This is a genomic window from Mesorhizobium sp. B4-1-1 (assembly GCF_006439375.1).
Lineage (GTDB): Bacteria > Pseudomonadota > Alphaproteobacteria > Rhizobiales > Rhizobiaceae > Mesorhizobium.
This window is the reverse complement of record NZ_VFTH01000012.1, coordinates 113395-168477: the sequence shown is the minus strand read 5'-3', so window position 1 is coordinate 168477 and position 55083 is coordinate 113395. Positions and strand designations below refer to the sequence as shown.

Below are 55083 nucleotides of genomic sequence, written 5' to 3'. Positions count from 1 at the left end.
GTTGCGGTCGGGATGGAACTGCATGGCGAGCTTACGGAAAGCGCTCTTGAGTTCCTTGTCGTCGGCGCCTTTTTGCACGCCCAGCGTTTCGTAGAAATCAGCTTTCATTTTTTCCCGCTGTCCGGATGCTCAATGTCTTCAAGCATTGTTGGCGACGTTTGCCGGCACGTTCTTGGATTTAGGAGCGATGTTTCCCGGATGCTAGTACCAGGCCGGCGCCGCTCCGGGTTTTTCTGTCACTTTTTCGACTGGGGTTGCAAAAAAGCCCGGCCTTGCGCCGGGCTTTTCGCATGATCCGCCGTCAGCCGGCTCAGGCCGACTTCTTCTTGTCGTCGTCTTCGTCGATTTCCTCGAAGTCGGCGTCGACCACGTCCGAATCCTTGGCGGCATCCGCCTTGGCGTCGGCTTCGGCCGCTTCCTTCTGCGAGGCCTCGTACATGGCCTGGCCGAGCTTCATCGAAGCTTCGGCAAGCGACTGCGACTTGGCCTCGATATCGGCCGGGTCGTCGCCTTCGGCCGCGGCCTTCAGCGCGGCGATGGCGTCGGCGATCGCGGTGCGGTCAGCCTCCGAGACCTTGTCGCCATAGTCCTTGAGCGACTTCTCGGAAGAATGCACCAGCGCTTCGGCCTGATTGCGCGCCTCGACGAGGGCACGGCGCTTCTTGTCCGCGTCGGCATTGGCCTCGGCGTCCTTCACCATCTTCTCGATGTCGGCGTCGGACAGGCCGCCGGAAGCCTGGATGCGGATCTGGTGCTCCTTGCCGGTGCCCTTGTCCTTGGCCGAGACGTTGACGATGCCGTTGGCGTCGATGTCGAAAGTGACCTCGATCTGCGGCACGCCGCGCGGGGCCGGCGGGATGCCGACCAGGTCGAACTGGCCGAGCATCTTGTTGTCGGCCGCCATTTCGCGCTCGCCCTGGAAGACCCGGATCGTCACCGCCGACTGCGAATCCTCGGCGGTCGAGAAGGTCTGGCTCTTCTTGGTCGGGATCGTGGTGTTGCGCTCGATCAGCCTGGTGAACACGCCACCCAGCGTCTCGATGCCCAGCGACAGCGGCGTCACGTCGAGCAGCAGAACGTCCTTGACGTCGCCCTGCAGCACGCCGGCCTGGATGGCCGCGCCGAGAGCGACGACCTCGTCCGGGTTGACGCCCTTATGCGGCTCCTTGCCGAAGAACTGCTTCACGATCTCCTGGATCTTGGGCATGCGGGTCATGCCGCCGACCAGCACCACTTCGTCGATCTCGCCGGCCTTCAGGCCGGCATCCTTGAGCGCCGCCTTGCAGGGCTCGATCGTGCGCTGCACGAGGTCCTCGACCAGGCTTTCGAACTTCGCCCGGGTGAGCTTCATCGTCAGGTGCTTCGGGCCGCTGGCGTCGGCGGTGATGAAGGGCAGGTTGATTTCGGTCTGCGTCGTTGACGACAGCTCGATCTTGGCCTTTTCCGCGGCTTCCTTGAGGCGCTGCAGGGCAAGCTTGTCGTTCTTCAGGTCGATGCCCTGTTCCTTCTTGAACTCGGCCGCCAGATACTCGACGAGCCGCATGTCGAAGTCCTCGCCGCCAAGGAAGGTGTCGCCGTTGGTCGACTTCACCTCGAAGACGCCATCGCCGATTTCCAGCACGGAAATATCGAAGGTGCCGCCGCCAAGGTCATAGACGGCGATCGTCTTGCCGTCCTTCTTCTCCAGGCCATAGGCGAGCGCCGCGGCCGTCGGCTCGTTGATGATGCGCAGCACCTCAAGGCCGGCGATCCTGCCGGCGTCCTTGGTCGCCTGGCGCTGGGCGTCGTTGAAATAGGCCGGAACGGTGATGACCGCCTTCTCGACCTTCTCGCCGAGATAGGCTTCCGCCGTCTCCTTCATCTTCTGCAGGATCATGGCCGAGATCTGGCTGGGCGACTGCTTCTTGCCGCCGGCCTCGACCCACGCGTCGCCATTGTCGCCCTTGACGATCTTGTAGGGGACAAGTTTCTTGTCCTTTTCCGTCACCGGGTCGTCATAGCGGCGGCCGATCAGACGCTTGACCGCGAAGATGGTGTTTTCCGGATTGGTGACCGCCTGGCGCTTGGCCGGCTGGCCGACGAGACGTTCGCCGTCATTCGAGATGGCGACGATGGAAGGCGTCGTGCGCGCGCCCTCAGCGTTCTCGATCACCTTGGGGTCCTTGCCATCCATGATGGCGATACAGGAATTGGTAGTGCCGAGATCGATACCGATAACTTTTGCCATTGTTCTAGTCTCTCCTCTAAGCAGGCTCTCAGGACCCTTCAAAAGGCGTTCCGACGAAAGCCCCTGTTCACAAGAAATCCCATCGCGGTCCCCGCTTTTCGAGGCCGGACGGCTGGCGCGTATATAAGAACAGGCGACACAAGGCGCAAGCATTCTGCGCAAGGTGTCCGTCGTCTCGACGCGGGCCGGAAGGCGAGCTGCCGCGCCTTACGGCAGGACCGGCGCGAGATCGCGCTATCGCATTGTTCCGGATCGCTTTTTTGAAACAGGCGCGGTCGACGACGCGCGGATAGGCCTTCCGGGCAGGGCAAGGCTTGCCCTGGCGGGCGTGACTTTCGGTCGCGAAAGAGCCCGAAATCCGCGTTGCCGCCATGGGTTCGGCACCTGGCGACGAGATTTGAAGAGCGCCCGGCGCCCTGGCAAAAGCCCTGCCGGTCCACGCGCCCGGCAGGGTGTTCCGGGCTTAGAGCCCGTTGTCCTTGAGAATCTTGGCGGCGTTGTCCTTGGTGACCTTTTCCGTCGGCAGCGTGATGGTCTTCTCGACCTTCTCGCCGTTCAGGAACTTGATCGCCTGGCGCAGGCCCTCGGCGCCCGGCGTGACATAGGTGAAGGTCGCCGTCAGCTCGCCCTTGTTCACCATCTGCACGCCTTCGTTGGGCAGGCCGTCGATGCCGATGAACTTGATGTCCTTTTCGCGCCCGACGTCCTTGGCCGCGAGATAGGCGCCATAGGCCATCGGGTCGTTGTGGCCGTAGACCAGGTCGATCTTCTCGTTGGTCTTCAGCGCGTTGGCCATGATGTTGTAGGCCTGGTCCTGCTTCCAGTCGCCCGACTGCTGGTCGAGCAGGTACTTGATGCCCGGTTCCTTGTCGGTGAATTCATGGAAGCCGTCATGGCGGTCATGCGCCGGCTGCGTTCCCATGCCGCCCCAGATCTCGACGACATTGCCGGCGGCCTTGCCCTTGCCGCCGAGGAGCTCGACGGCGTATTCGCCCGCGGCGCGGCCGATCAGCGCGTTGTCGCCGCCGACGAACTGCGTGTAATCCTTGGTGTCGACATTGCGGTCGAGCACGAAGACCGGGATCTTGGCGTCGATCGCCTGCTGCACCACGCCGGTGAGGCCGGCCGATTCCTTCGGCGACACCAGCAGCGCGTCGACCTCCTGGCGGATCAGGTTCTCGACATCGGCGACCTGCTTTTCGGTCTTGTCCTCGCCGTCGGTGATGATCAGCTCGACGTCCGGGTGCTTGGCGGCCTCCGCGATGATGTCTTTGTTGAACTGGGCGCGCCAGGGCTCGATGGTCGTCACCTGCGAGAAGCCGATCTTCCACTTCTTGTCCTGGGCAAAGGCATGGTTGCCGGACAAGATTGCGGTGGTCGTCAGAAGTGCCGCCGCGAAAGTGGCGAGCTTCAGCATATCACGTCGTTTCATGGTCCTGTTTCCTCCGGATTATAGAGACGAGGTCTCCTGTGACGGTCGCTTGGCCGCGGCCGTTTCCTTTTGCGCCGCCCGTCCGTTGGGCAGGCGCAGATAGCTGAGAAGGTCGCCGGCGTTGCGCTCCTGCACGAGCACGGTGCCGATGATGATCGCTCCCTTCAGCACCAGCTGAAGGTTGGAATTGATGTTGTGCAGCTGCAGGATGTTGGACAGCAGCCCGAAGATCAGCACGCCGCAGAAGGTGCCGATCAGGCTGCCGCGCCCGCCCATCAGGCTGGTGCCGCCGATGACCACGGCGGCGATGGCGTCGAGCTCGAGCCCCGCGCCGGCATCGGGCTTGCCTTGCCGGTATTGCGCGACGTAGAGCACCGCCGCGATGCCGGCGAGCAGGCCGGACACCGCATAAGTGGCGATCTTGACGCGCCCGGCGGCGATGCCCGAAAGCCGCGCGGCCTCCTCATTGCCGCCGATGGCGTAGACATAGCGACCGAAGGGCGTGAAGCGCAGCACCGCGCCGTAGATCACGATCGCGCCGAGGAAGAACAGGCCCGGCATCGGCACGACGCCGAACACCAGCGAACGCAGGATCTCGAATTCGGCGGTGGCGTTGGAGCCGGTGTAGACCGGCAGCACCGCATTGTTCTGGCCGGCGGTCAGCCTGGCGATGCCGAGCGCCGTCACCATCATCGCCAGCGTGACGATGAAGGGCTGCAGCCGCCCGGCGACGATGATGAAGCCGTTGATGGTGCCGAACAGAAGGCCGACGCAAGGCGCCATCAGAAGCACGCCGAGCACACCGAACTTGGTCTCGACCTGCGGCAGCAGGTACCACAGCGAAAGGCAGCATAGGATGACGCCGACCACGCCCGGGATGACCAGCCCGCGCGCCTTGTCCAGCCGCACCTCGCGGCCGGCTTCGGCGCCGGCGCGGGATTTCTCGATGTTGAGCAGGATGAAGCGGGTGACGAGCGCGCCGAGGCACAAGGCGACCAGCGCGGTTGTCGGCACGCCGAGCGCCGCCGACGGCGTGACGCCCGGCACCGTCAGCAGCATGGCGCAGACGACCGAGCAGATCGCCATCAGCGAGCCGACGGAAAGATCGATGCCGCCGGTCAGGATCACCGCCGTCATGCCGGTGGCGATGAGGCCGGTGGTCGACACCTGGCGCAGCACGTCGAGCAGGTTGCCGTAGGACAAAAAGATGTTGTTGCCCTTGGAGCTGATCGGCGAGCCGAACACGCCGATCAGGAAGATGGCGATCAGCCCCCAGTAAAGCTTGGTGCGGGAGAGAAGGCTGATGAGGTTCATGCGGCGGATCTCGCTGTGCGTCTCGGCGCGGCGAGCCGCATGATCGCTTCCTCGCTGGCTTCGGCGCGGGACAGGATGCCGCGCTGGCGGCCCTCCGCCATGACCAGGATGCGGTCGGCGAGATGCAGAAGCTCCGGCAGTTCGGAGCTGATCACGGCAATCGCCAAACCGTCGCTGGCGAGCTTGAAGATGAGGTCGTAGATTTCGCGCTTGGCGCCGACATCGATGCCGCGCGTCGGCTCGTCGAGCAGAAGCACGCGCGGCCGCGTCGCCAGCCATTTGCCGATCACCACCTTCTGCTGGTTGCCGCCCGACAGCGTGCCGGCGGCCTGCTCGATGCTTTCGCAGCGTATGCCGAGCGCACTGACTGCCTCTCGCGCAAGGCCTTGCTCGCCTGAGCGCGAGCGCAAGCCGAAGCGCGCCAGCGCGCCGACCAGGGGCAGGGCGACATTGTCGGTGATCGAGGCCTGAAGATGCAGGCCTTGCGTCTTGCGGTCCTCGGTCACCAGAGCGATGCCGAGCCGGCGGGCCTCGCGCGGCGAGCCGATCTCGACCGGCGCGCCGTCGAGCCGGATCTCGCCGCCGGTGCGGCCGCCGCTGGAGCCGAAGATCGCTTCCAGGATCTCGGTGCGGCCGGAACCCAGCAGCCCGCCGATGCCGAGGATCTCGCCGGCTGCAAGGTCGAAGCCGACGCCGTCGATCACCGTGCGCCAGCCATGCCGGTCGGGCTTCGATAGCGACAGGTCCCTGACCGAGAGCACCACCTTGTCGCCGGGGCCGCCTTCGTGACCGGAGGTAGCGAGGAGGTCGCGCCCGACCATGGCGGAGATGATGGCGTCTTCGCCCAGCCCCGCCATGTCGTCAGTCATCACATGGCGCCCGTCGCGCAGCACCGTCACCCGGCTGGCCAGGTGCATCACCTCGTCGATGCGGTGCGAGATATAGACGATCGCGACGCCGCTCGCCGCAAGCTGGCCGATGATGCGGAACAGCCGCTCGCACTCGGCCGGCGACAGCGCCGAGGTCGGCTCGTCCATGATCAGGATGCGTGCCGATTTCGACAGCGCCTTGGCGATCTCCACCAGCTGCTGCTCGCCGACCCTGAGCGTGCCGACCCGCGCTTCCGGATCGAGCTCGATGCCCAGCCGCCGCAGCAGAGCGCTGGCTGCGCGGCTGCTCGCCTTGCGGTCGACGACCAGCCCGGCGATCAGCTTTTCGCGGCCGAGGAAGATATTGTCGGCGACACTGAGCTCGGGGACGAGGTTGAGCTCCTGGTGGATGATGGCGATGCCGGCGTCCTCGGCGTCGCGGACACCGGTGAAACGCACCGGCTGGCCATCGATAGCCACGGCGCCTTCGTAATCGGTATAGACGCCGGAGAGGATCTTCATCAGCGTCGACTTGCCGGCGCCGTTCTCGCCCATCAGCGCATGCACCTCGCCGGGCCTGAGGTCCAGGCTCACATCGGACAGCGCGGCGATGCCGCCAAATCGCTTGGAAATGCCGGTCGCGCTCAGGACGACGGCGGGACCGTCGGCGGTCGCGTTGCCAGTCGTGATGGAATCAGCGCGCTGCATGGCAAAAGGACGGCCTCCCTCCGTCGTCTTCAACTGTCCGAACGCTAATCTAAACGTTTCGAATATGTCAAGCGCCTATCTCCTCACTGAGGATTGATGCATTTCAATTCTTGCGAAAAACACCGAGTTTACGTAGGTTTAGCCAAATAGGGGCGGCTAAACGTTTCGAAAATGACGGTGTCAGGGCGGAAAAATCAGCGGAAATCCACGGCGCCGACCATGCTGCATGTGGCGGAAGCGGCGCGTGTGTCCGTGGCCACGGTGTCGGCATTGCTCAACGGCACCGCCACCGTCAGTCCGGAGCTTACCCGGCGCATCGAGCAGGCGATCCGCGACATCGGCTACAAGCGCAATGCCATTGCCCGCAGCCTCAAGATGGGCACCACGCGGACCATCGGGCTCACGGTGCCGCACATCACCAACCCGTTCTTCACCGATGTCGTCTCGGTCATCCAGCAGGCGTTCGACCGCGCCGGCTATGCCGTCATGCTGTGCTGCACGGACGAGGATCTGAACACGCAGGACGAGCAGATACGCCTGCTGCTCGACCGCATGGTCGACGGGCTGATCGTGGCGCGCGTCGGCGACGGCGGCATTTTGAAGAGCATCGTCGAGGACGCCAACGTGCCGGTGGTGCTGCTCGACCGTCTCTGCGAAGGCGTCGACACCGACGCGGTGGTGCTGGACAACCAGCGCGCCGTGTTCGACGCCGTCACCTATCTGATCCATCTTGGCCACCGGCGCATCGGCTACATCACCGGCACCTCCGACATATCGCCCATGCATGACCGCATGATCGGCTACCGCGAGGCGCTGCAGGCCGCCGGCCTGCCGGTGGCTGAGGAGCTCGTTCGCTCCGGCAATTTCCACGAGATCGACGGCTACAACGCCACCATGCAGCTTTTGTCGCTGCACGACCGGCCAAGCGCGATCTTCTCGGCCAACAACCCGATGGTGATCGGCACCATGAAGGCGATCCGCGACATCGGCCTATCCTGCCCCGAGGACATCTCGGTCGCCTGTTTCGACGATTTTCCCTGGTCGGACGTGTTCGTGCCCCAGCTGACCACCGTGGCACAGCCCGTGCAGGCGATCGGCGAGCAGGCGGCGAACCTTCTGCTCGACCGGCTGGCCGGCAACCGCGACGCGCTGCCGCGCAAGCTCGTCCTCAAGGGCCGGCTGATGATCCGCAATTCCTGCCGGCCGCTGGGCGCGGTCGCGCAGACCGTCAGCGCGTAAATCCGAAGGCGGTCTCGCAAAGCAGCTGCAGCTTGGGGAAGATGTGTTTGCCGCCGGTGATCACGCGGGTGCCTTTGCCGATCACGGTCTTGGGGTCCGCTTTCAGCACCGTGCCGCCGGCCTCCTCGACCAGCAGCATGCCGGCCAGGCAGTCCCAGGCATTCATGTGCTCCTCGACATAGCCGAGCAGCCGGCCCGAGGCCGCATAGGCAAGCATCAGCGCGCCCGAGGCATTGCGGTAGAAGACACCGCCCTCCCCCAATATCAGGATGATGAGCACGACGACGTTCTTGGTCGAAGCGCGGTTGGAGAGCCCGGTCCCGACCGAACCTTCCGAAAGCGAGGTGGCATCGCTGGCCTTGATCGGCTTGCCGTTGAGGAAGGCGCCGCCGCCGAGCCGGCCGTAGAAGGTCTCGTCGGTCGAAGGCTCATGGATGACGCCGACCTCTGTCTCGCCATCCCTGGCGCAGGCGATCACCACGCACCAGGCGGGAATGCCACGCACGAAATTGGCGGTGCCGTCGATTGGGTCGATCACCCAGATATGACCGGTTGTTCCGGCCACGGCCGCGTGCTCCTCGCCGACGATGCCGTCTTGCGGATAGGCCTTGGCGATCGCCGCGCGGATGAACAGCTCGACCTCGCGGTCGCCTTCGGAAACCAGGTCCTGGTGGCCCTTGCTCTCGACGGTCAGATTGTCGAGGTCGCGAAAATATTTCAGTCCAAGCTCGCCGGCGCGCCGCGCCAGGTCGATGGCAAAATGCATGCGGTCGTCGAGGTCGTGGGTCACGGGGAACTCTTTGTTGAGGAAAGGTCCTCCCCGCCCTTAGCAGACCGGCGTGTCATTCAAAAGCGGCCCTCTTAGGCCGCCTTCGACATCGATTTGTGCACGTCGGCGAGGATTTCGAAGGAACGCACGCGCGCCGCGTGATCGAAGCACTGCGCCGTCACCATCAATTCGTCGGCGCCGGTGCGGCGGATGAAGGCGTCGACGCCCTGGCGCACCGTTTCCGGCGAACCGACGACGGCGCAGGACAGCGCCTGGGCAAGCATGGTCTTCGCGACGGAATCGAGATCGCGGTCGTAATTCTCGACCGGCGGCGGCAACTGGCCGGGCCGCCCGCTGCGCAGATTGACGAAAGCCTGCTGCAGCGAGCTGAACAGAAGCTTCGCTTCGGCGTCGGTCGGCGCGGCAAAGACGTTGAGGCCGAGCATGACATAGGGCTTGTCGAGCTGCGCCGAGGGCTGGAACCGCGTGCGATAAACCTCCAGCGCATGGTCGAGCTCGGCCGGCGCGAAATGCGAGGCGAAGGCGTAAGGCAGGCCGAGAAGTGCCGCGAGCTGCGCGCCATAGAGGCTGGAGCCGAGGATCCAGACCGGCACGGTCTGGCCTTCGCCGGGCACCGCGCGAATGCGCTGGCCTTCCTCGGCCGGCTGGAAATAGCCCATCAGCTCGACCACGTCCTGCGGGAAGTTATCGGTGGACTCCAGGTTGCGGCGCAGCGCTCGCGCGGTCAGCATGTCGGTGCCCGGCGCGCGGCCGAGACCGAGGTCGATGCGGCCGGGAAAAAGCGCGGCCAGCGTGCCGAACTGCTCCGCGATCACCAGTGGCGCATGGTTGGGAAGCATGATGCCGCCGGCGCCGACGCGGATCGACTTGGTGCCGCCGGCGACATGCGCGATCACGACGGACGTCGCGGCGCTTGCAATGCCCGGCATGTTGTGGTGCTCGGCCAGCCAGTAACGCTTGTAGCCCAGCCGCTCGGTATGGCGGGCAAGGTCGAGCGAATTGGCGAGCGACTGCGTTGCGGTGCTGCCTTGCGTGATCGGCGACAGGTCGAGAACCGAAAGGTCCGTCATTGGTCAAATCTCCACGATGCGTTTTTCCCGCAGCCTCGCCTCGAAGGCGGCGCGGTCGGGAATGACGATGGCGAGCTGGTTCTCCAGCACGTCGGCGAGTTCGGCGGCCGTCGCGATCTCGCGCTGCTCGCTGCGGCCGCCGGCATGATGCGTCGACAGCCGGTTGTTGCGCAGCGCATAGCGCCGGCCGGGCAAGGCGAGCGCGGCCACCAGCGTGGTCAGGAAATGCGAGCTCGGATGCGTCGACAGGAAATGGCTGGCGACCCGGTAATCGACCTCATAGGCTTGGCTCATGTCGAAGCGGTAGAGCGTGGGCCAATCACCGCCGATATTGGCCTGCAGGCGGAAACGGTCGCCGGTTCCGACGACGCGGAAGGCCTCGTGCGGCGTCTGCTGCTCGAGGCCCGGCTCCAGCAGCAACGGCGCCGTCAGCGTCAGGCCGCCGAAGCCGACATCGGCGATATAGGCACGGCCGCCAAGCTCGATGCGCAGCAGCATATGGCTGCGCGCCGTAATCGCGTCATCAGGCTGGCCCCAGAGCACGCGGGCGGCGAGCCCGCCGACGGTGAAGCCCAGCGCGTCAAGCGCATGCATGAAGACCAGATTATGCTCGAAGCAATAGCCGCCGCGGCCCTGGCTAAAAATCTTGTCCTGCAGCGAAGCGATGTCCAGGCCGACCGAAACGCCCATCAAGGCGTCGATGTTCTCGAACGGGATCGCCCGCGGGTGGACGGCGTGCAGCTCCTGCAGCGTGGCGAGCGAAACGTCGGTTGGCCCGTCATAGCCTATGCGGGCGAAATAGCCATCGAGATCGAAGTCGCTCATACAGGCAGGATCCGGCTTGACCGGACCGATATAGGCACTCGCCGGCGGTGCCGCAAACAATGTGCGAGGTTTGAGATTATGCCGGGGTTTCAGGGCGCGGATTTATGATTGTTCTCGGTCGCTTCCTCGTCCACGGCCATGGACTGCTGCGCCGCGAGGAAGTTGCCGACATGGCTCAAGCCCTCGAAATGGTCGCAGAAGACCTTGATCACGACCAATAGCGGCACCGCCATCAGCGCGCCGACGAAGCCCCATAGCCAAGACCAGAAGGCAATGGCGATGAAGATCGCCACCGCGTTGATCTCGAGGCGTCGCCCGACCACCATCGGCGTCACGAACTGGCCTTCGACGATGTCGCACAACACCACGAAAGCCGGCGCCAGCAGCGCATAGGCGATCGTGTCGAAGCTGATCAGCGCGATGATAGCGACGAGCAGGACGGTCATCAGCGCGCCGACATAGGGCAGGAAATTGAGCAATGCCGCCGCCGCGCCCCAGACTAGCGGGGTGGGCATGCCGAGCCCCCAGAGGCCCAGCCCGATCACCGTGCCGAGACCCGCATTGATGAGGGAGACCGTAAGCAGATAGTGCGAGATCTCGCGCTCGACGTCATAGACGACGCGCAACGCCCGCTTCTTCTGGGTCATGCTGGTGAAGGACTGGACGATCTTCTCGTAGAACAGCGTGCCCGAGGCGAGCAGGAACAGCGACAGCACGAAGACGATGGTGATCGAGGTGCCGGCTTCCAGGATATTGCTGGCCGCCGTGGACAGGATGCCGGAAGGCGCCACCGCGACCCGCTGCACGCCTGGCTCCTGCGAGGTCTCGGTCAGCGCTTCCAGCTGATGCGCGAGATCCATCACCCGCTCGAGCGGCCGCTTGAATGGTGCCAGCCGCTCGGTGAGCTGCTGGCCGATCGAATAGCTGTTGTTGATGAGGTCGATGACCGGACCGCTGAGCAGATAGCCCGCGACGACGAAAACAAAGATGGAAAGCAGCACCAGCAACGTCGCCGAAACCACCTCCGGTACGCCGTGCTTGCGCAGGAAGCGCACGATCGGCGTCAGCGTCAGCGCCAGCAGGAAGGCGAGGATCACCGGCATAAAGAAATCACGGGCGAAGTAGAGCGCCGCGATCGTCAGCAGAATGAAAATCCCGATCACCAGCGACCGCGTCAAGCGCATGCCCGCCCGGGCGTCGGCACGCGGATCAGGGCTTTCGGCAACGCGCGCGCCCGAAGCGATCGGTTCGGCTTTCATCGGTTCCCCTTGCAGCCCGCCACCCAACAATGAATGCATGGCAGGCTTGTGCCGAAACGCGGGAGTTCCGGGCAGGTTCCATGAGCCGGCTTTCGCCGGCATCGCTCATGCGGTCGCGCTATTACATGACGTGTAATTGAGCCGCCGCGCCGGCCGGGCCTAATACGGGGCAGGCTTTCGCGACGACAGATCGAGCCGCAAACCGTCGCCGCCCAGGAACTGCGTGTCGAGTGCATGTTCCCGGCCGATGAGGCAACCGAGACGCTCCATGCCGAAATGATGGCCGTCGGCGCCGGGCATCCAGAGGCCTAGCGCATTTCACCGTTTCACGGAAACGGCGAACCGCTCTATCTCTTTGTTTCTACGCAATTCCGGACGGAAAACCGCTCACACTTTGCCTGGAATTGCTCTGGCATCTGGAGACCGGCTTCGACTGCCGCTCAGGCGACCGGCGCCAGGATGGCGGGCGCGGCCTTCGCCGTTTCCTCGCGCACGATCGGCGCCACCCTGGTGCCGTAGAGCTCGATCGCCTTCATGATCTTGGCGTGCGGCATGGTGCCGATCGCCATCTGCAGCAGGAAGCGGTCGTTGCCGAAGATCTTGTGCTGGGCGACGATCTTTTCAGCCACAGCTTCAGGATTGCCGACGAACAGCGCGCCGTTGGGTCCGCGTGCCTGGTCGAAATGGGCGCGCGAGGTTGGGCCCCAGCCGCGCTCGCGGCCGATGCGGTTCATTACTTCTGCCTGCGGTCCGTAGAAATCGTCGGCCGCCTGTTCGGTCGTCTCGGCGATGAAGCCGTGCACGTTGATGCTGGTGGCAAGCGTTGCCGGGTCGGTGCCGGCGCGCCGCGCCGCCTCGCGATAGATATCGAACAGCGGCGCGAAACGCGCCGGCTCGCCGCCGATGATGGCCAGGGCCAGCGGCAGGCCGAGCACGCCGGCGCGGGCGGCGGATTGCGGCGTGCCGCCGATGGCGATCCAGATCGGCAGTTTTTCCTGCAACGGTCGCGGATAGACGCCGCGGCCGTTGATCGGCGCGCGCAGCTTGCCCTGCCACGTCACGGTCACCTGGTCGCGGATGGCGAGCAACAGGTCGAGCTTCTCGGCGAAGAGCTCGTCATAGTCCTCGAGATTGTAGCCGAACAGCGGGAAGGATTCGATGAAGGAGCCGCGTCCGGCCATGATCTCGGCGCGGCCGCCGGACAGGAGGTCGAGCGTCGCGAATTGCTGGAAGACGCGCACCGGATCGTCGGAGGAAAGCACCGTGACCGCGCTGGTCAGGCGGATGCGCTTCGTGCGCTCGGCCGCCGCGGCCAGCGCCACGACCGGCGCCGAGGCGGCATAGTCGGGGCGGTGATGCTCGCCGAGGCCGAACACGTCGAGGCCGACCTGGTCGGCCAGCTCGATTTCCTCGATGAGGTTGCGCAGCCGCTCATGCGGACCGATCGCGCCGACACCCGGCTCCGGGCTGACATCGGCGAAAGTGTAGAGACCGAGTTCCATCTGGTTTTATCCTGAGGTGTTCATATGGGTGTTGCTTGTCGGCATTAGAGGTAGCCATCTACCGTTCTGCCCGCCAGAGGTGCGATCTGTGAACAGTGCATCGCGCGCTGCCGAGCCGTATCCCTGCGGCAACAAGCCCGGATTTTTCATGGCTGGTATACCGTTTTGGCGCTTGAACTTGCCGCTTTCACGCGTATGTAAGCGTCGCGAATAGACTGCAGGGAAGTGCACTTGGCGATCTACAGGGAAAAAGACATTTTCGAGCGGCGCAATGCCGCGAACGAGGCAAAGAAGGCGCTGCTCGAGCGCTTCAAGGCAAAACCGGCGGCGGATGATCCGACAGTGCTGGCTCGCCAGGCCGAACGCAAGGCTATCCTTGAGGCCCGCGCCATCCGCGAGGCGGAAAAGGCAAGGCTGAAGCAGGAAAAGCTGGCGCGCGAAGCGGCCCAGAAGGCCGAGCGCGAGGCGATTGCTGAAGCGGCGCGTCTTGCGGCGGAAGCCGCGGCGGCCGAAGAGGCCAAACGCCGCGAGGCCGAGGACTCCGAGCGCATCGCTTTCGAACTTGCCGATGAGGCCGCGCGCAAGGCCAAGCGTGACGCACGCTACGCCGCTCGCAAGGCACGCGTCGGCCGCACGCCTCCGGGCTTCTCCGCCCGCTAGAGCAATTCCAGGAAAATGGTTCAGGGTCGCCGAGAGCGGCCCTGAACGCGTTTGTGCTGCGGATAACGACCTAATGCATGTCGCGCAAAAGTGACCTCGGTTTTGCGACAACGACATGCATCAAGCAACGACCTAATGCATGTCGCGCAAAAGTGCGCAGCGGTTTTGCGATAACGACATGCATGAAAACAAAGGCTTAAAAGCGCGTCGCCTGAATCCGCTTCAGCGCGACGCGCTTTAGGCGACCAGCTTCAGCCCGACGATGCCGCAGACGATCAGGCCGATACAGGCGAGCCGGACAATCGTCGCCGGCTCGCCGAGCAGCCAGATGCCGAGCAGCGCCGTGCCGACGGTGCCGATGCCGGTCCACACCGCGTAGGCCGTGCCGACGGGCAGCGTCTTCAGCGCCAGCCCAAGCAGGCCGAGGCTGACGATCATCGAGGCAAGAGTGAGAAGGGTCGGCAGTGGCTTCGAAAAGCCGTCGGTATATTTGAGGCCGATCGCCCAGCCGATCTCGAACAGGCCGGCGAAGAAAAGAAGAATCCAGGACATCGAAGACACTCCGTCATTCCAGCATCGCTTGAGACGCTTGGTGGCGGGTCGTCCCGGCCGGTTTCGGGGAAGCGAGGTCGTCCTCGCCCTTTGATATGGGGTGGCCTGTTTCCCGATCAACAAAACACCGGCAGCATTGTCATGCCGCCGGTTCAAAGTCTGCATTGAGCCGGATCGACCGAATTTGGCCGCTTACTTTTCCTTTATGCGCATCGCCTTGACCGGTGGCGCCTTCGGCGCCGGGGCCGCGGCGGGCTTCTTGGCGTCCTTCTTCGGCTTGCGGGCTTCCTTGCCCGCCTTCATCGCACCTTTAGCCATGATTCGCTCCTCCGATTGTGGACGTGCGAGTGAAACAAGAGAAATGCCGGACCGCAAGAGGCGGCGTCTCGCTTGCGAAGCCGTCCAGCCGGATGTCAACCGGTTTCCCGACGCCATGCTCGCTCGATCGGGCTGTGGTAGCTTGAACTTCGGACTGCCGGGCGCATTGTCTGTGGACTTTCGCCTGGGCGGGCATCAAGCTCGGGCGCGCCGGGAGATCGAATGGCAGGACATAGCGGGTCAAGACGAGTGATCTATGCCGCGCTCGCCGGCAATTTGGCGATCGCGCTGACCAAATTCGCGGCGGCGGCCTTCACCGGTTCGTCCGCCATGCTGTCGGAAGGTGTGCATTCGCTGGTCGACACCGGTAATGGCGGGCTCCTGCTCTATGGCATGCACCGCGCCGCGCGGCCGCCCGACCGCACCCACCCGCTCGGCCACGGACGCGAGCTCTATTTCTGGAGCTTCATCGTGGCGCTTCTGGTGTTCGCGCTCGGCGCCGGCGTCTCCTTCTATGAAGGCGTCATCCATATCATGGCGCCCGAACCGGTCGTCAATGCCAAGGTCAACTACGTCGTGCTTGCCCTCTCCTTCGTCTTCGAGGGCAGCTCATGGCTGGTGGCGCTGAAGGAGTTCCGGCAGCAGAAGGGCCGCCAAGGCTGGTTCGAAGCCGTACGCCGCAGCAAGGATCCGAGCGTCTACACGGTGCTGTTCGAGGACAGCGCCGCGCTGCTTGGCCTTGTCGTCGCCTTCGCCGGCATCCTGTCGGCCGAGCTTCTGGAAATCCCCGAGCTCGACGGCGTCGGCTCGATCGGCATCGCCATCATCCTCGGCGCCACGGCCATCTTCCTGGCGCGCGAGAGCAAGGGCTTGCTGCTGGGTGAACCTGCCTCGCCCGAAGTGCAGAAGAAGGTGCTGGCGATCGTCCAGGAGGATCCGGCCGTCCAGCGGGCGAACGGAATTCTGAGCGTCCATATCGGGCCGGAGGAAATCGTCGCGGGTTTGAGCATCGAATTCGAGGATCATCTCACGGCTCCCGAGATCGAGGCCTGCGTCGAGCGCCTGGAAGCAAGGCTGAAGCAGGAAATGCCGCAGATATCCAGGCTCTTCGTCAAGCCGCAAACGACTGGCACATGGGAGCAGCGGCGCGAGGCCATCGCCGAGGCTTCGGACGAAAGCTAGGTTCAACGCAACGAACTTCGTGAGGAGGAAAGCTGATGAAGATCGACGGCGGATGTCATTGCGGCGCGATCGCCTATGAGGCGGAGGTCGATCCGCAAAAGACCTCGATCTGCCACTGCACCGACTGCCAGCAGCTGACCGGCACGGCCTTTCGGGTGACCGTTCCGGCGCCGGAAAGCGACTACCGGATCACCAGGGGCGCGCCGAAGATCTACATCAAGGTCGTGGCAAGCGGCGCCAGGCGCGCCCAGGCTTTTTGTGCCGACTGCGGCTCGCATCTTTATGCAACGTCGGTCGGCGATGGTCCGAAGATTTATGGGATCAGGGTCGGGACCGCGCGGCAGCGTCAGGACTTGGTTCCCAGACAGCAGAAATGGCACCGGTCGGCTCTGCGCTGGCTTCCGGAATTCGAGGGCATGGCGACGACGGAAGAGCAATAGCGATCGGATCGGCCCGCTGGCGCGGGCCTTGGCGATTGGCCGAATCTTCGGCGCCTTCGTCACCCTTCGGGCTTGACCCGAGGATGACGAAGTGATGGGCGTTCTGACCAATCTCCAAGGTATGCGACCTTGCCAGCGAAAGAAGAATCGCTCGTTCCAACGTCGGCGTCGAGCGACTACTCGTCGCCTTCGACGACGCGCAGCCTGAGTTGGCCGGTCTTGGAATCGGCCACGCGCGCCCCGGCCTCGACCTTGGCCGGCCCGTTGCGCGGCGGCTCGGCCTCGCCCTCGGCAAACTCCAGCGCCTCGATCTTCTGGCCGCGCTTGGTCACTTTCGACGTCGACACCAGGATGTCGTCGATGTCCTTGGTCGCCTGGCCGAAATGCGTCTGCAGCCGGCGCACCCGCTCGTCGACCCGCGCCACATCCTCCATCAGCCGGATGACCTCGCCCTGGATCAGATGCGCCTGCTCGCGCATGCGGGCATCCTTCAGGATCGACTGGATGACCTGGATCGACAGCATCAGCAGCGAGGGCGAGACGATGACGACGCGGGCGCGATGCGCCTTCTGAACCACCGCCTCGAAATTCTCGTGGATTTCGGCGAACACCGATTCCGACGGCACGAACATGAAGGCAGTGTCCTGCGTCTCGCCCTGGATCAGGTATTTTTCGGCGATATCGCGGATATGCACCTCGATGTCGCGCCGAAAAGCCTGCGCCGCCGCCTTCTGCATGTCCGCGCCCTCGGCGGCACGGATGGCGCTCCAGGCTTCGAGCGGGAACTTGGCGTCGACGGCCAGCATCGGCGCGCCGTTGGGCATCCGCACCAGGCAATCGGGCCGGCTGCCATTGCTCAGACTGGCCTGGAACTCGTAGGCGCCGTGCGGCAGGCCGTCGGCGACGATCGCCTCCATGCGCGACTGGCCGAAGGCGCCGCGCGTCTGCTTGTTGGAGAGGATCGCCTGCAACTGCACGACCTGGCCGGCCAAGGACTGGATGTTGCCTTGCGCGGTGTCGATCACCGCCAGCCGCTCTTGCAGCTTGGCCAGGCTCTCATGCGTCGACTTGGTCTGCTCGGCCATGGTCTGGCCGAGACGCCCGGTCATGGCGTCGAGCCGTTGTCCGAGCGACTGGGTGAGCTCGGCCTGCCTCGCCCCAAAAACTTCGGCGATCGCGCCCATGCGCCCCTGCATTTCGGCCTGCGCCTGCATAATGTCGGCCATCCTCGCCTCGGCATCGCGGGCATGGTCGGCGGCTTCGGCGGCCGCCACCGCGCGCGCACCGGCCGCGCGCCACAAGGCGACCACGAGCGCCACGAACAGCGCAAGCAGAAGGATTGCGCCGAAAGCCAGCGCCTGGCCAAGCGTGATGGTCGTGGCGCCAAGCCGCGCGATGGGCTCGGAAAGCATGGAGGTCATGTCGTTCATTTGGGCAGCATAACCGATTCGGCCTTCTGGCACAGATCAAAACGTGAACAAGCCAAAGATGCCCCGGTTGACGCTTTTCGAGCGAGGTCTTAGGTGAGACGCCATGTCGATCAAGCCTCTCATCATCCTTCCCGATCCTGTCCTTCGCCAGGTTTCCGAGCCGGTCGAGCGCGTCGATGCCGATTTGCGCAGGCTGGCCGACGACATGCTCGACACCATGTATGACGCGCCGGGCATCGGCCTTGCGGCGATCCAGGTCGGCGAGCCGCGGCGGCTGCTGGTCATCGACCTCGCCAAGGAAGGCGAGCCGCCGGAGCCGCATGTTTTCATCAATCCGGAAGTGCTCGAAAGTTCCGACCAGCGTTCCGTCTATGAGGAAGGCTGCCTGTCGATCCCAGACTATTATGCCGAGGTCGAGCGCCCGGCCTCGGTGCGGGTGAAGTATCTCGACCGCGACGGCAAGTTGCAGGAGATGCAGGCGGAAGGCCTGATGGCCACCTGCCTGCAGCACGAGATCGACCATCTCAACGGCGTGCTGTTCATCGACCACATCTCGAAGCTGAAGCGCGACATGGTGGTGAGGAAGTTCAAGAAGCTCGCCAAGGACAAGGTGCCGGGCAAGATGGTGGGCTAGGGGCGGTCTGGACCGCGCGAGCACCTGGAACTGCCACGAGACAGGATCGCAGGACGTCATGCCGCTTCGCGTCATCTTCATGGGCACGCCGGATTTTTCCGTGCCGACCTTGCGCGCCATCGCCGAGGCCGGCCACCAGATCGCGGCCGTCTACACGCAGCCGCCGCGCGCCGCCGGCCGGCGCGGGCTGGAATTGACGCCCTCGCCGGTGCAGCGCGAGGCCGAGCGGCTAGGGCTCGAAATGCGCACGCCGACATCGCTGAAAGGCGAGGCCGAGCAGCAGGCCTTCGCCGCCTTGCGGGCCGATGTCGCGGTCGTCGTCGCCTACGGATTGCTGTTGCCGAAAGCCGTTTTGGGCGCACCGAGGCTGGGTTGTCTGAACGGCCACGCCTCGCTTTTGCCACGCTGGCGTGGTGCTGCTCCCATCCAGCGCGCGATCATGGCCGGCGATGCGGAGACCGGCATGATGATCATGCGCATGGAAGAAGGTTTGGACACCGGGCCGGTGGCAATGGTTGAAAAAGTGGCCATCGCACCCAATATGACGGCCGGCGAATTGCACGACCTCCTGATGGTTCAGGGCGCTTCGCTGATGGTTGAGGCGCTCGCCCAGTTGGGGATAAATTGTCTGACATTTACCCAACAGGCGACGGCAGGGGTGACCTACGCCCGAAAGATCGATAAATCGGAGACGCGCGTAGACTGGACGCGGCCTTCTGGCGAAGTCCACGATCACATTCGCGGCCTCTCGCCCTTTCCGGGCGCGTGGTGCGAGGTCGAAATTGGCGGCCGCATGGAGCGGCTGAAACTGCTTCGCTCGACGCTCTCGGAAGGCGTCGGCGAGTCGGGAGGAATTCTCGATGACCGGCTGACGGTCGCCTGCGGGACAGGCGCGGTCCGCCTGGTCGAAGTTCAACGGGCGGGCGGAAAGCCTGCCGCCGCGCAGGAGTTTTTGCGCGGAGCCAAGATCGAAAAAGGAACGAAACTCACATGAGCATGATGTCGATACGCGCGGCGACGCCGCGGGATCGCGAGGCGATCCGCCTCGTCGAAGAGCATGCCTTTGGCCAGCAGGCGGAAGCCGGCCTGGTCGATGCCCTTGTCACCGGCGGCGATGCCGTCGTCGAGTTGGTTGCCGAGGAAGACGGCCAGGTCGTCGGCCATATTCTTTTCTCGCGGCTTTTCGTGCAGAACGGCGCCAAGCAGTTCGCCGCTGTCGCGCTGGCGCCGCTGGCGGTCGAGCCTTCTTTCCACGGCACTGGTATCGGCGGCGCGCTGATCCGCGAGGCGCATGTCCGCCTCAAGGAAGCCGGCGAGACGCTGGCCGTGGTTCTGGGCGATCCGGTCTATTACGGCCGCTTCGGCTACAGCCATGCCCGCGCCGCAGGATTCGAGAGCGAGTACCAGGGCGAGGCGCTGCAGGCGCTGGCCTGGGGCGACGCGCCCGAGACCGGCAAGCTGGTCTACGCTTCAGCCTTCACCGCTTTAGCCGCCTAGGTCAAGGCGAAAGCACAGCTGGCATGCCGCGTTTTCGGCTCGATATCGAATATGACGGCAGCCAGTTCGCCGGCTGGCAGCATCAGGCCGACCAGCCCTCGGTGCAGCAGGCGATCGAGCAGGCGATCGAAAAGTTCTGCGGCGAGGCCGTGAGAATACGTGCCGCCGGCCGCACCGATGCCGGCGTGCACGCCACTGCCCAGGTGGCGCATGTCGACCTGGCCAAAGCGTGGTCGGGCGACAAGGTGCGCGATGCGGTGAACGCCCATCTGCAGGCGGCCGGCGCGCGCGTCGCCGTCCTGAAAGCGGCCGTCGTCGCCGATGGTTTCGACGCGCGCTTTTCGGCCACCGGCCGGCACTATCTCTATCGCATCCTTAATCGCCGGGCGCCGGCGGCGCTGGAAAAGGGCAAGGTCTGGTGGGTGCCGAAGTGCCTCGACGCCGAGGCCATGCATGAGGCTGCCAAGGTGCTCCTCGGTCGGCACGACTTCACCACCTTCCGCTCCACCCAGTGCCAGGCCGAAAGCCCGGTCCGCACGCTTGCACAGCTGGATGTCAGCCGCGTTGGCGATCTGATCGAGGTACGAACCTCGGCGCGCTCCTTCCTGCACAACCAGGTGCGTTCGATGGTCGGCTCCTTGCGGCGCGTCGGCGACGGCTCCTGGGGCGCCGCCGATCTCAAGGCGGCGCTCGAAGCGCGCGACCGCGCCGCCTGCGGCCAGGTTGCTCCGCCCGATGGCTTGTTTCTTGTCGGGGTGGACTATGCGGCGGCAACCCAAGAGCCAAACGCCGCAGCCGAGGATACGGTGACCTAACCGGTCGTGCCGTCCGGTATGTCGATGCCGAGCAGTGCCTGCAAGCCGAACAGGACGAGCAGCGAGGTGATGAACATGCCGACAAAGACGGCTGTGCCCACGGCGGCGCCCTTGCCGATCGATGCATTGGTCATGCGCCAGGTCAGCACCATCGAGAGCGCGAACAGGAACAGCGACACGAGGCTGTTGACGTCGCTGGTCGAAGGCAGGAAGAGCCTGAGCAGCGCCGAGGGCAGCATCAGCCAGGCGATGATCGCCGACGTCCAGTTGGAAGCGACGACATAGTGGACGAAGCGGCCGCCGATGCCGGCGCGCGGCGCGACCAGCGCAAGCGCCACCAGCGGCAGCACCCAGGAGCCGAGATCGACGGTCGCCAGCCGTATCAGCATGCCGAGGCGTCCGGCGAAGGCGTCCGGATCGCCGATCTCATTGGCTATCCCGACCCAGCCGACGATCAGCGCCGGCGCCGCCACGACAATGGCGAAGAAGGAATTCCAGAAACCGTCGGCCGAAAGGTCGAGCAGGCGCAGGCCGTCGGCCTTGCCGAACATCAGCCGCCAGGCGCCGGCCAGCGAAGCATAGGTTTCGTCCGCCGAAAGCATGGTCACGAAAGGCCTTGTCCGAACCAGTCCTCGATGAAGCGTTCGTAGATTTGCGTCAGCGTCTCGAGGTCGGCAAGCGCTACGCGCTCGTCCACCATATGCATGGTCTTGCCGACCAGGCCGAACTCGACCACCGGGCAATAATCCTTGATGAAGCGCGCGTCCGACGTACCGCCGGAGGTGGAGAGCGCCGGCGTCTTGCCGACCACCGCCTTGACCGAGCTGCCCAGCGTATCGATCAGCTTTTCGTCACGCGTGAGGAAGACATGGCTCGGCCGATCGCGCCAGACAAGCTCGTACTCGACCGGCGCCCTCTTGCCCGGCCGGTATTTCTTGCGGCCCGCCGCCTGGTCGAGCCGGTTGTGGATCTCGGCCTGGACCGTCTCCGCATCCCAGCTGTCGTTGAAGCGGATGTTGAAAATGGCCGTCGCCTTGGCCGGGATGACGTTGGTCGCCGGATTGCCGACATCGATCGATGTCACTTCCAGATTGGTCGGCTGGAAATCCTTGGTTCCCTTGTCGAACACCGGATGGAGCAGGGCGTCGACCAGGCTGATGAGCCCGCGCACCGGGTTGTCGGCAAGCTGCGGATAGGCGGCATGGCCCTGGCGTCCGTTGACGGTCACGCTGCCCGACAGCGAACCGCGTCGGCCGATCTTGATCATGTCGCCGAGCGCATCCGGATTGGTCGGTTCGCCGACGATCGAGGCATCCCACTTCTCGCCCTTGGCCGCCGCCCAGTCGAGCAGCTTCGTCGTGCCGTTGATGGCCGGTCCTTCCTCGTCGCCGGTGATCAGCAGCGACACCGAGCCCTTCGGCCCGCCATTCTTCGCGACATGGCGCGCCACCGCCGCGATGAAGCAGGCGATGCCGCCCTTCATGTCGACGGCGCCGCGGCCATACATCTCGCCATTGGCGATTTCGGCGGCGAAGGGCGGATGCGTCCAGGCCGTCTCGTCACCCACCGGAACGACATCGGTATGGCCGGCAAACATCAGATGCGGGCCGTTGCCCGAGCGCCGCGCATAGAGGTTTTCGATGTCCGGCGTGCCGTCTTCCGAGAAGACCGGTCGCTCGACCGAGAAGCCGAGCGGCTTCAGCATATCCTCCAGCGCGGCAAGCGCCCCGCCTTCGGCGGGCGTCACGGAAGGGCAACGGATCAGGGCGGCAAGATTCGCGGCGGGATCGGTCGGCAATGTCATGGGCAAAGCGATAGTCGAAAGCGTTTGTCGTGTCACGATGGCAGATCATCGCCGGTCATGCCGCCGACAATATGGTTTTCGTGGCGTATTAATGCATGTCGCCCGGAAGTGTGGGCAGCGGTTCCGGGAAAACGACATGCATAATAGCAAGTGGCGGGCCAAGCGAGGACGAATGCATGGCCAGTGAAACAAGCACCATCGCGATAGCCGGCGCCGGCAGCATCGGCTGCTATGTCGGCGGCTGCCTGGCGCTCGCCGGACGCAAGATCGTCTTCCTCGGCCGCGGCCGTGTCGTCGAGGCCATGCGCGAAAGCGGGCTGCGCGTCAGCGATCTTGACGGCCGCGACCGCCGCGTCGAGGCGCAAGCGATCTCGGCCACGGACGATCCGGCGGCAGCACTCCCCGACGCGGACGTCATCCTGGTGACGGTGAAGAGCGGCGCAACCGCAGAGATGGCCGGGCTGATCGCCGCCCATGGGCGCCCGGATGCCGTGGTGGTCAGCCTGCAGAACGGCGTCGACAATGCGGACAGGTTGCGCGCCGCGCTCCCTGGACGGCGGGTGCTGACCGGCATGGTCATGTTCAACGTCGTCCAGTCGCCCGACGGCGAGGCGCCGTTGCGTGCGCATCGCGCCAGCCAGGGCGAGGTGATGATCGACGATGGCGCCGATGGCCTTGCCGATCTGCTCGACGTCGACGGGCTTGCCGTCGAAGCGCGCGCCGACATGAAGGCGGTGCAGTGGGGCAAATTGCTGATGAACCTCAACAATGCCCTGGTGGCGCTCTCCGACCTGCCGCTGGCGAAGCAACTGGCCGACCGAAGCTGGCGCGTCATCCTCGCCGCCGAGATCGACGAGGCGCTCGCCGCGATGAGGGCGGCGGGCATAGCGCCGGCGCGCATCACCGGCCTGCCGCCGGCGCTGCTGCCGAAAGTGCTGCGGTTGCCCGACTGGCTGTTCGGGCTTCTGGCGCGCCGCATGCTGGCGATCGACCCTCAGGCGCGCTCGTCGATGTGGGACGACCTCAAACGCGGTCGCCCGACCGAGATCGACGAATTGCAGGGCGCGGTCATTCGCCTGGCCAGGCGAACGGGCGCCCCGACACCGGTCAACGAACGCGTCACTGCGCTGGTGCGTCAGGCGGAAGCGGCAAAGCGCGGCCCGCCTGGTCTTAGGCCGGAAGTGGTCAGCGGCGGTCCTCGATCAGCGTGATCTTCTGCCAGATCTTGCGCGACAGGTTGGAGGACAGGTTCTCGATGTCGTTGACCGCATTGACGACGACATCGTCGTTGACCGACTGCGCGAACAGCGCCGCGATCTTGCCGGTGATCGACAGCATCTCCGAGCAATAGTCGAGATAGCGGGCAAGGTCGGCGGGGTTGGTGATGCGAGCGGGCGAGTGCGAGGTCGGCTTGAAGTCGGCCGACAGCGTCGCCGGATCCTTGGTCAACTGATGCATGTCGATGACATGGATGAGCGAGCGCAGCCCGTGCAGTTGCCGGAACACCTTCTTGCGCTTGATTCGCTCCTCGGCGCGGATCAGCGCCAGCAAGCCGAGCACCGCCAGGATCGCGGTGTTGATCGTCGCCTCGATGCCCTGCATCGACTGCACGGCATCGTCGGCGCCCGAAATGCGGTCGAGCGGCAGGATGGTGCCGACGAACAGGAACATCGCCACGCCGGCGATGAAGGCCGCGACGATGACGCCGCGCAGCCACCAGATCGGCGCTTCCAGCTCCTTGGCGGCCTTGGCGAGGTCCCGCGACAGCGACACCAGTTCGGCGGCGACGGCGCGCAGGCCCCTTTCCGGGAAACGCTCGGCGACACGCTCCTCCAGCCTTTGGGCGGTCTCGATGATCCGCGTCGGATCGAGCGTGCGGTAGCGCATGGCGCCCTCAGCTATCGCCCGGCGCGTTGGTGCGCCTGCCGTAGCGGTTCGGTCCGGGATCGCTGCGGAAACAGGCGAGGATGATGAGCAGGATGGGACCGATGATCAGCGAGATCAGCGCAAAATAGGTCGGCTTGCCGAAATCATGGAAGCGCTTCGCCGTCACCGCGAACGTGGCCCAGGCCGAGATCAGCAGTACGCCCCAGCATATCATGGCCCAGTTCTGGCTGGCGCTCGTGTTCAGCTCCACCCGCGCGAACTGGTAGAACGGGAAAAACTGGACAAGCACCAGCAAAATCCCGGCCAGCGCATAGGCGACCGGGCTCAGCCGCCCCGAAAGGCTGAAGAACAGCCAGAGGAATTGCGATCTTTCAGACACTAGCGTCCGCTCCGTCGTGGAGGATCAATCGCGCAGCAATTCGTTGATCGAGGTCTTGGAACGGGTCTTGGCGTCGACTCGCTTGACGATGACGGCGCAGTAGAGGCTCGGGCCCGGCTCGCCACTGGGCAGCGGCTTGCCCGGCAGCGATCCTGCCACCACCACCGAATTCGGCGGCACTTCGCCATAGAAAACCTCGCCGGTGGCGCGGTCGACGATCTTGGTCGACTGGCCGATGAACACGCCCATGCCAAGCACCGAGCCTTCGCGCACGATGCAGCCTTCGACCACTTCGGAGCGCGCGCCGATGAAGCAATTGTCCTCGATGATGGTCGGGCCGGCCTGCATCGGCTCCAGCACGCCGCCGATGCCGACGCCGCCCGAAAGATGCACGTTCTTGCCGATCTGGGCGCAGGAGCCGACAGAGGCCCAGGTGTCGACCATCGTGCCCGAATCGACATAGGCCCCGACATTGACGAAGGACGGCATCAGCACGGCGCCCGGCGCGACATAGGCCGAGCGGCGCACGACCGACGACGGCACGGCGCGGAAGCCGGCCCTCTCGAAGTCGACGGCGCTCCAGCCGTCGAACTTGGACGGCACCTTGTCCCACCACACGGCCTGACCGGGACCGCCCTTGATGATCTCCATCGGGTTCAGCCGGAAGGAGAGCAGCACCGCCTTCTTCAGCCACTGGTTGACGTGCCACCGTCCGTCGTCCCGCCGCTCGGCGACGCGGGCGACGCCGCGATCGAGCAGGTCGAGCGCCGCTTGGATGGCGTCGCGCGTCTCGCCGCGCGTCGCGGTCGAAATCGTGTCGCGCTCCTCGAAGGCCTTTTCGATGGTCTTTTCGAGGCTCGCCAGATCGGGCTTCGACATGATTTCGCTCCATTACCAAGCTGTTAAGGGCTGCGCCTTAACCTGTTTAAAAGTCGCGCGGACCCTATGTTAAGGCTCAATGGGGGTCAATCGCGCCAGCGTCACGGGACGGCGCAAGTAAGGGAATTGGACGGGTGGATTCGATGACTCCCATGGAAAAGGCGGGATGGACGCCGCTGCCGCATTCGGACGAGGACCTGGAGCGCTCGAAAGGCGTGCCGGATACTCCGCAGACACGCGCCGAAACCTATCGGCTGGCTTGGAACGATCCCGACTTCATGACCAGGCGCGAATTGCGCGCCGTGCGGCTGCAGCTTGAGCTGCTCAAGCCGGAAATGATCCTGGCCGAACGCGGCATTCGCTCGACCGTCATCCTGTTCGGCGGCGCCCGCCTGCCCGAACCGGGTGGCGAGGCCTGGGCGGCGAAGAACGAGACGCAGAAGAAGAACCTCGAGGCGAACAGCAAATATTACGAGGAAGCGCGCAAATTTGCCCGCCTGTGCTCGCAGCAGTCGGCCATCTCCTATTATCGTGAATATGTCGTGGTGACCGGTGGCGGGCCTGGCGTCATGGAGGCCGGCAACCGCGGTGCCGACGATGTCGGCGCGCCGTCGATCGGCTTGAACATCGTTTTGCCGCACGAACAGGCGCCCAACACCTACGTCACGCCGGAGCTCTGCTTCAACTTCCACTACTTTGCCATCCGCAAGATGCATTTCGTCATGCGCGCCAAGGCGGTCGCGGTGTTTCCGGGCGGCTTCGGCACGATGGACGAGTTCTTCGAGACGCTGACGCTCATCCAGACGGGACGCATGGAGCGCGTCCCGGTCATCCTGTTCGGCAAGGCGTTCTGGCAAAGGGCGATCGATCTCGATTTCCTCGCCGAGCAGGGCACGATCTCACCCGGCGATCAGGACATCATCGATTTCGTCGACACGGCCGACGAAGCCTGGGACATCATCCGCCGCTTCTACAAGCTCTGAAAGCGCGGTCCCGGAAGCGCAACCTACCGGTTCGCCTGCACCGGCGGTTCGATCGGCCAGCCATTCGAGTGCGCGAAGCGCACGATGGCGGCGCGGGAGTGAAGTTCGAGTTTGTCGGTTGCCCTGGTGCGATAGGTTTCGATCGTCTTTATGCCGAGGCTGAGCCGCGACGGGATTTCCTTGTTGCTGTAACCGAGCGCCACCAACTGGATGACCGACCGCTCCCGTTCGCTGAGATTGCCCGGATCGCCCTGCGCGGCGCTCAATATGCGCGCCGCAAGCGCCGGATCGACATAGTTGTCGCCTGCCAACACGCATCGGATGGCCTGCAGCAGGTCCGTCGCGTTTCGGCCAATCTCCAAAGCATGCCGCCTGCCAACGCGAACGTGGTTCAGGCCACGACCTCGACGATCGCGGTCAGGAAGCTGGCGAGATCGTCGGTGACGAAATCGACGTCGTCCTCGTTTGCAGGGTCGCGTTCCCAGATCTCCGAAAAGGTCGGCTCGAAATTGCGCGGCACCACCAGCACGGTCGTCATGCCGAGCGTTTTCGGCACGGCCAGATTGCGCGCCAGATCCTCGAACATCACCGCATTATGTCCGGTCACCGAGTGCAATTCGGCAAAACGCTCATAGGTCTGGCGCTCCGGCTTGGGATTGAGCCCCGCCGCGACGATGTCGAAGATGGCGTCGAAATGTTCCAGTATGCCGAGCTGGCGCGCGGTGCGTTCGGCATGCCTGCGGTCGCCATTGGTGAAGATGAATTTGCGCCCGGGAAGCTGGCGGATCGCCGCGCCCAGCACCGGATCCGGCACCAGCCGCGAATAGTCGATGTCGTGCACCTTCTCGAGGAAATCGTCGGGATCGATGCCGTGCCGCTTCATCAGCCCGTTCAGCGTCGTGCCGTATTCCAGGTAGAGCTCCTTCTGCAGCTTGCGCGCCTCGTCGCGCGAAAGCGTCAGCAACTCGCCGACATAGGCGGTCATCTTGACGTCGATCTGCGCGAACAGGTTCGAGTGATGCGGATAGAGCGTGTTGTCGAGGTCGAACACCCAGTCCGTGACATGGGCAAAGCGGGCAGGATCGGGTGTCATCGTCATACGCTTCTTATGGCATGCCGGCGCGGAGGTTATCCACAACTTATGCGCGTCACGAAGTGTGAAAATGGCGTCTCACTTCAAATTTTAAAAGTCTCGGAAAGGTCGCCTTCAGCGCTTGCTGGCACAGAGGCTATCCGTTGGGAGCAAGTGATGAGTCGCATATTTTTGAGGGCCGCTGCCGTGGCGTTCGCTTCGGTCGCTGCCTCGCTGTTGTTGACGCTGATTGTGGTTCCGGCAATGGGCTTTCCGATGAGCCGCAGCGTCTGGCTGGCGTCGACGGTTTGCCCGCTCGTGCTCGCCTGGGCCGCCAGCGCCAGCAGCTTCTGGCAGAACGACCGGTTGCAGAACGCCCATCGCGAGCTTGCCCGGGCTCACGCGCAGCTCGCCGCCGCGCACCGGCGTCTGTCGGACAAGGCAAGCCGCGACGACATGACGGGCATGCTCAACCGCGAGACCTTCTTCGCCGTGCTCGACGGGTCGCGGCGCAAGAGCGATCGCGGCGCGCTGCTCATCATCGACGCCGATCACTTCAAGAGGATCAATGACAGTTACGGTCATCTGACGGGAGACGAAGCGCTGCTTCTGATCGCCGGCGCCATCGAACGCGGCATTCGCAGCGGCGACGTGCTCGGCCGCATCGGCGGCGAGGAATTCGCGGCTTTCCTGGTCGGCGCCAGCGAACCGGAAGCCAAGCATGTCGCCGAACGCATCCGCCGCGAGGTCGAACTGATCCGCTTCCGCCCCGACGACGAGCGGACCGTGCCGCTCACGGTCTCGATCGGCGGCATAAGCTGCGGCGAGAGCGCTGCCGTTTCCGATCTGATGCGCGCCGCCGATCGCAGGCTTTACGAGGCGAAGAACCGCGGCCGCAATCTTTCGATCCTCGACCGCGAACTCCCCGAGGCGGCATGAAGCCTTGCCGCGGGCCTCAGGAAAGCCCTAACCATGTCCATGTTCAACCGCGCTGAACTTCCGGGTGTAACCCCGTTTTCACCTAGGTTTGGCATGGAATTGGCCTCCTCGGCGGCGTGCATGCCGTTCAGGAACGGCATGCGTGGATCGAGGCCCCTATCGAGAGACGTGTCATGAGCAGGTTCATAGCAAAAATGTCGCGCCGCGCGATCGTGCAGGCACTGATCGCGCTGCCCGCGCTGTCGCTGTTCCGCAACCAGCCTGCCGTGGCCGACCCCGACGAAATCGTCGAGATCAATGGCTGGATCCTGCGGCGGAGCGATCTCGCATGATCTTCGACAGCTACGAAGCCTACAAGCAGGCCGGCTTCAAACCCAAGGCCTGCATCCTCGGCTCCGGTCCGGCTGGCACCACGATCGCCAGGAAGCTCGGCGCAGCCGGCATCCCGGTCGTCGTCCTGGAGGCGGGTTCGCGCGAATTCAGCGACGAGTCGCAGGATTTCTATCGCGGCAGGACGGTCGGCGATTTCTATTTCGACCTCGACATCACCAGGCTGCGCTTCATGGGCGGCTCATCCAACCACTGGGCCGGCTGGTGCCGCGTGCTCGACAGCCAAGATTTCGAGCCCAAGGCCTGGGCGCCGGACACCGGCTGGCCGATCAGCCGCGCCGACATCGAGCCCTATCTGCCGGAAGTCCACGACATCCTCGAGCTTCCCGACTTCCGCCCCGATGTGCCGGTTTCGGACGACATCCGCTGGGTGCAGTTGATCAAGAGCCCGGCGGTGCGCTTCGGCGAGAAATTCGCCGACGAGCTCGACAAGAGCAAGAACATCGCCGTCGTGCTCAACACCTACGCGACCGAGCTCACCGGCGACGGCAAGCGCGTCACCGGCGCGAAGCTCTGGTCGAACGGGCAGGGCGCCGGCACCTTCGGCGCGGACTATTTCGTCACCTGCACCGGCGGGCTGGAAAACTCGCGGCTGCTGTTATGGTCGAATGAGCGCTCGAACGGCGGCGTGGTGCCGAACGCAACGGCGCTCGGCCGCTACTGGATGGAGCATCCGACCTTCGAGGGCGGCAACGCCATCCTCGCCAACTACTCAGAGTTTGAGGTCGACGGCTCGAACGAGGCCTTCTTCTCGCCGACGCTTGCCGCGATGGAGCGGCTGCGGATCATGAATTTCGGCATCCGCCTGATCGAGTCGCCCTATCCCAATGTCAAGAAGCTGATCGCCGACCTTGCCTGCACCGCGCCCAACATGGCGGAGTGGATGTCGTCCCAGCTCGACCAGAAGCTGCGCTGCGCTGCCCAGCTTTACGTCGCCTGGGAACAGGCGCCGCTCGCCTCGAACCAGATCGAGCTGTCGAAGACCGATGTCGACCACGCCGGCGTGCCGCGCATCGAATTGCATTGGAAGAAGTCGCCGCTCGAGCGCCGCACGCTGCTCGAAGGCCTGAAGCTTTTCGGCACGACCATGGCGCAGAAGAATCTCGGCCGCGTCCGCATCGACGACTGGATCAGCAATGGCGACGATTATCCGACCAACGAGGAAACGGCCGGCCACCACCACATGGGCGGCACCCGCATGGGCACCGATGTCTTGAAAAGCGTCGTCGACGCCAATTGCAAGGTGCACGGCATGGACAACCTCTATGTCGGCGGCTCCTCGGTGTTCTGCACCTCCGGACAGTGCAACCCGACGACGACCATCACCGCGCTCGCCTGCCGTCTGGGCGAGCATCTGGGCAAGGTGATCGTCGTCTGATCTCCCGAAAGACCGGCTTTGCGTGTCGGTTGGGCGAAACCGACCTCAGACCGTGGCCGGGTCGAGCGCCGCCTGACCCTTGAACCGCGTTACGATGCCGGCGAGATCGGCGCTGCCGAAAGCGTCGCGCAGCACGTCGAAGGACGGCAGCACGAAATAGGCGCGCTGGAACTTGTCGATCTCATAGCCGGTGCGCATCACCGTCTCGAGATCGAACGGCACATGGTGGGCGTCCTTGCTCTCGACCGCGAATTGCAGCTCGGTGAAGGACGACATCAGCCCGGCGCCGAAGGCTTTCACCGGCTGACCGGGCTCCTGGATGAGCCCGTATTCGGCGCTGTACCAGTAGAGCCTCGTGATCATCTCGTCGCCGCCCAGCGCAATGACGTGCTCGGCCTTCTCGCCATACATCTGCATGAAATCGGCGAACACCGGCTGGGTCAGGATCGGCACATGGCCGAAGAAATCGTGGAACATGTCCGGCTCGACGATATAGTCGAGCTCTTTTTTCGTCCGCAGCCAGTTGGTGACCGGGAAGCGGCGATTGGCGAGATGATCGAAGAACGGGCCGGCTGGGATCAAGCCGGGCACCGCGACGATCTCCCAGCCTGTCAGCCTGGCGAGCTTTTCGCTGACCTCGTCGAAATCCGGAATCCTGTCGAGCAGGCCGAGCGCGGCGACACCATCCAGATAGGAGCGGTGCGCAAGCTTCTGTGTCAACTTCGTCTGGCGGTCGCACAGCGTGCGCCACACCGCCTGTTCCCCGGCTGAATAGTCGTAGCCCTGCGCCACGGTGAAATCGCCGCGGCAGACCGAATAGTCGCCGCGAAGGCCCTGCGCCGCGCATTCGGCGGCGTAATCGGCAACGCTGATCGTCATCATATCCTCCTCGAGATCGTGATCCGCGGATCGTGGGAGGGAGTTTAGGAGCGATCGCCGAGGTAAATCCGCCTTGTTTGTGGCTCGCCGGCTGATTTCGAGGTAAAAGCACTCAGATCAACGTGAGATCGAGAAATCATGCCTCAATTCGACGATTTCGAGATAAGGATGCTCGATATCCTGCAACGCGACGGCCGCAAGCCGGTCTCGGAGCTGGCGCACGAAATCGGCCTATCGACCACGCCCTGCGCGCGCCGCTTCGAGGCGCTGCAGGAAACCGGCATCATCAAGGGCTTTGCCGCCGTACTCAGCCGCCGCGCCGTGGGTCTTTCGGTCGAGGTGTTTATCCAGGTGCGGCTGGTCAGCCACAGCGACGGCTCGCCCGAAAGTTTCATCGCCGCCGTGCAGCGCATGGACGAGGTCTCGTCCTGCTGGACGATGACCGGCGACCACGATTTCCTGCTTCATGTCATGGTGCCGTCGGTGGACGATCTGAATTCCTTCGTCATGCACCGGCTGATGCGATTGCCGGGCGTCCGCGACGTCCACACGCAACTGGTGCTGCAGAACATCAAGGGCCCCGGCCACGTGCCGCTCAGCCACCTGCGGCGCTGACGCATTACCAGGAAAACTGCAACGCGGTTTTCCGCCCGGAATTGCGTCCAAGCAAAAAGCAATTCCAGGAAAAGTGCGACGCGTTTAGGCTCGGCGACTTCGCCGTGGCCCTCCGTCCGGAATTGCTTCAAAACAAAACTTCTCCCGAAAAGCTGCGTGGAAACTGCTGAACCGCGCCAAGGCGGCTTCGACATCGCCGACTAGCACAAGCGGACCAACGCAGGAGGTCCGCCATGAACATCGTGCTGATCAATCCGCCGCACACGGCCATCGGCAGCCGCGTGCCCGACGATCATTTGCCGCCGCTCGGGCTGCTGGCGATCGGCGGCCCGCTGATCGATTCCGGCCATCAGGTCCGGCTGGTCGATGCCGAGTTCGGGCCGATGCCGCTCGCCGCGCTGGTCGACGATGCCCTGCGCGACGATCCGGATTTCGTCCTGATCGGCCATTCCGGCTCGACCTCGGCGCATCCGACCGCCTTGCGCATCGCCGAAATGATCAAGGCGCGCGCGCCGGGCGTCATCGTCATCTATGGCGGCGTCTTCCCGACCTATCATTGGCGCGACATCCTGGCGGCGACGGACGTCTTCGACTTCATCGTACGCGGCGAAGGCGAGGCGACCGCGACGGCCCTGGTCGAGGCCATCGAGATGCGCCAGCCGGTGGCGAGCGTCGCCGGCATCGCCTATCGCGACGACTTCGGCCTTCCCGTCGCGACCCAGGCGGCCATGACGATCGCCGATCTCGACGCCTGGCGCGTCGGCTGGGAGCTGATCGATCATCGCCGCTACTCCTATTGGGGCGGCAAGCGGGCCGTGGTCATGCAGTTCTCGCGCGGCTGCCCGCATCTGTGCAACTATTGCGGCCAGCGCGGCTTCTGGACCCGCTGGCGGCATCGCGACCCGGTCAAATTCGCCAGGGAAATAGCCTGGCTCCATCGTGAGCACGGCGTCGAACTGATCAACCTGGCGGACGAGAACCCGACCTCCTCGAAGAAAGCCTGGCGCGCCTTTCTCGATGCCATGATCGCCGAGAATGTGCCGGTGCTGATCGTCGGCTCGACCCGCGCCGACGACATCGTGCGCGATGCCGACATCCTCCACCTCTACCGCAACGCCGGAATCATCCGCTGGCTGCTCGGCATGGAGAACACCGACGAGGAGACGCTGTCGCTGATCCGCAAGGGTGGCAGCACCAAATCCGACCGCGAGGCGATCCGGCTGCTCAGGCGACACGGCATCCTGTCGATGGCGACCTGGGTCGCCGGCTTCGAGGACGAGACCTTGCGCGATCTCTGGCGCGGCTTCCGCCAGCTCATCGCTTACGATCCCGACCAGATCCAGGCGCTCTATGTCACGCCGCATCGCTGGACGCCATTCTTCCGCATCGCCAGCGACCGCAAGGTGATCCAAAAGGACGTGCGCCTCTGGGACTACAAGCACCAGGTGTTGCACATGACCCGGCTCAAACCCTGGATGCTGTTCTTCGCCGTCAAGCTGATCGAGGTCGCGGTGCAGTCGCGGCCGAAGGCGCTGGCGCGCATCCTCTTCCACCCCGATCCCGAGCAGCGCCATTCGATGCGCTGGTACACGAAGATGGGGCGTCGCGTCTGGTTCCGCGAGGTCTGGGGTTTTCTCGCTCGCGACGGCCGCGTGACCGATGGCCCGACGCTCGCCGAGTTCTGGGGCGAGCCACAGGACGCCGAGGAAGAATCGATGATCGTCAGGCGGCCGGTCCGCAGGCCGGCCTTGCCTGCTATCGAAGTGCGAGCCGAGGCGGGTGAAAAAAGATTAGCCGGCTGATTATGCGAGTTCACCGCTTCACGGAAACGGTGTACTTGTCTTCCTACGGAACGATCAGCGTGCCAGCGCCGTGCTCGGTGAAGAGCTCGAGCAGAACGGAGTGCGGTGTCTTGCCGTTGAGGATGACGACGCCTTCGACCCCGCGCTCGATCGCCTCGATGCAGGTCTCGACCTTCGGGATCATACCGCCGGAAACCGTGCCGTCCTTGATCAGCGCCCTGGCTTCGGCGACCGTCAGCTCGTCGATCAGCTTCTTGTTCTTGTCGAGCACGCCGGGCACGTCGGTGAGGAAGAGCAGGCGCGAGGCGCGGCAGGCGCCCGCGATTGCGCCCGCAAACGTGTCGGCATTGATGTTGTAGGTGTGGCCGTCGCGGCCCGGCGCGACCGGCGCGAGCACCGGGATCATTTCGGAGCGCGCCAGAAGATCGAGCAGCGTGCGGTCGACCTCGACCGGTTCGCCGACGAAGCCGAGATCGAGCACCCGCTCGATGTTGGAATCCGGGTCGACCATGGTCTTGCGCGCCTTTTCGGCGAACACCATGTTGCCGTCCTTGCCGCAGAGCCCAATCGCCCACTCGCCCTCGGCGTTGATCAGCGCCACGATCTCCTTGTTGATCGAGCCTGCCAGCACCATCTCGACGATCTCGACCGTCTTCTGGTCGGTGACGCGCAGGCCGCCCTCGAACTTGGATTCGATGCCCATCTTGCTGAGCATCGCGCCGATCTGCGGCCCGCCGCCATGCACGACGATCGGGTTGACGCCGGACTGTTTCAACAGCGCGATATCGCGGGCGAACGCCTTGCCGAGTTCATGGTCGCCCATGGCGTGGCCGCCATACTTCACCACCACGGTCTTGTTCTCGTAGCGTTGCATATATGGCAGCGCGCGCGAAAGCAGCGCGGCCTGCATTTCGGCGGTGGCGGCGATGTCCGTCATCGATTGGTTCCCGGCTTCTAGGAAAGGACGGCGGCGTCTTAGCGGGAATTGCCGCAGGCCGCAAACGGCTTTGCGGTCACAATGACGAAATCTGCTAGTTCCCCAGCACAGTGATTTTGACGGGCAGGCCGTATTTGTGTTGGCAGGCGGCATGCCTTGGAGATTGGCTGAAACGGCCCAACCTCGTCATCCACGGGCGGAGCAAGGAGCGAAGCGACGCGCGCAGACCCGAGGATCCATTCCGTGACGCATGAGCGCCGCAACGGTGCAGAATTCTGCTCTGCTGCAGTCTACGATCAAGGTCACGGCATGGATTCCAGGGTCTCCGCGACGCCGCTTCGCGGCTGCTCCGCCCTGGAATGACGAGGTCGGAAGGCTTCGGCCAATTCCCAGCGTTTGCGCTGATCTCACCGAAATGACGATGACACTCTTACCGTGATAAGTGGCGGTTTTCAAAGTCCCTGCGCAGAACCATCAGGCACCTTGAGCGGCGCCCGCCGCTTCAGCCAACCCGAAAGCTTCTCCATCTGCGCGGCGAAGGACAAAAGCGTCTCCTCGTCGCCGGGCCGGCCGGCCGCCTGGATGCCGAGCGGCAGCCCGTCCGCGGTGACATGCACCGGCAGCGCGATCGACGGCTGGCCGCTGACATTCTGGATCGCCGGCCAGTGGGTGAACCACAGGCTCTTGTCCATCAGCTGGCCGAACAGCGCCTTGACCTTGAGCAGGCGGGTGAGGTGCAATTTGTCGAGCAGGTTCTCGATGAGCTCGTCGGCGCCCTTGGGGTCCATCGAACCGCAGGCCAAAGGCGGATGCGCGATGATCGGCATCAGCACGGCGTCGAAGCGCGCGGTTTCTTCGATCAGCCGCCGCGCCGTGGCGTTGAGCCGCTGCACGCCCTCATAGACTTCGCCGGCGGACAGCATTTCGCCGAGACGTGCGAGAACGCGGGTCGCACGCTCGACCTCGCCGGTCACCGGGCGGCCGACGCGCTGCGCCTCGCCCCGCATCGTGCCGGCAACGGCAGAAGCGACCGTCTTGCAGAAATCGGAAATGAAATCGCGGCCGATGAAAGGCAGGTCGATCTCTTCCACCGTGTGGCCGCCTTCGCGCGCCAGCGCCACCCCGGTGTCGAGCGCCTGGAGCGTCTCGGCCGAGATCGGCAGGCCGAGCGGCGACTTGCGGTAGACGGCGAGGCTGAGCTTGCCCGGGTCGCGCGCCGCGGCGACCGCGAAGAAACCCTGCGGCGCGCGCGCCGCGTAAGGCGAGAGCGGATCGGCGCCGTGGGTGAGGTCGAGCAGAAGCGCCGTATCGCGCACCGAGCGGCTGACGGCGTGGTCGACGACCATGCCGTACCAGCTTTCGCTGACGAGCGGCGTCAGCGGCACGCGGCCGCGCGAGGTCTTCAAGCCGACCAGCCCGCTGCAGGCCGAGGGCACGCGGATCGAGCCGCCGCCGTCGGAAGCGTGCGCCGCCGGCACAACGCCCGCGGCGACGAGCGCCGCCGATCCGCCCGATGAGCCGCCGGTCGTGTGGCCGGTGTTCCAGGGATTGCGGGTGATGCCGAATCGGGCCGACTCCGTCATCAGCCTCAGCCCGTGCTCGGGCGAGGTGCTGGTGGCGATCGGGATCAGGCCGGCGGCCAGATAACGCTCGACCATCACCGAGCTGAAATCGGCCGTGAAGGGCGGGATGCGGCTGCCGCCGTGGATCGGCACCCCCTTGAGGCCGATGCCGAGGTCCTTGAGCGCGAACGGCACGCCGGCCAGCGGCAGCGTGCGGTCGATGGTCTTCGCCCGTGCCCGCGCTGCCTCGTAGAGCGGCGTGGCGATGGCGTTGATGTCGGGCCGTGTCGCCTCGGCGCGCGCGATCGCCGCGTCGACCAGCTCGGGCGGCGAGATTTCATTCCTGTGCACGAGGTCGGCGAGACCGGTCGCGTCCCGCTCCCAAAGCACGTGTTCAATCGACATCGCCGCCCCTCTTTTGGCGAAGACTATCTCATGAGCCTGCAAATCGGTATCGGGATTCGACAAGCCAATGGCACGACAACCCTGGGGTGGCCGCTCGCGGCGCCCGTTGCAAATAAATCGCAACCTTCTAATTTGCCTGCATGGCGCCGCAGGACATCAGCAAGCTGATCGTCCGGACTTCGATGAAGGACCGGGCGGCGTTCGATCTGCTCTACAAGCAGACCAGCGCGAAACTTTTCGGTGTCTGCCTTCGTGTATTGCGGGACAGGGGAGATGCGGAAGAAGCGCTGCAGGAGGTCTTCGTCAAAATCTGGACGAAGGCGGATCGTTTCGCGGTTTCCGATCTGAGCCCGATTTCCTGGCTGGTGGCCGTTGCGCGCAACCATGCGATTGATCGCATCCGGGCGCGGCGCAGCCCTTCCGCCAACATCGATACGGTGCTCGACGTCGCCGATCCGACGCCGGGACCCGAGGCCATGGCTGTGGCGGGCGGCGAGGCCGAACGCATCTACCATTGTCTTGACGAGCTGGAGAAAGACCGGGCGGCGGCCGTCCGGGGCGCCTATTTGAGCGGCGAAAGCTACGCCGAGCTGGCGGCGCGCTTCAAGGTTCCGCTGAACACCATGCGGACTTGGCTCCGGCGAAGCCTGCTCAAACTTAGAGAATGCCTGGAAAGATGACGCTGGCGGAAGACAACGGACCGGAACGTGGAGGCGACGACCTGCTCGCCGCCGAATACGTTCTCGGCGTCCTGGCCGCCGACGAACGCCAGATCGCGTCCCGCCGCATCGACGCCGAGACGGCGTTCGCCCGCCTGGTCGACGCCTGGGAAGCCCACTTCGCGCCGATGGCTGCCGCCTATGCCGCGGCCGAGCCGCCGGCTTCCGTCAAGGTGGCGATCGACCGCCGACTGTTCGCGTCGTCCGCGGCCACGTCCGGCGCGCCGAGTGGCAGCCTGTGGACGAGCCTGGCGTTTTGGCGCGGCCTCGCCGCGGCGGCCATCGCGGCCTTGGCCGTCTATATCGCCCAGCCTTACGTCAACCCGCCGGCGCCGCAGCCTCGGACCAGGCTGGTCGCCTCGCTCGCCGCCGACAACAGCAACGTCAAATACCTTGCCGTCTATGACGCCGCCCGCCACGAGGTCGGCCTGTCGCTGGTCTCCGGCGATCGCGGCGCCGGCAAGGATTTCGAATTGTGGATGATCGAAGGTAAGAACGCGCCGGTCTCGATGGGCGTCATCCCCGCCGGCCCGACCGCACGCATGGCGGTCACGGCGGCCGTTCAGCAGAAGCTGGCGCAAGGCGCCGTGCTCGCCGTCAGTCTCGAGCCTTCGGGCGGTTCGCCGACCGGTCAGCCGACCGGTCCGGTCGTCGCCGCGGGTGACCTGAAGGGCATCTGATCTCTGGCGACATGTTATCAAAGACTGATTAAAGTCTATCGCTTGCCCTTTGGCAATCGGCACAAGCCCGCCGTCATTACCGGTGGCGCGCGAGAAATAAATCGAACGAAGAAAAAATCTATCGACACTCGTGAAACTAACTTTTTTCACATCCGTATCTCCTCTCGTTCCCAAAGATGGGAAAAACAACCAGAGGAGACTGACACCATGCGTAAATTCGCCACCCTTTTGCTCGCCTATACGCTCGGTCTTTCGGCGCTCGGCGCCGTCGCCTATGCCGCCAATCCGATGGTCGGCGGCGCGCCGATGTATGCCAAGAAGAACATCATCGAGAACGCCGTCAATTCGAAAGACCACACCACGCTGGTCGCCGCGGTCAAGGCCGCCGGCTTGGTCGACACGCTGCAGGGCGCCGGTCCCTTCACCGTCTTCGCGCCGACCAACGAGGCCTTCGCGGCCCTGCCGCGAGGCACGGTCGACACGCTGCTCAAGCCCGAGAACAAGGACAAGCTGACCAAGGTTCTCACCTGCCATGTGATCGCTGCCAAGGCACTGGCCGCCGACGTCGCCAAGATGGCCAAGGCCGATGGCGGCGCCCACCAGGTCAAGACGGTCGGCGGTTGCGAGCTGACGCTGAAGGCCAAGGGCGGCAAGGTCACCGTGACCGACGAGAACGGCAATGTCGCCCACGTCACCATCGCCGATGTCCGCCAGTCGAACGGCGTCATCCACGTCATCGACAAGGTTCTCCTGCCGAAGATGTAACAAAGCGGACCTGGCCGGCGAAGACATGGCTGAGCGCCGGCCGCGACATCCAAGATCCGCGCCGCCGGCAAGGGTGTGCTCCGCGCCGTCCCGAAAGGGGGTGCGGAGCGGCAATTCAGGAAGGCGCCAAGCGGTTTCCGTCTGGAATTGCTCAACATGACGGATAGGGCGTCACCGGCTTTTGATTTCCGGGCGGCGCTCTATCTTGGCAAAATGCGTCAGGAGGAACGGCCATGAACCGTCGCGATTTTCTCTGGAGCGGGGCTGCCGCCACCGCTCTCATCGTCGGATCCGGGGCGATGCTGCGCGTCGGCGGACCGAAACCCGCTCTTGCCGCCGAGACCTTCGAGGTCACAAAGACCGATGTCGAGTGGCACGCCATCCTTTCGGACGAGGCCTTCGATGTGCTGCGCAAGGAGGGCACCGAATATCCCGGCACCAGCCCGCTGCTCAACGAGCATCGCAAGGGCATCTTCGCCTGCGCCGGCTGCGACCTGCCGGTCTATTCGTCGGAGACCAAATTCGATTCCGGCACCGGCTGGCCGAGCTTCTACCAGGAAATCGCCAACTCCATCGGCAAGACCGTGGACAATTCTCTCGGCATGACCCGCACCGAGGTCCACTGCCGCCGCTGCGGTGGCCATCTCGGCCATGTCTTCGACGATGGGCCGCCGCCCACCGGCCTGCGCCATTGCATCAACGGCGTGGCGCTGAGCTTCAAGCCGGCCGCCGCCTGAGCAAATCCAGTCCTGCCGAAAAGAATGACCCCGGAAATCGTCGCCGATTTCCGGGGTCACGCGTTGAGGAAGCCAGGCGGGGGTTCCGGCTCCTCAATGGCCTCCGCCGCCACCGCCGCCCTGCTGGGCCGGCTTGTTGATGAACAGCACGAAGAATCCGAGCGAGGCGAACAGCACCGTCAGCATCATGAACACGTCCATGAAGGACAAAAGCGCGGCCTGCTGCTGCACCATGCCGGACAGTTTCGAGATCGCGGCACTTGTGGCGTCGAGGCCGGCGGTCTGCTCGAAATTCTGCGTCATGTTCTGCAGCTTGGCCTGCGCCGCCTGACTGCCCCACTGCACATGCTCGGCGAGCCGCGCATAGTGGAAGGCGTTGCGGTCTATCAGCACCGTGTTGATGAGCGCGAGGCCGACGGCGCCGCCGAGGTTGCGGGTCAGGTTGAACAGGCCCGACGCATTCTTCAGCCGTTCCGGCGGCAAGGTGCCCAGCGCGATGTTGTTGATCGGCACCATGCACAGCATCATCGAGCAGCCGCGCAGGATCTGCGGGATCAACAGCTCATAGAAATCCCAGTCGGCGGTGAGATGCGTCATCCACCAAGTGCCGGTGGCGAAGCCGAGGAAGCCGATCATCATCATCAGCCTGAGATCGATCTTGTTCGACAGGATGCCGGCAACGGGCGCGGTGAAGAACATCGCCAGGCCGCTGACGAACAGCGCCTCGCCGATCATCATCGAATCGTAGCCGCGGATACGGCCGAGGAACACCGGATAGAGATAGGTGAGCCCGTAAAGGCCGATGCCGACTACGAAGGAGAATAGCGAGCCGAAAGCGAAGTTGACGTTGCTGAAGGCCCGGAGGTCGACGATCGGCTCCTCGGCGGTGAAGACGCGCCAGAAGAAGATGATGCCGCCGATGGTCATGATGACGGCGCAGGCAAACACCGCCGGCTCCTGCAGCCAATCATGGTTCGGACCTTCCTCCAGCACATATTCCATGCAGCCGAGGAAGGCGGCCATGCCGGCGAGGCCCCACCAGTCGAACTTGGAGAACAGTTTCAGGTTGGGCTTGTCGAAATCGATCAGCGCCCAGGCCGCCGTCGCCACCAGGATGCCGGGCACGACATTGATCAGGAACAGCCAGTGCCAGGACATGGCGTGGCTGATATAGCCGCCCACCGTCGGGCCGATCGTCGGCGCCAGCGTCGCCACCAGGCCGATCATCGGCGAGACGACGGCGCGCCTGGAGGGCGGGAAGATGGTGAAGGCTGCCGCGAACACGCTGGGGATCATGCCGCCGCCGATGAAGCCCTGGATGGCGCGGTAGACGATCATCTGGTCGATGTTGGTGGCGGTGGCGGCCAGCGCGCTGGCCGCGGTGAAGCCGGCGGCCGCGGTGGTGAACAGCACCCGCGTCGACAGCATGCGGCTGAGGAAGCCCGACAGCGGGATCATCACCACCTCGGCGATCAGGTAGGCGGTCTGCACCCACGGGATCTCGTCGGAGCTGGCGCTCAGGCCCGCCTGGATTTCCGACAGCGAGGCCGAGACGATCTGGATGTCGAGGATCGCCATGAACATGCCGAACACCATCGCCAGGAAGGCGACGACGCGGCGTACCGGCATATGGTCCGCGGGCAGGGCCGGCGCGGCAGCGGCCGGACGTCCCGGTGCTGATCCTGCGGTGATGGTTGCGGTTGCCATGTCATGGCCTCCCTAGGCAATTCTCGAGGACAGGCGCGTGGCGGTCCCGAATTGCGTCGAAACGGATAAAGCAGGCTGGGCGGCTCGGCGCTCGAATGGCCACCGAACCGCCCGCCGATCAGTTGGTCGTCGAGGCCGGCGCGGTGCGGCTGTCGACCGCGACGACGACGCTCAGGCCGGCGCGCAGCTTGCCGGTCTTCAAGACGTCGGCCGGCACGTCGATGCGCACGGGCACGCGCTGCACCACCTTGGTGAAGTTGCCGGTGGCGTTTTCCGGCGGCAGCAGCGAGAACACCGCGCCCGAAGCCGGCGCCAGCGAAGATACGGTGCCCTCGAAGGTCTGGCCGTCGATCGCGTCGACGGTGATGCGGACCTTCTCGCCGGGCACCATGCGGCCAAGCTGCGTCTCCTTGAAGTTGCCGACGATGTAGAGCTTGTCCATCGGCACGACGACGGCGAGCTTCTGGCCGGGGCTGACGAGGTCGCCCTGCTCGACCGAGCGGTTGCCGACGACGCCGTCATAGGGCGCCTTCAGCACGGTGAAGGACAGGTCGCGTTGGGCCTTGTCGCGTGTGAGTTGCAGCGAGGCGAGCGTCGAGGCCGATTCCGCGCGCTGCGCTTCCAGAACGCCGATATTGGCCTGCGCCGCGGCGATCTGGGCGTCGGCGCCGACAAGCGCCGCCTTGGCCTGGTCGAGCGCGGTCTGGGCGTCGTCGAGCTGGGCCTGCGTGCCGACATGGGTCTTGAGCAGCTGCGCGGCGCGCACCTGGGCGCGCGCCGCATTGTCGGCGGCGGCCTGGTCCGCGACCTTCTGCGCCTCGGCCTGCGACAGCGAGGCCTGGGCCGCCTTGGTCTGGGCGTCGATGCGGTCGAGCGTCTTGCTCAATGTGGCGATCTGCGCCTCGGCCTGGGCGACCGCGATCTTGTAGTCGCCATTGTCGATGACGAACAGCGGATCGCCGGCCTTGACCTGCTGGTTCTCGCTCACCAGCACCTTGTCGATGTAACCGGATATTTTCGGCGATACGAACGACATATCGGCCTGGACATAGGCGTCGTCGGTGGCGATCATGAACCGGCCGTCGGTCCAATAGTCGTATCCGTACCAGGAACCGGCGCCTAGGAGGGCAAGGCCGATGATCGGTAGAAGGAAAGAGCGCACCGAACGCTTCTTCTTGGCCGGCGCGTCGGCCGCGGGAGGCGCAACCGGAGTGACGGGCTGGACAGGCGCTTCCGGGGCTTCGGTCGAGGGCTGGACCTTGGCGTTGGGAAACGTGCGGACTTCGGCGGTGGCGGGCGCGTTCGAGGACATGGCGATCTCTCTGGAATGTCAGTCAGACTGAACCGTTCGGTTCGAATTCGCCGTTGACATAGCGCGGAAAGAGGACCATATCAAGAGGAAATCGAACCGAGCGGTTCGAAATATTTTCTAAGGAATGACTTCCATGGTCGAAACGACAGCCGATAGCGATCTGCTCGACTTACGCAAGGGCCGTCCGGCGGCCGGGCAGGATCCTGTAAAACGGGCCCAGATCATCGAGGGCGCCCGCCGCGTCTTCATAGACAAGGGTTTTGAAGCCGCCTCGATGAACGACATCACGCGCGAGGCAGGCGTCTCCAAAGGCACGATCTACGTCTATTTCGAGAACAAGGAAGAGCTGTTCGAGGCTCTCATCGAGGAAGAGCGCGGCACCATCTTCAAGAATATGTATGAGGTGCTCGACCACTTCGATGACCTGCGCAAGACGCTGGTGAAGTTTGGCACCGTGCTTTCCGTCAAGATCACCTCGGCCAAGGTCATCCAGGCCCAGCGCACGGTGGTCGGCGCGTCCGACAGGATACCCGAGCTCGGCGCGCGCTTCTACGAGCGCGGCCCGAAGCGCGGCCACGACAAGGTCGTGGCTTTCCTTATTGAAGCCGTCGAACGCGGCCTGCTCAAGATCGACGATGTCGACCTTGCCGCCTATCAGTTCACCGAGCTCTGTCTCGCCGGCCTGTTCCGCCAGTGCATCTTTTCCTACCGCACCAAGGCGCCGAGCCAGGTGGAGATCGAGCACATCGTGACCTCCGGTGTCGACGTCTTCCTCAAGGCCTACGCCACGGAAAAATTTTTCGCCGAGGAAAAGGCGTTGCAATCGGCCTGACTGCCCCGGGGCACGTGGATCCCAAAGCGTGCGAAGCAAGGCTGAAGGGCCTCGCCGCGTCCTTGAGGGCGCGCGCAATGGCGGCTGAACGCGACGTTGTCGAGATCGTCCACTGGCCCTCTCAAAATATCGATCGGCATCGTCCGGCAGGCAGTTTCGGAAGGACCTGTTAACCATCGCTTCCTATGTCTCGGGAGACGTTCAATCGGCGAGTCTCGAGAATGACATCCATGCGTTTTCCCCGTGCCAATCTTTCCGGCGCTTCCGCCTATGACGGCGAAGACGATCACGGCGCGGACGGGCGCCGTGGCGGGATCTCGCAGCCGCGGGCGCAACCGGGGCAGGTGGTCGCGTTGCGCGTTGCGCCGGCAGGCGAAGCGGACGCGGCTCGCGCCACTTCCGAATCGGCCGATGGCGGCGAGTTCAGCCGCCCGGCATGGCAGGACTATTTCTTCCTTGCGCCCAATGTGCGGTTCACCCGCACGCCGGACACCGATCTCTCCAGGCGCGCCCCGCAGGTGGAAGATGCCGCGCACGGCAAGGTATCCGAGCCCGTCCGGCCCGCGACGCCGGCCCCGGCGGCCACCAATCCAGTCCGCGCGATTCCCGCCATGTCCGCGGCCCGCGCCGCGGCGCCGGCACAGGCCAAACCGGTGCGCGCACCTTCTGCCGTCACGCCCGCCGCGGCGCCCTCCCAGGCTGCCGCTCCGACGCCAAAACCGCGCCCAAGCGGATTGCGCTGGTCCTATCTTTCCGATCATGCCTTTTTCGAATTCGGCATGCCCTTCCTCGCCGAGCGCCTGGCGCGGGCGCGTTTGAACGAAGCCGGTCAGGCGCCGGCCGTCTCGGCGCAACCGCCGATCAAGCCGATGCCGGCGCATCGTCCGGCGGCCCAGTCAAGCCAAGCCCATGCTCCCTTCATGAGCGAGGCGACGTCGTTTTACCGGGTCATCGAATGGCGCTCCAACACGACAGGTGCTGGCCCTGCTTCGACGCCGGCCGTCGCGTCCGTCCAGCCGACGGCTGCCGAGCCTGTGCCGGTTTCCGCCCCGTCGAGTGCAAGGACGGCCAGGCGGGCGCCTTCGCTGCCCATGGCCGGCGAGGTCGTGCCGCTGTCCGCGATGGCCGGCTACGAGCTTCCCGCCGAGGATCTGCTGCAGATGCCGCCGGAGGGCCAGGGCTTCTATATGTCGCAGGAGCGGATGGAGCAGAACGCCGACCTGCTCGAAAGCGTGCTGGAGGATTTCGGCGTCAAGGGTGAGATCATCCATGTCCGCCCCGGCCCGGTCGTCACGCTCTACGAGTTCGAGCCGGCGCCGGGCGTGAAATCCAGCCGCGTCATCGGCCTGGCCGACGACATCGCCCGCTCGATGTCGGCCATCTCGGCCCGTGTCGCCGTGGTGCCGGGCCGCAATGTCATCGGCATCGAGCTGCCCAACGAGACGCGCGAGACGGTCTATTTCCGCGAGCTGATCGGATCGGCCGGTTTCCGCAACACCTCCTGCAAGCTGGCGCTCGGCCTCGGCAAGACGATCGGCGGCGAACCGGTCATCGCCGAGCTTGCCAAGATGCCGCATCTGCTGGTGGCGGGCACCACCGGCTCCGGCAAGTCGGTCGCCATCAACACCATGATCCTGTCGCTGCTCTACCGGATGAAGCCTGAGGAATGCCGCCTCATCATGGTCGACCCCAAGATGCTGGAGCTTTCGGTCTATGACGGCATCCCGCATCTGCTTACGCCGGTCGTTACCGATCCCAAGAAGGCCGTCACGGCGCTCAAATGGGCGGTGCGCGAAATGGAGGACCGCTACCGCAAGATGGCGCGCCTCGGCGTGCGCAACATCGACGGCTACAACCAGCGCGCCGCAAGCGCCCGCGACAAGGGCGAGGTCGTGACCATGCAGGTGCAGGCAGGCTTCGAGAAAGGCACGGGCGAGCCGCTGTTCGAGGAGCGCGCGATCGACCTCGCGCCCATGCCCTACATCGTCATCATCGTCGATGAGATGGCCGATCTGATGATGGTCGCCGGCAAGGAGATCGAAGGCGCCATCCAGCGGCTGGCGCAGATGGCGCGCGCCGCCGGCATCCATTTGATCATGGCCACGCAGCGCCCGTCCGTCGACGTCATCACCGGCACGATCAAAGCCAATTTTCCGACCCGCATCTCCTTCCAGGTGACGTCGAAGATCGATAGCCGCACCATCCTCGGCGAGCAGGGCGCAGAGCAATTGCTCGGCCAGGGCGACATGCTGCACATGGCCGGCGGCGGGCGCATTTCGCGCGTGCATGGCCCGTTCGTGTCCGACCTGGAGGTCGAGCAGGTCGTGGCGCATCTCAAGGCTCAGGGACGTCCCGAATATCTCGACACCGTCACCGCCGACGAGGAGGAAGCCGAGGAAGCCGCCGACGCCGGTCCGGTCTTCGACAAAAGCGCGATCGCCGAGGAGGATGGCGACGCGCTCTATGAGGAAGCGATCAAGGTGGTCAAGCGCGACAAGAAGTGCTCGACCTCCTACATCCAGCGCCGCCTCGGTGTCGGCTACAACCGCGCCGCCTCGCTGGTCGAGCGCATGGAGAAGGAAGGGCTGGTCGGCGCCCCCAACCATGTCGGCAAGCGCGAAATCCTCACCGGCCGGCGCGACCGTGAGCCGGAGCGCGAAGGGATGGATTGACGGCTGGCGGCGACAGAGCAATTCCAGGAAAAGTGTGCAGCGTTCAGGCTCGGCGACTTCGCCGTAGCCCTCCGTCCGGAATTGCGTCAAAACAAAAGGCGGCGTCAGCCGCCGTTCGCCACCAGGGCGATGGCCGCGCGCAGCTCGTCCAGCCCGGCGGCTTTTTCCGACGAGGTGGCCAGCACTACCGGGAACGCCGCCGGCCGCTTCTTGATCTTGGCCAGCGTCTCCTCGATCAACCTCGGCACGCCGGCGGCCTTGATCTTGTCTGTCTTGGTCAGCACCACCTGATAGGATACCGCCGCCTTGTCGAGCAGGGTCAGCACTTCCTCGTCCTTGGCCTTGATGCCGTGGCGCGCGTCGATCAGCACATAGACGCGCTTCAGCGTCACGCGGCCCTGCAGATACTCGTAGATGAGTTTCGTCCACTCATCGACCTTGTCCTTCGGCGCGCTGGCATAGCCGTAGCCCGGCATGTCGACCAGCGCCATCGGCGGCAGGTCGGCGCCCTCGCCGGAAAAGCCGTCGGGCACGAAATAGTTGAGCTCCTGCGTGCGCCCCGGTGTGTTCGACGTCCGCGCCAGGCCCTTGTGCCCAACCAGCGCGTTGATCAGCGACGACTTGCCGACATTGGAGCGTCCGGCGAAAGCGATCTCCGCCGGTCCTTCCGGCGGCAGGAACTTCATCGACGGCACGCCGCGGATGAAGATCCAGCCGCGGGTGAACAGCTCCGGGCTTATCGCCGTTTCGTTCGTGCTCTTGTCGTTTGGCATTTTTTCGGGCGCGTTCAAACCGCCGCCTCCAGCCTGGAAATATCGGCGCCGCGGATGGCATCGAGGTTGCGGCTGATCTTGTCGACCGGCCAGTCCCACCATGCTGCCGTCAAAAGCCGCCGCACCGTGAATTCATCGAAGCGCATCTTCACCACCTTGGCCGCATTGCCGGCGACGATCGCATAAGGCGGCACGTCGTGCGTGACAACCGATTTCGCGGCGACGATGGCGCCGTGGCCGATCTTGACGCCCGGCATGACCACCGCGTCCATGCCGATCCACACGTCATTGCCGATGACGGTGTCGCCGCGGATCTCGTTCGACCACGTCCGCGGGTCGAAACCCTCCTCCCAGCCATGGCCGAAGATGTTGAACGGATAGGTCGAGAAGCCGGACATGGCGTGGTTGGCTCCGTTCATGATGAAGCGCGCGCCCTCGGCGATGGCGCAGAACTTGCCGATCACCAGCCGGTCGCCGATGAAGTCGTAGTGATGCAGCACGCATTTCTCGGCGAATTTGTCGGGACCTTCGGGGTCGTCGTAATAGGTGAAGTCGCCGATCTCGATATTCGGCGCGCTCACCAGCCCCTTCAGGAAGCCGACGCGCGGATGCATCGCAATCGGATGCTTGATGTTGGGGTTGGGTCCGGTCATCGCGGTCCTTTGCAGGCGTGTTTGGGCGCGGTCGACGGCACCCGCGCGCGATCAAACTAACGTGATCTGTTCCGCAGCGCCAACCGTTCAATGGTTGCCGCGGCAGATCACGATCGGGTTGGAAAGGGCGCTGTCGAAACCGCTGCCCTGGTAGACCTGGACGTTCGAGGCTCCGGGCGGCAGCGAGAAGCTGCCTTCGACGATTTTCTGCTCGCCGGTCGTCGTGTGCAGCGCCCAGCTGAAGGTGCAGAATTGCGGCGGCGCCTTGGGTTGCACGTGGCTGCAATTGAGCTGCGCGCCACCCAGCATCGCCGCTCCGCCGCAACTCACCGCGTCCTTCGCGGCGGCTGGAAAAGCATATCCCGCCAGCAGCGCCAGCATGATGATCTTGAGCCGGTTCATCGTCTTGTCCTTGCCGCAAACCGGGCCGGTCCGGCCGGGTTCTGGCCTATGCGATATTTTTACCAAGCGCCTTAGTCGGTCTTGCGCTCCGCGTCCAGCAGGATTATGTGCATGATGATAATAAGCATGCTCACGAAAGTTTGTCCGCAGACTCCGAAGCCCTCCCATGTCCACCTCGCCCAATATCAGCTTCGTGCTGCACGATGTCGCGCGCCTGCTCAGGAAGCGATTCGAGCAGCGGTCGCGCGCCTTTGGCCTGACCCGCGCGCAGTGGCAGGTGCTCGCCTATCTTTCGCGGCATGAAGGCATCCACCAGAACAAGCTGGCCGACCTCATCGAGATCATGCCGATCACGCTGGCAAGGCTGCTCGACAAGATGCAGGCGAGCGGCTTCATCGAGCGTCGGCCCGATCCGGCCGACCGCCGGGCGTGGCTTCTCTATCTGACCCCGAAGGCCCATCCGCTCATCGAAGTGATGCGCAGCAACGGCCGGAACACGCGCGAGGAGGCCTTCACCGGCCTGTCCTCGGACGCGCAGCGGCAACTGCTGCAAACCCTTTGCCTGATCAAATCCAATCTGCTCGAGGTCTGCGCCCAGCCGGCCGTCGACCGGGAGAAAGTCCATGTCTGAAGGAACCTCACCCAGAAAGCCCGACGAGGAAAATGTCGGCGAAAGAGTAAGCGACCAGGTCATCAGCCTGGACAGCCAGCGTGAACAGAGGCGCGCCAACCCGCCTGTCGTCGAGGACGACGAGCTGGAAGCGCCCGTGGCGCCGGAGCCGGTAGCCGAGGCCCCCTCGGCCCAACCGAAGCCGGCAGCCGTCACGGTGGCTCCGCCCGCTCCCGTAAAGCCGCGCCGCAGCCTGACGCGGCCGATCCTGTTTGCGCTGCTGCCCGTCGCGCTGGTGGCCGGCGGCTACTACTACGTCATTGGCGGCCAGATCATGACCACCGACAACGCCTATATCCAGGCGCAATCGCTCGGCGTCTCGACCGACGTCTCCGGCACCGTGCAGGAGATCGACGTGCACGACAACCAGGCGGTGAAGAAGGGCGATGTGCTGTTCCGGCTGCGGCCCGCCTCCTTCGAAACCGCGCTGGCGGGCGCCAAGGCGCAGCTCGGCACCGTGCGCAACCAGGTGCTGACGTTGCAGGCAAGCTACCAGCAGTCGCTCGCGTCGATCGACCAGGCGCAAGCGGACATCCCCTATTACGAGTCCGCCTTCCAGCGTCAGCAGGACCTGCTCAAGACCTCGACCGCCTCCAAGGCGACCTTCGACAGCGCCCAGCACGATCTCGTTGCGGCCCGCCAGAAAGTGACCGTCGCCAAGGCGCAGGCGCAGGCGATGCTTGCCCAGCTCGGCGGCGACGCCGGCCAGCCGGTCGAGCAGAACCCGTTCTACCTGCAGGCCCAGTCGGCGGTGGACGACGCGCAGCGCAACCTGAACGATTCCGTCGTCAAGGCGCCGTTCGACGGCATCGTCACCAATGTCGACGCGCTGCAGGTCGGCAAGTACCTGCCGGCCTCGCAGCCGGCCTTCAGCCTGGTGTCGTCGACCGACATCTGGATCGCGGCCGAGCCCAAGGAAACCGAGCTCACCTATGTGCGTCCCGGCCAGACGGCGACGATCAGCATCGACGGCTATCCGGGCCAGGTCTGGCACGGCACCGTCGGCTCGATCAGCCCCGCTTCCTCGTCCAGCTTCTCGCTGCTGCCGGCGCAGAACACCAGCGGTAACTGGGTCAAGGTCGTGCAGCGCATCCCGATGCGGGTGACGATCGACGATCCGGACGGCAAGCCGCCGCTGCGCGGCGGCATGAGCGCCGTCGTCAGCATCGACACCGGTCACGCCCGCGGCCTGCCGGATTTCATCACCAACCTCTTCAAGCAATCCGGACCAAAGTCATGACAACGGCTTCCGCGACAGGCGCGCCCGTGGTCGCCAATCGCGGCGCCATCACCGCTTGCGTGATCCTGGCGGTCATCATGCAGGCGCTGGACACCACCATCGCCAACGTCGCGCTGCCCTATATCCAGGGCAGCGTCTCGGCGAGCGCCGACCAGATCAACTGGGTGCTCACTTCCTATATCGTCGCCGCCGCGGTGATGACGCCGCCATCCGGCTATCTCGCCAACCGCTTCGGCCGCAAGCGCATCCTTTTGGTGGCGATCACCGGCTTCGTGGTGGCCTCGGTGCTGTGCGGTTTCGCCCAGTCGCTGCCGCAGATCGTCGGCTTCCGCCTGCTGCAGGGCCTGTTCGGCGCGGCGCTCGTGCCGCTGTCGCAGTCGATCCTGCTCGACATCTACAGCGTCGAGGAGCGCGGCTCGGCCATGGCGCTGTTCGGCGTCTCGGTCATGGTCGGTCCGGTGCTTGGCCCGGTCATCGGCGGCTGGCTGACCGAGAACGTCTCCTGGCGCTGGGTCTTCTACATCAACGTGCCGATCGGCGCGCTGGCCTTCGCCGGCGTCTCGATGTTCGTCCAGGAAACCAAGCTCGACCTCAAGGCCAGGCTCGACTGGCTGGGCTTCGGCATGCTCTCGATCGCCATCGCCTCGCTGCAGATGTTCCTCGACCGCGGCGAGCAGCTCAACTGGTTCTCTTCGGCCGAGATCATCGTCGAGGCCCTGGTCTGCGCCTCGGCCTTCTACATCTTCATCGTCCATACTTTCACCGCGCGCGACACCTTCGTGAACCCGCGGCTGTTCCTCGACCGCAACTTCGCCGTCGGCATGGTGTTCATCTTCATCATCGGCATCACCTATCTCGCCTCGCTGGCGCTGATGACGCCTTACCTGCAGACGCTGATGGGCTATCCGGTGGTGACGGCCGGCATCGTCATGGGGCCGCGCGGCCTCGGCACAATGGCCTGCATGTTCATCGTCGGCAGGCTGGTCGGCAAGGTCGACACACGCTGGCTGCTGTTCATCGGCCTCGCGATCACCGCCTGGGCGATGTACGACATGACCGGATGGACGCCGGACGTCTCGCAATGGACGATCATCAGCACCGGCTTCATCCAGGGCGCCGGCTTGGGCTTCCTGTTCGTGCCGCTCACCACCATCACTTTCGCCACGCTGGCGCCGGAGCGGCGCTCCGAAGGCACCGGCCTCTACAATCTGTCGCGCAACATCGGCTCCAGCGTCGGTATCTCGGTGGTCACGGCGTTGCTGACGCAGAACCAGCAGATCAACCACGCCAACATCGCCACCTATGTGACGCCGTACAATCCTGCCTTCAGCGATCCGGCTGTCTCGCAGGCGCTGAGCCCCTACACCGCCGCCGGCCGCGCCGCGCTCGATGGCCTAGTCACGCTGCAGGCGACGATCATCAGCTATGTCGACGACTTCAAGCTGATGATGATCCTGTCTTTAGCCGCCATCCCGCTGGTGCTTCTGCTGCGCAAGCCGGGCACGCCGGCCAAGATCGATCACAGCGCTGTTATGGAGTGAGGCGTCCGCCCAGCTCGGCCATCCGGCCGCCGCGACGTCGTCATCCTCGGGCTTGACCCGAGTATCCATGCCGCGACCCTTGCCGTAGGGCGCAACGGAGCAGAATTCTGTAACCGTTGCAACGCCTTAGCGTAACGGCATGGATTCCAGGGTCTGCGCGCGTCGCTTCGCTCCTTGCTCCGCCCTGGAATGACGACCGGGAAGAGGGCCACGGCCAATCGCGAAGGTTGGCGCGGGCGCTGCTGGTGCCGACGTTGGAGATTGGCCGAAACCCCGTGACGTCGTCATCCTCGGGCTTGACCCGAGGATCCATTCCGTGACCTTTGCTGCAGAGTGTGACGGTGCAGAATTCTGTAACCGTTGCAACGCCTTAGCGTAACGGCACGGATTCCAGGGTCTGCGCGCGTCGCTTCGCTCCTTGCTCCACCCTGGAATGACGACCGGGAAGAGGGACACGGCCAATCGCGAAGGTTGGCGCTGTCCCGTCGGCATCTCCAACAAAAAAACCCCGGCCAAAGCCGGGGTTTGATCTGTAACCCGTGGCGCCTTCTATTCCGCCGGCGATGGTTTCTTGCGGAACAGCGCCGCCAGATTGTCCCACAACTCGATCTTGGCGCCCTGGCGCTTCATGATGACGCCCTGCTGCAGGATCGACAGCGTGTTGTTCCAGGCCCAGTAGATGACGAGGCCGGCCGGGAACGAGCCCATCATGAAGGTGAAGATCACCGGCATCCAGGTGAAGATCGCCGCCTGCGTCGGGTCCGGCGGCGCCGGGTTCATGCGCATCTGCAGGAACATGGTGATGCCCATGACCACCGCCCAGGCGCCCATATGCGGCAGGAATGCGGGCGCCGCGAAGGGCAGCAGGCCGAACAGGTTGAAGATCGACGTCGGATCGGGCGCCGCAAGGTCGTGGATCCAGCCGAAGAACGGCGCGTGCCGCATCTCGATGGTGATGTAGAGCACCTTGTAGAGTGAGAAGAAGACCGGGATCTGCAGCGCCACCGGCCAGCAGCCGGCGAGCGGATTGATCTTCTCGGTCTTGTAGAGCTCCATCATCGCCTGCTGCTGCTTCATCTTGTCGTCCGCGTATTTCTCGCGGATCTCGACCATCTTCGGCTGCACCTTCTTCATGTTCGCCATCGAGGCGTAGGACTTGTTCGCCAGCGGGAAGAAGATGGCCTTGACGACGACGGTGGTGGCGAGGATCGCCAGCCCGAAATTGCCGAAGAATTTGTAGAGCGTGTCGATCAGCCAGAACATCGGCTTGGTGATGAAATAGAACCAGCCCCAGTCGATCAACAAATTGAACTGGCGAATGTGACGGTCAGCCTCATAAGCGTTGATCTTGGCGACTTCCTTGGCGCCGGCGAAAATCTCCGTCTCGACAGTCGCGGTCTGGCCGGCATCGACATTGATCGCATCGGTGAGGAAGTCGGATTGATAGCGGTGGCGCCCGTCCTCGAAGTAGCCATAGCGCGGCTGGAAGGGCTGCTTTTCGGTGGGTACCAGGGTGACGGCCCAGTATTTGTCGGTGATGCCGAGCCAGCCGTCTGTCGACTTGCCCGGCTTGACTTCCTTGTCCTTTTCGATGGCCGTGTATTTGTATTCCGTCAGCCCTTCGGAGCCGGTGACGCCGATCAGGCCTTCATGCAGCACATAGGTGCTGGCGACGGCCGGCTTGTCGTAGCGCGTGACGCGGCCGTAGTTGAACAGGCTGACGGCTGCGCTTCCCGAATTCTGCACCGTGTCGGAAACGGTGAACATGTAGTCGTTGTCGACCGAGATGGTGCGCTTGAAGGTCAGGCCCTTGTCGTTGGTGTAGGTGAGCGTCACCGGCGTCGACGGGGTCAGCGTCGGATTGCCTTCGACGCTCCACACCGTGTCCGAACTCGGCACCGCGCCGGTCTTGTCGCTGCCGACGAAACCGATCTCGGCGAAATAGCCGGTAGGCAGCGCCTGCGGGTTGAGAAGCTGGATCTCGGGCGAGTTCTTGTCGACCGTCTCGGTATAGTGCTTGAGCCTAAGGTCGTCGAGGCGTGCGCCGGTCAGGTTGATCGAACCCTCGAGGCTGGGCGTGTCGATCTTGACGCGCTTGGTCGCGGCAACAGCCTGGTCGCGGCTGGCCGCCGTCACCGTATCGCCGCCGGGCGCGTTGGGGATCGCGCCGGCGGTGGGAGCCGGCGTTCCGGCCGCGCCGGAGTTGGCGCCGCCGCCCGCTTCCTTCTTCTGCGCCTCGACGCGCTGCTGCTCGATGCGGGCTTGCTCGCGCTGCTGCTCCATCTTCGGGTTCATGTAGAACACCTGCCAGAGGGTCAGGATCAGCACCGACAGCGCGATGGTGATGAAGAAATTACGATTGTTTTCCATCGAAAGCCCTTGGCCTATCGTGTTCCGCGCAGCCGGCGGGAAAGCTCGGCCTTCAACTGGCCGAACGGGGTGGCAAGCACGTCTTCACGCCCGACGATGACATAATCATTGCCGGGCGCCATGTCATCGGCGGCATGGACGCGCACGGCTTCCCTCAGCCGCCGCCGGACGCGGTTGCGCACCACGGCGTTGCCGACCTTCTTGGTGACGGTGTAGCCGACGCGCGGCGCGAGGTCATCGCCGCGGTCGAGAACTTCAACGAGAAAAAGCCGCCCGCGGCGTTTCTCGCCGCCGCGCACAGCCAGGAATTCCGCGCGTTTCAGAAGCCGCCCGGGGGTCCCCTTTGGCTTGCCGGTTGCGGGCAACGATCTCGTCTTTCGTTCAGGCGCTGAGCCGCTTGCGGCCGCGATTGCGGCGGGCAGCAACGACGCCACGGCCACCCTTGGTGGCCATGCGGGCACGGAAACCATGCCGGCGCTTACGGACGAGCTTGGACGGTTGGTAGGTACGCTTCATTTGTTTTAATACCGCGGGGTGCGGCCCTTCTTGATTCTGTCACTCTGTAACAGGAGCTTTGCCGGGCCGGCTTAGGCGCGATCGAAACCGCGCCGGGACGAATGGCCCGAGCGTGAGCGGGCTTATAGGAAGAAGGTTTTGGGAAGTCAATCCGGGGTGCCCCCGAGAGCATTTTTGCTGGACCAAGGTTGAAATTGGCAAAAAAGCCGCAAATCGCATAAACTTGGCCGATCAAGCCTTTGTGAATGCGCGTCGATGACGAGTGAAACTCTGCCCACGAACGAGAAGGCAAGGCCGGCGGCGAATTCGACGCGCCGGGTGCCGCTGTCGCGCGGCCTGTCGACCAAGCTCCTCTTCCTCACCATCGCCTTCGTGCTTTTGGCTGAAATCCTGATCTTCCTGCCCTGGATCGCCAGCTACCGGGTCAATTGGCTGAAGGAGCGGTTGAGCACCGCCGCCGCCGTGTCGATCGTGCTCTTGCAGGGCGAGCCGAACGCGCTGTCGCATAACGCCCAGAACGACGTGCTGATGGCGATCGGCGCCAAGGCGATCGCGGTGCGCGACGGCGGCGTCTCGCGGCTGCTCGTCGTTTCCGACATGCCGCCCCAGGTCGACGAGCATATCGACATCGCCGATGTCGGCCTGGTCAACGGCATGACCGGCGCGCTCGACACGCTGTTCTTCGGCGGCAAGCGCATGCTGCGGGTCTTCGGCCCCGTCGGCGACAGCGATAAGGAATTCGAGCTGATCATGCCGGACTACAGGCTGCGCGACGCCATGCTTCGATATTCGCGCAACGTCGCCGTCGTCTCGCTGCTGA

Annotated in this window: 57 protein-coding genes (2 of these 57 cut by a window edge); 25 read left to right on the top strand and 32 right to left on the bottom strand. The window is 64.6% G+C overall.

What is annotated here, in order from left to right; genetic code table 11:
• The 5 genes from dnaJ to FJW10_RS18390 all read right to left on the bottom strand — a co-directional run.
• A protein-coding gene (dnaJ, locus tag FJW10_RS18410; protein ID WP_140901153.1) for a molecular chaperone DnaJ crosses the window boundary here: on the bottom strand, positions 1-108 show its 5' end (the start). 1023 nt of this gene lie to the left of the window's left edge; the window shows 108 of its 1131 coding nt (coding positions 1-108); it begins with the start codon at positions 106-108; its stop codon lies beyond the left edge, outside the window.
• A gap of 202 nt (positions 109-310) precedes the next feature.
• Positions 311-2227, bottom strand: a complete 1917-nt coding sequence (gene dnaK / locus FJW10_RS18405) for a molecular chaperone DnaK (protein ID WP_140641989.1) — start codon at positions 2225-2227, stop codon at positions 311-313.
• A gap of 463 nt (positions 2228-2690) precedes the next feature.
• Positions 2691-3659, bottom strand: coding sequence for a substrate-binding domain-containing protein (locus FJW10_RS18400; protein ID WP_140654562.1), 969 nt, complete (start codon positions 3657-3659; stop codon positions 2691-2693).
• Between the two features lie 18 nt (positions 3660-3677).
• On the bottom strand, positions 3678-4973 hold the full coding sequence (locus tag FJW10_RS18395) for an ABC transporter permease (RefSeq protein ID WP_140901152.1): 1296 nt from the start codon (positions 4971-4973) through the stop codon (positions 3678-3680).
• Positions 4970-6550: a sugar ABC transporter ATP-binding protein gene (locus FJW10_RS18390; protein ID WP_140901151.1), complete on the bottom strand. Its 1581-nt coding sequence runs from the start codon at positions 6548-6550 to the stop codon at positions 4970-4972. The genes FJW10_RS18395 and FJW10_RS18390 overlap by 4 nt, the downstream gene beginning before the upstream one ends.
• A gap of 219 nt (positions 6551-6769) precedes the next feature.
• Here FJW10_RS18390 and FJW10_RS18385 point away from each other — a divergent pair, with 219 nt between their 5' ends.
• Entirely contained in the window at positions 6770-7789 is a 1020-nt protein-coding gene (locus FJW10_RS18385) for a LacI family DNA-binding transcriptional regulator (protein ID WP_140709223.1), read from the top strand.
• Here the strand turns inward: FJW10_RS18385 and FJW10_RS18380 are convergent.
• From FJW10_RS18380 to FJW10_RS18355, 6 genes are all read right to left on the bottom strand, one after another.
• On the bottom strand, positions 7779-8579 hold the full coding sequence (locus FJW10_RS18380) for an inositol monophosphatase family protein (RefSeq protein ID WP_140901150.1): 801 nt from the start codon (positions 8577-8579) through the stop codon (positions 7779-7781). The two genes, FJW10_RS18385 and FJW10_RS18380, sit on opposite strands and share 11 nt — an antisense overlap.
• A 71-nt stretch (positions 8580-8650) precedes the next feature.
• Positions 8651-9649, bottom strand: a complete 999-nt coding sequence (locus tag FJW10_RS18375) for an LLM class flavin-dependent oxidoreductase (protein ID WP_140901149.1) — start codon at positions 9647-9649, stop codon at positions 8651-8653.
• Between the two features lie 3 nt (positions 9650-9652).
• The gene (locus FJW10_RS18370; protein WP_140901148.1) at positions 9653-10474 is read right to left on the bottom strand and encodes an arylamine N-acetyltransferase; all 822 of its coding nucleotides are present in this window, start codon (positions 10472-10474) and stop codon (positions 9653-9655) included.
• A gap of 89 nt (positions 10475-10563) precedes the next feature.
• The gene (locus FJW10_RS18365; RefSeq protein ID WP_140901147.1) at positions 10564-11733 is read right to left on the bottom strand and encodes an AI-2E family transporter; all 1170 of its coding nucleotides are present in this window, start codon (positions 11731-11733) and stop codon (positions 10564-10566) included.
• 159 nt (positions 11734-11892) lie between these two features.
• Positions 11893-12033, bottom strand: coding sequence for a hypothetical protein (locus tag FJW10_RS30485; RefSeq protein WP_181177571.1), 141 nt, complete (start codon positions 12031-12033; stop codon positions 11893-11895).
• A gap of 140 nt (positions 12034-12173) precedes the next feature.
• On the bottom strand, positions 12174-13235 hold the full coding sequence (locus FJW10_RS18355) for an LLM class flavin-dependent oxidoreductase (protein WP_140901146.1): 1062 nt from the start codon (positions 13233-13235) through the stop codon (positions 12174-12176).
• A gap of 231 nt (positions 13236-13466) precedes the next feature.
• Between FJW10_RS18355 and FJW10_RS18350 the strand changes: the two genes are divergently transcribed.
• Positions 13467-13895, top strand: coding sequence for a DUF6481 family protein (locus FJW10_RS18350; RefSeq protein ID WP_140641967.1), 429 nt, complete (start codon positions 13467-13469; stop codon positions 13893-13895).
• Positions 13896-14132: 237 nt separating this feature from the next.
• Here FJW10_RS18350 and sugE read toward each other — a convergent pair whose 3' ends face one another.
• Positions 14133-14447, bottom strand: a complete 315-nt coding sequence (sugE, locus tag FJW10_RS18345) for a quaternary ammonium compound efflux SMR transporter SugE (protein WP_140834561.1) — start codon at positions 14445-14447, stop codon at positions 14133-14135.
• 192 nt (positions 14448-14639) lie between these two features.
• A complete protein-coding gene (locus FJW10_RS30970) occupies positions 14640-14765 on the bottom strand; it encodes a hypothetical protein (RefSeq protein WP_095819016.1) in 126 nt (41 codons plus the stop codon).
• Positions 14766-14987: 222 nt separating this feature from the next.
• Between FJW10_RS30970 and FJW10_RS18335 the strand changes: the two genes are divergently transcribed.
• Positions 14988-15947: a cation diffusion facilitator family transporter gene (locus FJW10_RS18335; protein ID WP_140901145.1), complete on the top strand. Its 960-nt coding sequence runs from the start codon at positions 14988-14990 to the stop codon at positions 15945-15947.
• 35 nt (positions 15948-15982) lie between these two features.
• Entirely contained in the window at positions 15983-16387 is a 405-nt protein-coding gene (locus FJW10_RS18330) for a GFA family protein (RefSeq protein WP_140901144.1), read from the top strand.
• 176 nt (positions 16388-16563) lie between these two features.
• Here the strand turns inward: FJW10_RS18330 and FJW10_RS18325 are convergent, their stop codons facing one another.
• Positions 16564-17817, bottom strand: a complete 1254-nt coding sequence (locus FJW10_RS18325; protein ID WP_140901143.1) for a DNA recombination protein RmuC — start codon at positions 17815-17817, stop codon at positions 16564-16566.
• A 103-nt stretch (positions 17818-17920) separates the two neighbouring features.
• On the opposite strand from FJW10_RS18325, the gene def reads away from it, so the two are divergent.
• From def to truA, 4 genes are read left to right on the top strand one after another with little or no spacing between them, the layout of a single operon-like run.
• Positions 17921-18451, top strand: a complete 531-nt coding sequence (gene def / locus FJW10_RS18320; RefSeq protein WP_140834547.1) for a peptide deformylase — start codon at positions 17921-17923, stop codon at positions 18449-18451.
• A gap of 58 nt (positions 18452-18509) precedes the next feature.
• Positions 18510-19445 carry a methionyl-tRNA formyltransferase gene (gene fmt, locus FJW10_RS18315; RefSeq protein ID WP_140901142.1) on the top strand — a complete coding sequence of 312 codons (936 nt, stop codon included), beginning with the start codon at positions 18510-18512 and terminating at the stop codon, positions 19443-19445.
• Positions 19442-19948, top strand: a complete 507-nt coding sequence (locus FJW10_RS18310) for an N-acetyltransferase (RefSeq protein ID WP_140834525.1) — start codon at positions 19442-19444, stop codon at positions 19946-19948. Before fmt ends, FJW10_RS18310 begins: the two co-directional genes overlap by 4 nt.
• A 23-nt stretch (positions 19949-19971) precedes the next feature.
• Positions 19972-20763 carry a tRNA pseudouridine(38-40) synthase TruA gene (gene truA / locus FJW10_RS18305; RefSeq protein WP_140901141.1) on the top strand — a complete coding sequence of 264 codons (792 nt, stop codon included), beginning with the start codon at positions 19972-19974 and terminating at the stop codon, positions 20761-20763.
• Here truA and FJW10_RS18300 read toward each other — a convergent pair.
• Together FJW10_RS18300 and dapE are read right to left on the bottom strand one after the other, a co-directional pair.
• Positions 20760-21365: a transporter gene (locus FJW10_RS18300; RefSeq protein ID WP_140834814.1), complete on the bottom strand. Its 606-nt coding sequence runs from the start codon at positions 21363-21365 to the stop codon at positions 20760-20762. The genes truA and FJW10_RS18300 overlap by 4 nt on opposite strands.
• Positions 21366-21367: 2 nt before the next feature.
• Entirely contained in the window at positions 21368-22567 is a 1200-nt protein-coding gene (dapE, locus tag FJW10_RS18295; protein WP_140901140.1) for a succinyl-diaminopimelate desuccinylase, read from the bottom strand.
• Positions 22568-22743: 176 nt separating this feature from the next.
• Between dapE and FJW10_RS18290 the strand changes: the two genes are divergently transcribed.
• Entirely contained in the window at positions 22744-23778 is a 1035-nt protein-coding gene (locus tag FJW10_RS18290) for a 2-dehydropantoate 2-reductase (RefSeq protein WP_140901139.1), read from the top strand.
• Here the strand turns inward: FJW10_RS18290 and FJW10_RS18285 are convergent.
• Genes FJW10_RS18285 through dapD form a run of 3 tightly spaced genes read right to left on the bottom strand, consistent with a single transcriptional unit; the run spans position 23753 to position 25712 of the window.
• Positions 23753-24454: a hypothetical protein gene (locus FJW10_RS18285; RefSeq protein WP_140901138.1), complete on the bottom strand. Its 702-nt coding sequence runs from the start codon at positions 24452-24454 to the stop codon at positions 23753-23755. The two genes, FJW10_RS18290 and FJW10_RS18285, sit on opposite strands and share 26 nt — an antisense overlap.
• A gap of 7 nt (positions 24455-24461) precedes the next feature.
• Positions 24462-24833 carry a DUF805 domain-containing protein gene (locus tag FJW10_RS18280; RefSeq protein ID WP_140641942.1) on the bottom strand — a complete coding sequence of 124 codons (372 nt, stop codon included), beginning with the start codon at positions 24831-24833 and terminating at the stop codon, positions 24462-24464.
• Positions 24834-24857: 24 nt separating this feature from the next.
• Positions 24858-25712, bottom strand: coding sequence for a 2,3,4,5-tetrahydropyridine-2,6-dicarboxylate N-succinyltransferase (gene dapD / locus FJW10_RS18275; protein WP_140901137.1), 855 nt, complete (start codon positions 25710-25712; stop codon positions 24858-24860).
• A gap of 143 nt (positions 25713-25855) precedes the next feature.
• Here dapD and FJW10_RS18270 point away from each other — a divergent pair, with 143 nt between their 5' ends.
• The gene (locus FJW10_RS18270) at positions 25856-26695 is read left to right on the top strand and encodes an LOG family protein (RefSeq protein ID WP_140901136.1); all 840 of its coding nucleotides are present in this window, start codon (positions 25856-25858) and stop codon (positions 26693-26695) included.
• A 23-nt stretch (positions 26696-26718) separates the two neighbouring features.
• Here the strand turns inward: FJW10_RS18270 and FJW10_RS30480 are convergent, their stop codons facing one another.
• Together FJW10_RS30480 and FJW10_RS18260 are read right to left on the bottom strand one after the other, a co-directional pair.
• Positions 26719-27006: a LuxR C-terminal-related transcriptional regulator gene (locus tag FJW10_RS30480; protein WP_181177570.1), complete on the bottom strand. Its 288-nt coding sequence runs from the start codon at positions 27004-27006 to the stop codon at positions 26719-26721.
• Positions 27007-27086: 80 nt separating this feature from the next.
• Complete coding sequence (locus tag FJW10_RS18260; protein ID WP_140641931.1) at positions 27087-27794, bottom strand: pyrimidine 5'-nucleotidase; 708 nt, start codon at positions 27792-27794, stop codon at positions 27087-27089.
• 150 nt (positions 27795-27944) lie between these two features.
• Between FJW10_RS18260 and FJW10_RS18255 the strand changes: the two genes are divergently transcribed.
• From FJW10_RS18255 to FJW10_RS18250, 3 genes are all read left to right on the top strand, one after another.
• Positions 27945-28706 (top strand): GGDEF domain-containing protein, encoded by a 762-nt coding sequence (locus FJW10_RS18255; protein ID WP_140834503.1) that lies wholly within the window; start codon positions 27945-27947, stop codon positions 28704-28706.
• Positions 28707-28879: 173 nt separating this feature from the next.
• Complete coding sequence (locus tag FJW10_RS30475) at positions 28880-29038, top strand: hypothetical protein (protein ID WP_181177569.1); 159 nt, start codon at positions 28880-28882, stop codon at positions 29036-29038.
• On the top strand, positions 29035-30474 hold the full coding sequence (locus FJW10_RS18250; RefSeq protein WP_140901134.1) for a GMC family oxidoreductase: 1440 nt from the start codon (positions 29035-29037) through the stop codon (positions 30472-30474). Before FJW10_RS30475 ends, FJW10_RS18250 begins: the two co-directional genes overlap by 4 nt.
• A 45-nt stretch (positions 30475-30519) precedes the next feature.
• Here the strand turns inward: FJW10_RS18250 and phhA are convergent, their stop codons facing one another.
• Positions 30520-31356, bottom strand: coding sequence for a phenylalanine 4-monooxygenase (gene phhA / locus FJW10_RS18245; RefSeq protein ID WP_140901133.1), 837 nt, complete (start codon positions 31354-31356; stop codon positions 30520-30522).
• 135 nt (positions 31357-31491) lie between these two features.
• Here phhA and FJW10_RS18240 point away from each other — a divergent pair, with 135 nt between their 5' ends.
• Both FJW10_RS18240 and bchE read left to right on the top strand, forming a co-directional pair.
• Positions 31492-31968: an Lrp/AsnC family transcriptional regulator gene (locus FJW10_RS18240; RefSeq protein WP_140901132.1), complete on the top strand. Its 477-nt coding sequence runs from the start codon at positions 31492-31494 to the stop codon at positions 31966-31968.
• Positions 31969-32201: 233 nt separating this feature from the next.
• Positions 32202-33770, top strand: coding sequence for a magnesium-protoporphyrin IX monomethyl ester anaerobic oxidative cyclase (bchE, locus tag FJW10_RS18235; protein ID WP_140901131.1), 1569 nt, complete (start codon positions 32202-32204; stop codon positions 33768-33770).
• Positions 33771-33813: 43 nt separating this feature from the next.
• Here the strand turns inward: bchE and argB are convergent, their stop codons facing one another.
• On the bottom strand, positions 33814-34707 hold the full coding sequence (argB, locus tag FJW10_RS18230) for an acetylglutamate kinase (RefSeq protein ID WP_140641918.1): 894 nt from the start codon (positions 34705-34707) through the stop codon (positions 33814-33816).
• A gap of 452 nt (positions 34708-35159) precedes the next feature.
• Complete coding sequence (locus FJW10_RS18225; RefSeq protein ID WP_140901130.1) at positions 35160-36674, bottom strand: amidase; 1515 nt, start codon at positions 36672-36674, stop codon at positions 35160-35162.
• 140 nt (positions 36675-36814) lie between these two features.
• On the opposite strand from FJW10_RS18225, the gene FJW10_RS18220 reads away from it, so the two are divergent.
• The 4 genes from FJW10_RS18220 (at position 36815) to msrB (ending at position 39575) form a co-directional block, all read left to right on the top strand.
• Positions 36815-37354: a sigma-70 family RNA polymerase sigma factor gene (locus FJW10_RS18220; protein WP_140901129.1), complete on the top strand. Its 540-nt coding sequence runs from the start codon at positions 36815-36817 to the stop codon at positions 37352-37354.
• Positions 37351-38073, top strand: coding sequence for an anti-sigma factor (locus FJW10_RS18215; protein WP_140901128.1), 723 nt, complete (start codon positions 37351-37353; stop codon positions 38071-38073). The genes FJW10_RS18220 and FJW10_RS18215 overlap by 4 nt, the downstream gene beginning before the upstream one ends.
• 207 nt (positions 38074-38280) lie before the next feature.
• Positions 38281-38838, top strand: a complete 558-nt coding sequence (locus tag FJW10_RS18210) for a fasciclin domain-containing protein (protein ID WP_140901127.1) — start codon at positions 38281-38283, stop codon at positions 38836-38838.
• 233 nt (positions 38839-39071) lie between these two features.
• Positions 39072-39575 carry a peptide-methionine (R)-S-oxide reductase MsrB gene (gene msrB / locus FJW10_RS18205; protein ID WP_140901126.1) on the top strand — a complete coding sequence of 168 codons (504 nt, stop codon included), beginning with the start codon at positions 39072-39074 and terminating at the stop codon, positions 39573-39575.
• 93 nt (positions 39576-39668) lie between these two features.
• Here msrB and FJW10_RS18200 read toward each other — a convergent pair whose 3' ends face one another.
• Together FJW10_RS18200 and FJW10_RS18195 are read right to left on the bottom strand one after the other, a co-directional pair.
• Positions 39669-41282, bottom strand: a complete 1614-nt coding sequence (locus FJW10_RS18200) for a DHA2 family efflux MFS transporter permease subunit (RefSeq protein ID WP_140901125.1) — start codon at positions 41280-41282, stop codon at positions 39669-39671.
• Positions 41283-41400: 118 nt separating this feature from the next.
• Entirely contained in the window at positions 41401-42594 is a 1194-nt protein-coding gene (locus tag FJW10_RS18195) for an HlyD family secretion protein (RefSeq protein WP_140834480.1), read from the bottom strand.
• Between the two features lie 133 nt (positions 42595-42727).
• Here FJW10_RS18195 and FJW10_RS18190 point away from each other — a divergent pair, with 133 nt between their 5' ends.
• Together FJW10_RS18190 and FJW10_RS18185 are read left to right on the top strand one after the other, a co-directional pair.
• Complete coding sequence (locus FJW10_RS18190; protein ID WP_140901124.1) at positions 42728-43426, top strand: TetR/AcrR family transcriptional regulator; 699 nt, start codon at positions 42728-42730, stop codon at positions 43424-43426.
• Positions 43427-43647: 221 nt separating this feature from the next.
• Complete coding sequence (locus FJW10_RS18185) at positions 43648-46098, top strand: DNA translocase FtsK (protein WP_140901123.1); 2451 nt, start codon at positions 43648-43650, stop codon at positions 46096-46098.
• A gap of 104 nt (positions 46099-46202) precedes the next feature.
• Here FJW10_RS18185 and yihA read toward each other — a convergent pair whose 3' ends face one another.
• The 3 genes from yihA to FJW10_RS18170 all read right to left on the bottom strand — a co-directional run bounded on the left by yihA (position 46203) and on the right by FJW10_RS18170 (position 47926).
• Positions 46203-46871, bottom strand: a complete 669-nt coding sequence (yihA, locus tag FJW10_RS18180; RefSeq protein WP_140901122.1) for a ribosome biogenesis GTP-binding protein YihA/YsxC — start codon at positions 46869-46871, stop codon at positions 46203-46205.
• Between the two features lie 14 nt (positions 46872-46885).
• On the bottom strand, positions 46886-47524 hold the full coding sequence (locus FJW10_RS18175; protein ID WP_140901121.1) for a CatB-related O-acetyltransferase: 639 nt from the start codon (positions 47522-47524) through the stop codon (positions 46886-46888).
• A gap of 87 nt (positions 47525-47611) precedes the next feature.
• On the bottom strand, positions 47612-47926 hold the full coding sequence (locus FJW10_RS18170; protein WP_140708575.1) for a hypothetical protein: 315 nt from the start codon (positions 47924-47926) through the stop codon (positions 47612-47614).
• Positions 47927-48092: 166 nt separating this feature from the next.
• Here FJW10_RS18170 and FJW10_RS18165 point away from each other — a divergent pair, with 166 nt between their 5' ends.
• The 3 genes from FJW10_RS18165 to FJW10_RS18155 are packed head-to-tail and all read left to right on the top strand — an operon-like array spanning position 48093 to position 51377.
• Positions 48093-48557 (top strand): MarR family transcriptional regulator, encoded by a 465-nt coding sequence (locus FJW10_RS18165; RefSeq protein WP_140901120.1) that lies wholly within the window; start codon positions 48093-48095, stop codon positions 48555-48557.
• Entirely contained in the window at positions 48550-49836 is a 1287-nt protein-coding gene (locus FJW10_RS18160; protein ID WP_140901119.1) for an HlyD family secretion protein, read from the top strand. Before FJW10_RS18165 ends, FJW10_RS18160 begins: the two co-directional genes overlap by 8 nt.
• The gene (locus FJW10_RS18155; protein WP_140901118.1) at positions 49833-51377 is read left to right on the top strand and encodes a DHA2 family efflux MFS transporter permease subunit; all 1545 of its coding nucleotides are present in this window, start codon (positions 49833-49835) and stop codon (positions 51375-51377) included. Before FJW10_RS18160 ends, FJW10_RS18155 begins: the two co-directional genes overlap by 4 nt.
• Positions 51378-51926: 549 nt before the next feature.
• Here FJW10_RS18155 and yidC read toward each other — a convergent pair.
• The 3 genes from yidC to rpmH are packed head-to-tail and all read right to left on the bottom strand — an operon-like array spanning position 51927 to position 54263.
• Complete coding sequence (gene yidC, locus FJW10_RS18150) at positions 51927-53747, bottom strand: membrane protein insertase YidC (RefSeq protein WP_140834462.1); 1821 nt, start codon at positions 53745-53747, stop codon at positions 51927-51929.
• A gap of 14 nt (positions 53748-53761) precedes the next feature.
• Positions 53762-54112, bottom strand: a complete 351-nt coding sequence (gene rnpA, locus FJW10_RS18145) for a ribonuclease P protein component (protein ID WP_140834461.1) — start codon at positions 54110-54112, stop codon at positions 53762-53764.
• Between the two features lie 16 nt (positions 54113-54128).
• A complete protein-coding gene (gene rpmH, locus FJW10_RS18140; RefSeq protein ID WP_008833937.1) occupies positions 54129-54263 on the bottom strand; it encodes a 50S ribosomal protein L34 in 135 nt (44 codons plus the stop codon).
• A gap of 255 nt (positions 54264-54518) precedes the next feature.
• On the opposite strand from rpmH, the gene FJW10_RS18135 reads away from it, so the two are divergent.
• Positions 54519-55083 carry the 5' portion of a HAMP domain-containing sensor histidine kinase gene (locus FJW10_RS18135; protein WP_140834459.1) on the top strand. Its footprint extends 926 nt past the window's final position, so only the first 565 of its 1491 coding nucleotides appear in the window; the start codon lies at positions 54519-54521; its stop codon lies off the right edge, out of view.

Coding starts and splice junctions, on each gene's coding strand:
- dnaK (WP_140641989.1), bottom strand. CDS start 2,227: ATGGCAAAAGTTATCGGTATCGATCTCGGCACTACCAATTCCTGTATC.
- FJW10_RS18400 (WP_140654562.1), bottom strand. CDS start 3,659: ATGAAACGACGTGATATGCTGAAGCTCGCCACTTTCGCGGCGGCACTT.
- FJW10_RS18395 (WP_140901152.1), bottom strand. CDS start 4,973: ATGAACCTCATCAGCCTTCTCTCCCGCACCAAGCTTTACTGGGGGCTG.
- FJW10_RS18390 (WP_140901151.1), bottom strand. CDS start 6,550: ATGCAGCGCGCTGATTCCATCACGACTGGCAACGCGACCGCCGACGGT.
- FJW10_RS18385 (WP_140709223.1), top strand. CDS start 6,770: ATGCTGCATGTGGCGGAAGCGGCGCGTGTGTCCGTGGCCACGGTGTCG.
- FJW10_RS18375 (WP_140901149.1), bottom strand. CDS start 9,649: ATGACGGACCTTTCGGTTCTCGACCTGTCGCCGATCACGCAAGGCAGC.
- FJW10_RS18370 (WP_140901148.1), bottom strand. CDS start 10,474: ATGAGCGACTTCGATCTCGATGGCTATTTCGCCCGCATAGGCTATGAC.
- FJW10_RS18365 (WP_140901147.1), bottom strand. CDS start 11,733: ATGAAAGCCGAACCGATCGCTTCGGGCGCGCGCGTTGCCGAAAGCCCT.
- FJW10_RS30485 (WP_181177571.1), bottom strand. CDS start 12,033: ATGCCCGGCGCCGACGGCCATCATTTCGGCATGGAGCGTCTCGGTTGC.
- FJW10_RS18355 (WP_140901146.1), bottom strand. CDS start 13,235: ATGGAACTCGGTCTCTACACTTTCGCCGATGTCAGCCCGGAGCCGGGT.
- sugE (WP_140834561.1), bottom strand. CDS start 14,447: ATGTCCTGGATTCTTCTTTTCTTCGCCGGCCTGTTCGAGATCGGCTGG.
- FJW10_RS30970 (WP_095819016.1), bottom strand. CDS start 14,765: ATGGCTAAAGGTGCGATGAAGGCGGGCAAGGAAGCCCGCAAGCCGAAG.
- FJW10_RS18335 (WP_140901145.1), top strand. CDS start 14,988: ATGGCAGGACATAGCGGGTCAAGACGAGTGATCTATGCCGCGCTCGCC.
- FJW10_RS18330 (WP_140901144.1), top strand. CDS start 15,983: ATGAAGATCGACGGCGGATGTCATTGCGGCGCGATCGCCTATGAGGCG.
- FJW10_RS18325 (WP_140901143.1), bottom strand. CDS start 17,817: ATGAACGACATGACCTCCATGCTTTCCGAGCCCATCGCGCGGCTTGGC.
- def (WP_140834547.1), top strand. CDS start 17,921: ATGTCGATCAAGCCTCTCATCATCCTTCCCGATCCTGTCCTTCGCCAG.
- fmt (WP_140901142.1), top strand. CDS start 18,510: ATGCCGCTTCGCGTCATCTTCATGGGCACGCCGGATTTTTCCGTGCCG.
- FJW10_RS18310 (WP_140834525.1), top strand. CDS start 19,442: ATGAGCATGATGTCGATACGCGCGGCGACGCCGCGGGATCGCGAGGCG.
- truA (WP_140901141.1), top strand. CDS start 19,972: ATGCCGCGTTTTCGGCTCGATATCGAATATGACGGCAGCCAGTTCGCC.
- FJW10_RS18300 (WP_140834814.1), bottom strand. CDS start 21,365: ATGCTTTCGGCGGACGAAACCTATGCTTCGCTGGCCGGCGCCTGGCGG.
- dapE (WP_140901140.1), bottom strand. CDS start 22,567: ATGACATTGCCGACCGATCCCGCCGCGAATCTTGCCGCCCTGATCCGT.
- FJW10_RS18290 (WP_140901139.1), top strand. CDS start 22,744: ATGGCCAGTGAAACAAGCACCATCGCGATAGCCGGCGCCGGCAGCATC.
- FJW10_RS18285 (WP_140901138.1), bottom strand. CDS start 24,454: ATGCGCTACCGCACGCTCGATCCGACGCGGATCATCGAGACCGCCCAA.
- dapD (WP_140901137.1), bottom strand. CDS start 25,712: ATGTCGAAGCCCGATCTGGCGAGCCTCGAAAAGACCATCGAAAAGGCC.
- FJW10_RS18270 (WP_140901136.1), top strand. CDS start 25,856: ATGACTCCCATGGAAAAGGCGGGATGGACGCCGCTGCCGCATTCGGAC.
- FJW10_RS18260 (WP_140641931.1), bottom strand. CDS start 27,794: ATGACGATGACACCCGATCCTGCCCGCTTTGCCCATGTCACGGACTGG.
- FJW10_RS18255 (WP_140834503.1), top strand. CDS start 27,945: ATGAGTCGCATATTTTTGAGGGCCGCTGCCGTGGCGTTCGCTTCGGTC.
- FJW10_RS30475 (WP_181177569.1), top strand. CDS start 28,880: ATGAGCAGGTTCATAGCAAAAATGTCGCGCCGCGCGATCGTGCAGGCA.
- FJW10_RS18250 (WP_140901134.1), top strand. CDS start 29,035: ATGATCTTCGACAGCTACGAAGCCTACAAGCAGGCCGGCTTCAAACCC.
- phhA (WP_140901133.1), bottom strand. CDS start 31,356: ATGATGACGATCAGCGTTGCCGATTACGCCGCCGAATGCGCGGCGCAG.
- FJW10_RS18240 (WP_140901132.1), top strand. CDS start 31,492: ATGCCTCAATTCGACGATTTCGAGATAAGGATGCTCGATATCCTGCAA.
- bchE (WP_140901131.1), top strand. CDS start 32,202: ATGAACATCGTGCTGATCAATCCGCCGCACACGGCCATCGGCAGCCGC.
- argB (WP_140641918.1), bottom strand. CDS start 34,707: ATGACGGACATCGCCGCCACCGCCGAAATGCAGGCCGCGCTGCTTTCG.
- FJW10_RS18225 (WP_140901130.1), bottom strand. CDS start 36,674: ATGTCGATTGAACACGTGCTTTGGGAGCGGGACGCGACCGGTCTCGCC.
- FJW10_RS18220 (WP_140901129.1), top strand. CDS start 36,815: ATGGCGCCGCAGGACATCAGCAAGCTGATCGTCCGGACTTCGATGAAG.
- FJW10_RS18215 (WP_140901128.1), top strand. CDS start 37,351: ATGACGCTGGCGGAAGACAACGGACCGGAACGTGGAGGCGACGACCTG.
- FJW10_RS18210 (WP_140901127.1), top strand. CDS start 38,281: ATGCGTAAATTCGCCACCCTTTTGCTCGCCTATACGCTCGGTCTTTCG.
- msrB (WP_140901126.1), top strand. CDS start 39,072: ATGAACCGTCGCGATTTTCTCTGGAGCGGGGCTGCCGCCACCGCTCTC.
- FJW10_RS18200 (WP_140901125.1), bottom strand. CDS start 41,282: ATGGCAACCGCAACCATCACCGCAGGATCAGCACCGGGACGTCCGGCC.
- FJW10_RS18195 (WP_140834480.1), bottom strand. CDS start 42,594: ATGTCCTCGAACGCGCCCGCCACCGCCGAAGTCCGCACGTTTCCCAAC.
- FJW10_RS18190 (WP_140901124.1), top strand. CDS start 42,728: ATGGTCGAAACGACAGCCGATAGCGATCTGCTCGACTTACGCAAGGGC.
- FJW10_RS18185 (WP_140901123.1), top strand. CDS start 43,648: ATGACATCCATGCGTTTTCCCCGTGCCAATCTTTCCGGCGCTTCCGCC.
- yihA (WP_140901122.1), bottom strand. CDS start 46,871: ATGCCAAACGACAAGAGCACGAACGAAACGGCGATAAGCCCGGAGCTG.
- FJW10_RS18175 (WP_140901121.1), bottom strand. CDS start 47,524: ATGACCGGACCCAACCCCAACATCAAGCATCCGATTGCGATGCATCCG.
- FJW10_RS18170 (WP_140708575.1), bottom strand. CDS start 47,926: ATGAACCGGCTCAAGATCATCATGCTGGCGCTGCTGGCGGGATATGCT.
- FJW10_RS18165 (WP_140901120.1), top strand. CDS start 48,093: ATGTCCACCTCGCCCAATATCAGCTTCGTGCTGCACGATGTCGCGCGC.
- FJW10_RS18160 (WP_140901119.1), top strand. CDS start 48,550: ATGTCTGAAGGAACCTCACCCAGAAAGCCCGACGAGGAAAATGTCGGC.
- FJW10_RS18155 (WP_140901118.1), top strand. CDS start 49,833: ATGACAACGGCTTCCGCGACAGGCGCGCCCGTGGTCGCCAATCGCGGC.
- yidC (WP_140834462.1), bottom strand. CDS start 53,747: ATGGAAAACAATCGTAATTTCTTCATCACCATCGCGCTGTCGGTGCTG.
- rpmH (WP_008833937.1), bottom strand. CDS start 54,263: ATGAAGCGTACCTACCAACCGTCCAAGCTCGTCCGTAAGCGCCGGCAT.